Source organism: Arthrobacter crusticola (genome assembly GCF_004357995.1).
GTDB classification, from domain to species: Bacteria; Actinomycetota; Actinomycetes; order Actinomycetales; family Micrococcaceae; genus Arthrobacter_D; species Arthrobacter_D crusticola.
In genome coordinates this window covers 115,344-172,702 of sequence record NZ_SMTK01000006.1, presented here as the reverse complement: position 1 = coordinate 172,702, position 57,359 = coordinate 115,344, and the positions used below count along the sequence as shown (strand labels likewise).

The 57,359-nt window shown below is 70.3% G+C and carries 48 protein-coding genes and 1 tRNA gene (2 of these 49 cut by a window edge); 28 read left to right on the top strand and 21 right to left on the bottom strand.

Going from position 1 to position 57,359, the window contains the following annotated elements:
• Both E2F48_RS16620 and E2F48_RS16615 read left to right on the top strand, forming a co-directional pair.
• A protein-coding gene (locus E2F48_RS16620; protein ID WP_133405065.1) for an ATP-dependent DNA helicase UvrD2 crosses the window boundary here: on the top strand, positions 1–39 show its end. Its footprint begins 2,064 nt before the window's first position; 39 of the gene's 2,103 nt are visible here — the last part of the coding sequence; the start codon falls outside the window, past its left edge; the stop codon is at positions 37–39.
• A complete protein-coding gene (locus tag E2F48_RS16615) occupies positions 32–595 on the top strand; it encodes a M48 metallopeptidase family protein (RefSeq protein ID WP_133405064.1) in 564 nt (187 codons plus the stop codon). Before E2F48_RS16620 ends, E2F48_RS16615 begins: the two co-directional genes overlap by 8 nt.
• Before the next feature lie 132 nt (positions 596–727).
• Here E2F48_RS16615 and E2F48_RS16610 read toward each other — a convergent pair whose 3' ends face one another.
• Positions 728–2,137, bottom strand: a complete 1,410-nt coding sequence (locus tag E2F48_RS16610) for a zinc-dependent metalloprotease (protein ID WP_133405160.1) — start codon at positions 2,135–2,137, stop codon at positions 728–730.
• A gap of 324 nt (positions 2,138–2,461) precedes the next feature.
• Between E2F48_RS16610 and E2F48_RS16605 the strand changes: the two genes are divergently transcribed.
• The 3 genes from E2F48_RS16605 (at position 2,462) to E2F48_RS16595 (ending at position 6,967) form a co-directional block, all read left to right on the top strand.
• On the top strand, positions 2,462–3,559 hold the full coding sequence (locus tag E2F48_RS16605; protein WP_246019214.1) for a YlbL family protein: 1,098 nt from the start codon (positions 2,462–2,464) through the stop codon (positions 3,557–3,559).
• Positions 3,560–3,864: 305 nt separating this feature from the next.
• Positions 3,865–6,831 carry a UPF0182 family membrane protein gene (locus E2F48_RS16600; protein WP_281274830.1) on the top strand — a complete coding sequence of 989 codons (2,967 nt, stop codon included), beginning with the start codon at positions 3,865–3,867 and terminating at the stop codon, positions 6,829–6,831.
• 62 nt (positions 6,832–6,893) lie between these two features.
• A tRNA-Met gene (locus E2F48_RS16595) sits at positions 6,894–6,967 on the top strand.
• Positions 6,968–7,114: 147 nt separating this feature from the next.
• On the opposite strand, the gene E2F48_RS16590 is transcribed toward E2F48_RS16595, so the two are convergent.
• From E2F48_RS16590 to E2F48_RS16580, 3 genes are all read right to left on the bottom strand, one after another.
• Positions 7,115–8,503, bottom strand: coding sequence for a cryptochrome/photolyase family protein (locus E2F48_RS16590; RefSeq protein ID WP_133405063.1), 1,389 nt, complete (start codon positions 8,501–8,503; stop codon positions 7,115–7,117).
• A gap of 225 nt (positions 8,504–8,728) precedes the next feature.
• A complete protein-coding gene (locus E2F48_RS16585; protein ID WP_133405062.1) occupies positions 8,729–9,493 on the bottom strand; it encodes a PspA/IM30 family protein in 765 nt (254 codons plus the stop codon).
• A 72-nt stretch (positions 9,494–9,565) separates the two neighbouring features.
• The gene (locus tag E2F48_RS16580; RefSeq protein WP_133405061.1) at positions 9,566–11,638 is read right to left on the bottom strand and encodes a TPM domain-containing protein; all 2,073 of its coding nucleotides are present in this window, start codon (positions 11,636–11,638) and stop codon (positions 9,566–9,568) included.
• Between the two features lie 343 nt (positions 11,639–11,981).
• Here E2F48_RS16580 and E2F48_RS16575 point away from each other — a divergent pair, with 343 nt between their 5' ends.
• From E2F48_RS16575 to E2F48_RS16560, 4 genes are all read left to right on the top strand, one after another.
• Positions 11,982–13,565 carry a S1C family serine protease gene (locus tag E2F48_RS16575; protein ID WP_246019212.1) on the top strand — a complete coding sequence of 528 codons (1,584 nt, stop codon included), beginning with the start codon at positions 11,982–11,984 and terminating at the stop codon, positions 13,563–13,565.
• A gap of 101 nt (positions 13,566–13,666) precedes the next feature.
• Positions 13,667–14,494 (top strand): electron transfer flavoprotein subunit beta/FixA family protein, encoded by an 828-nt coding sequence (locus E2F48_RS16570; RefSeq protein WP_185149836.1) that lies wholly within the window; start codon positions 13,667–13,669, stop codon positions 14,492–14,494.
• 39 nt (positions 14,495–14,533) lie between these two features.
• Complete coding sequence (locus E2F48_RS16565; RefSeq protein WP_133405059.1) at positions 14,534–15,481, top strand: electron transfer flavoprotein subunit alpha/FixB family protein; 948 nt, start codon at positions 14,534–14,536, stop codon at positions 15,479–15,481.
• 1 nt (position 15,482) lies between these two features.
• On the top strand, positions 15,483–16,229 hold the full coding sequence (locus E2F48_RS16560; protein ID WP_133405058.1) for a PIG-L deacetylase family protein: 747 nt from the start codon (positions 15,483–15,485) through the stop codon (positions 16,227–16,229).
• 106 nt (positions 16,230–16,335) lie between these two features.
• On the opposite strand, the gene E2F48_RS16555 is transcribed toward E2F48_RS16560, so the two are convergent.
• The 7 genes from E2F48_RS16555 to folP form a co-directional block, all read right to left on the bottom strand.
• Complete coding sequence (locus tag E2F48_RS16555; protein WP_133405057.1) at positions 16,336–17,205, bottom strand: anti-sigma factor; 870 nt, start codon at positions 17,203–17,205, stop codon at positions 16,336–16,338.
• 15 nt (positions 17,206–17,220) lie between these two features.
• A complete protein-coding gene (gene sigK, locus E2F48_RS16550) occupies positions 17,221–17,847 on the bottom strand; it encodes an ECF RNA polymerase sigma factor SigK (protein ID WP_133405056.1) in 627 nt (208 codons plus the stop codon).
• A gap of 284 nt (positions 17,848–18,131) precedes the next feature.
• Positions 18,132–18,953 (bottom strand): class I SAM-dependent methyltransferase, encoded by an 822-nt coding sequence (locus E2F48_RS16545; RefSeq protein WP_133405055.1) that lies wholly within the window; start codon positions 18,951–18,953, stop codon positions 18,132–18,134.
• 20 nt (positions 18,954–18,973) lie between these two features.
• A complete protein-coding gene (locus E2F48_RS16540) occupies positions 18,974–19,441 on the bottom strand; it encodes a tRNA (cytidine(34)-2'-O)-methyltransferase (protein ID WP_133405054.1) in 468 nt (155 codons plus the stop codon).
• Between the two features lie 9 nt (positions 19,442–19,450).
• Positions 19,451–20,407, bottom strand: a complete 957-nt coding sequence (locus E2F48_RS16535) for a J domain-containing protein (protein WP_133405053.1) — start codon at positions 20,405–20,407, stop codon at positions 19,451–19,453.
• A gap of 102 nt (positions 20,408–20,509) precedes the next feature.
• A complete protein-coding gene (locus tag E2F48_RS16530) occupies positions 20,510–21,250 on the bottom strand; it encodes a pyrimidine reductase family protein (RefSeq protein WP_133405052.1) in 741 nt (246 codons plus the stop codon).
• The gene (gene folP / locus E2F48_RS16525) at positions 21,247–22,191 is read right to left on the bottom strand and encodes a dihydropteroate synthase (protein ID WP_246019209.1); all 945 of its coding nucleotides are present in this window, start codon (positions 22,189–22,191) and stop codon (positions 21,247–21,249) included. Before folP ends, E2F48_RS16530 begins: the two co-directional genes overlap by 4 nt.
• 197 nt (positions 22,192–22,388) lie before the next feature.
• On the opposite strand from folP, the gene E2F48_RS16520 reads away from it, so the two are divergent.
• The 7 genes from E2F48_RS16520 (at position 22,389) to E2F48_RS16490 (ending at position 29,339) form a co-directional block, all read left to right on the top strand.
• Positions 22,389–23,477 carry an efflux RND transporter periplasmic adaptor subunit gene (locus E2F48_RS16520; protein ID WP_133405051.1) on the top strand — a complete coding sequence of 363 codons (1,089 nt, stop codon included), beginning with the start codon at positions 22,389–22,391 and terminating at the stop codon, positions 23,475–23,477.
• Positions 23,474–24,208 (top strand): ABC transporter ATP-binding protein, encoded by a 735-nt coding sequence (locus tag E2F48_RS16515; RefSeq protein ID WP_133405050.1) that lies wholly within the window; start codon positions 23,474–23,476, stop codon positions 24,206–24,208. Before E2F48_RS16520 ends, E2F48_RS16515 begins: the two co-directional genes overlap by 4 nt.
• Entirely contained in the window at positions 24,205–25,389 is a 1,185-nt protein-coding gene (locus E2F48_RS16510; protein WP_133405049.1) for an ABC transporter permease, read from the top strand. Before E2F48_RS16515 ends, E2F48_RS16510 begins: the two co-directional genes overlap by 4 nt.
• A gap of 64 nt (positions 25,390–25,453) precedes the next feature.
• Positions 25,454–26,680, top strand: a complete 1,227-nt coding sequence (locus E2F48_RS16505) for a cysteine desulfurase family protein (protein WP_133405048.1) — start codon at positions 25,454–25,456, stop codon at positions 26,678–26,680.
• Positions 26,677–27,819 carry a tRNA 2-thiouridine(34) synthase MnmA gene (gene mnmA, locus E2F48_RS16500; RefSeq protein WP_133405047.1) on the top strand — a complete coding sequence of 381 codons (1,143 nt, stop codon included), beginning with the start codon at positions 26,677–26,679 and terminating at the stop codon, positions 27,817–27,819. The genes E2F48_RS16505 and mnmA overlap by 4 nt, the downstream gene beginning before the upstream one ends.
• A 61-nt stretch (positions 27,820–27,880) precedes the next feature.
• Entirely contained in the window at positions 27,881–28,273 is a 393-nt protein-coding gene (locus E2F48_RS16495; protein ID WP_133405046.1) for a chorismate mutase, read from the top strand.
• A complete protein-coding gene (locus E2F48_RS16490) occupies positions 28,263–29,339 on the top strand; it encodes a uroporphyrinogen decarboxylase/cobalamine-independent methonine synthase family protein (RefSeq protein ID WP_246019207.1) in 1,077 nt (358 codons plus the stop codon). Before E2F48_RS16495 ends, E2F48_RS16490 begins: the two co-directional genes overlap by 11 nt.
• On the opposite strand, the gene E2F48_RS16485 is transcribed toward E2F48_RS16490, so the two are convergent.
• The 6 genes from E2F48_RS16485 to E2F48_RS16460 form a co-directional block, all read right to left on the bottom strand.
• Complete coding sequence (locus tag E2F48_RS16485; protein WP_246019205.1) at positions 29,336–29,998, bottom strand: DUF4166 domain-containing protein; 663 nt, start codon at positions 29,996–29,998, stop codon at positions 29,336–29,338. The genes E2F48_RS16490 and E2F48_RS16485 overlap by 4 nt on opposite strands.
• Positions 29,999–30,077: 79 nt before the next feature.
• Positions 30,078–31,370 carry a DUF58 domain-containing protein gene (locus E2F48_RS16480; protein ID WP_133405044.1) on the bottom strand — a complete coding sequence of 431 codons (1,293 nt, stop codon included), beginning with the start codon at positions 31,368–31,370 and terminating at the stop codon, positions 30,078–30,080.
• A 60-nt stretch (positions 31,371–31,430) separates the two neighbouring features.
• Positions 31,431–32,483, bottom strand: a complete 1,053-nt coding sequence (locus E2F48_RS16475) for an AAA family ATPase (RefSeq protein WP_133405043.1) — start codon at positions 32,481–32,483, stop codon at positions 31,431–31,433.
• Entirely contained in the window at positions 32,480–33,778 is a 1,299-nt protein-coding gene (locus tag E2F48_RS16470; RefSeq protein WP_133405042.1) for a DUF4350 domain-containing protein, read from the bottom strand. Before E2F48_RS16470 ends, E2F48_RS16475 begins: the two co-directional genes overlap by 4 nt.
• On the bottom strand, positions 33,775–34,422 hold the full coding sequence (locus E2F48_RS16465) for a DUF4129 domain-containing protein (protein WP_165968802.1): 648 nt from the start codon (positions 34,420–34,422) through the stop codon (positions 33,775–33,777). Before E2F48_RS16465 ends, E2F48_RS16470 begins: the two co-directional genes overlap by 4 nt.
• A 40-nt stretch (positions 34,423–34,462) precedes the next feature.
• The gene (locus tag E2F48_RS16460; RefSeq protein ID WP_133405040.1) at positions 34,463–35,737 is read right to left on the bottom strand and encodes a DUF7847 domain-containing protein; all 1,275 of its coding nucleotides are present in this window, start codon (positions 35,735–35,737) and stop codon (positions 34,463–34,465) included.
• Between the two features lie 221 nt (positions 35,738–35,958).
• Here E2F48_RS16460 and mtrA point away from each other — a divergent pair, with 221 nt between their 5' ends.
• The 7 genes from mtrA (at position 35,959) to secA (ending at position 46,189) form a co-directional block, all read left to right on the top strand.
• Positions 35,959–36,636 (top strand): MtrAB system response regulator MtrA, encoded by a 678-nt coding sequence (gene mtrA / locus E2F48_RS16455; RefSeq protein ID WP_133405039.1) that lies wholly within the window; start codon positions 35,959–35,961, stop codon positions 36,634–36,636.
• 1 nt (position 36,637) lies between these two features.
• Positions 36,638–38,428: an MtrAB system histidine kinase MtrB gene (mtrB, locus tag E2F48_RS16450; protein WP_133405038.1), complete on the top strand. Its 1,791-nt coding sequence runs from the start codon at positions 36,638–36,640 to the stop codon at positions 38,426–38,428.
• Positions 38,415–40,145: an LpqB family beta-propeller domain-containing protein gene (locus E2F48_RS16445; RefSeq protein WP_133405037.1), complete on the top strand. Its 1,731-nt coding sequence runs from the start codon at positions 38,415–38,417 to the stop codon at positions 40,143–40,145. Before mtrB ends, E2F48_RS16445 begins: the two co-directional genes overlap by 14 nt.
• 135 nt (positions 40,146–40,280) lie before the next feature.
• Entirely contained in the window at positions 40,281–41,207 is a 927-nt protein-coding gene (locus tag E2F48_RS16440; protein ID WP_133405036.1) for a ComF family protein, read from the top strand.
• Positions 41,208–41,331: 124 nt separating this feature from the next.
• A complete protein-coding gene (hpf, locus tag E2F48_RS16435; protein ID WP_133405035.1) occupies positions 41,332–42,063 on the top strand; it encodes a ribosome hibernation-promoting factor, HPF/YfiA family in 732 nt (243 codons plus the stop codon).
• Positions 42,064–42,154: 91 nt separating this feature from the next.
• Complete coding sequence (locus E2F48_RS16430; protein ID WP_133405034.1) at positions 42,155–43,366, top strand: winged helix-turn-helix domain-containing protein; 1,212 nt, start codon at positions 42,155–42,157, stop codon at positions 43,364–43,366.
• Between the two features lie 90 nt (positions 43,367–43,456).
• Positions 43,457–46,189 (top strand): preprotein translocase subunit SecA, encoded by a 2,733-nt coding sequence (gene secA / locus E2F48_RS16425; RefSeq protein WP_133405033.1) that lies wholly within the window; start codon positions 43,457–43,459, stop codon positions 46,187–46,189.
• Between the two features lie 12 nt (positions 46,190–46,201).
• Here secA and E2F48_RS16420 read toward each other — a convergent pair whose 3' ends face one another.
• Both E2F48_RS16420 and E2F48_RS16415 read right to left on the bottom strand, forming a co-directional pair.
• Complete coding sequence (locus tag E2F48_RS16420) at positions 46,202–46,693, bottom strand: Rv3235 family protein (RefSeq protein WP_133405032.1); 492 nt, start codon at positions 46,691–46,693, stop codon at positions 46,202–46,204.
• 51 nt (positions 46,694–46,744) lie between these two features.
• A complete protein-coding gene (locus E2F48_RS16415; RefSeq protein ID WP_133405031.1) occupies positions 46,745–47,506 on the bottom strand; it encodes a LysM peptidoglycan-binding domain-containing protein in 762 nt (253 codons plus the stop codon).
• Positions 47,507–47,617: 111 nt separating this feature from the next.
• Here E2F48_RS16415 and E2F48_RS16410 point away from each other — a divergent pair, with 111 nt between their 5' ends.
• Complete coding sequence (locus E2F48_RS16410) at positions 47,618–48,169, top strand: hypothetical protein (protein ID WP_133405030.1); 552 nt, start codon at positions 47,618–47,620, stop codon at positions 48,167–48,169.
• A gap of 12 nt (positions 48,170–48,181) precedes the next feature.
• On the opposite strand, the gene E2F48_RS16405 is transcribed toward E2F48_RS16410, so the two are convergent.
• Positions 48,182–48,409: a helix-turn-helix domain-containing protein gene (locus E2F48_RS16405; protein WP_120165081.1), complete on the bottom strand. Its 228-nt coding sequence runs from the start codon at positions 48,407–48,409 to the stop codon at positions 48,182–48,184.
• A gap of 241 nt (positions 48,410–48,650) precedes the next feature.
• On the opposite strand from E2F48_RS16405, the gene E2F48_RS16400 reads away from it, so the two are divergent.
• The 4 genes from E2F48_RS16400 to E2F48_RS16385 are packed head-to-tail and all read left to right on the top strand — an operon-like array spanning position 48,651 to position 57,016.
• On the top strand, positions 48,651–49,319 hold the full coding sequence (locus E2F48_RS16400; RefSeq protein ID WP_133405029.1) for a CpaB family protein: 669 nt from the start codon (positions 48,651–48,653) through the stop codon (positions 49,317–49,319).
• Complete coding sequence (locus tag E2F48_RS16395; protein WP_133405028.1) at positions 49,316–50,662, top strand: CpaE/TadZ family protein; 1,347 nt, start codon at positions 49,316–49,318, stop codon at positions 50,660–50,662. Before E2F48_RS16400 ends, E2F48_RS16395 begins: the two co-directional genes overlap by 4 nt.
• A 47-nt stretch (positions 50,663–50,709) precedes the next feature.
• Positions 50,710–55,527 (top strand): NAD-glutamate dehydrogenase, encoded by a 4,818-nt coding sequence (locus tag E2F48_RS16390; RefSeq protein ID WP_133405027.1) that lies wholly within the window; start codon positions 50,710–50,712, stop codon positions 55,525–55,527.
• A 13-nt stretch (positions 55,528–55,540) separates the two neighbouring features.
• A complete protein-coding gene (locus E2F48_RS16385) occupies positions 55,541–57,016 on the top strand; it encodes a sensor histidine kinase (RefSeq protein ID WP_133405026.1) in 1,476 nt (491 codons plus the stop codon).
• A 158-nt stretch (positions 57,017–57,174) separates the two neighbouring features.
• Here E2F48_RS16385 and E2F48_RS16380 read toward each other — a convergent pair whose 3' ends face one another.
• On the bottom strand, positions 57,175–57,359 hold the 3' portion of the coding sequence (locus E2F48_RS16380) for a WhiB family transcriptional regulator (RefSeq protein WP_086994524.1). The gene runs 64 nt beyond the window's last position; 185 of the gene's 249 nt are visible here — the last part of the coding sequence; its start codon lies beyond the right edge, outside the window; the stop codon is at positions 57,175–57,177.

Below are 57,359 nucleotides of genomic sequence, written 5' to 3'. Positions count from 1 at the left end.
GGGGAAGCGGTCATCGACATCATCAGCCGGAATGACTGAGTCCGCACCGCACGACGGCAGCTCCGCCGCGGCTGAGCCGATGCCGGTCGAGGTGCGCCGGTCGGCGCGGCGGCGGCGCACCGTGAGCGCGGACGTGCGCAACGGGACCATGATCGTCTCCATCCCCGCCTCCTTCACCCGGGCGCAGGAGGAGGAATGGGTGGCCCGGATGGTCTCGAAGCTCCAGGGCCGGAGTGCCGGGACCGCCGACCCCGCGGCCGCCGACCGCGCCCTGGCACACCGCGCAGCGGACCTTGCCGGGCGCTACCTCGGAGGCAGGGGCGTCCCCGGGACCATCGGGTGGGTCACCAACCAGAACTCCCGGTGGGGTTCGGCCACCCCGGCGCACCGGTCCATCCGGCTCTCGCACAAGCTCCGGGGCATGCCCGACTGGGTTGTCGACTACGTCATCCTCCACGAGATGGCGCACCTGATCGAGCCCTCCCACAACCGCGTCTTCTGGCGCCTGCTTGAGTCCTATCCGGACACCGAGAAGGCCAAGGCCTTCCTTGCCGGGGCGGCCTTCGCAGCCGACCACGGGCTGAGCGGCCGCTAGCAGCACCCGCACCCGCGCCGCACACCACGAGCGACAAACGCAGCACTTAGCGACAAAGGCAGCACTTAACGACAAATGCACCGGCAATAACCGGTGCATTCGTCGTTAACGGGTGCGTGCGTCGTTATGTAGTTATGGAGTGCGTCCGTCCGGGCCGCGGTCCTCGGACCCGGGCGCGCCCCCGCGGTCAGGCCCGCCGTCGGGACCGTCCTGCGTGCCGTCCCCGCCGTCGGTCCCGTCCTGCGGGGCGTCCGGCGTCTCGAAACCGCCCGCGAGCAGACGCTCCAGTGCGGCGTCGACGTCGGACCCTGCGGATTCGATCAGCCGGCGGCGGGCGGTGAAGCCCGTCGGGTCATCGAGGTCCTCGGCGGTGGGCAGCAGGTCGGGGTGCTCCCAGATCGCGTCGCGGCCCTCGAGCCCGCGCTCCTCGGTGAGGTGGGCCCACAGCGCGGCGGCGTCCCGCAGCCGGCGCGGGCGCAGTTCGAGCCCGACCAGGGAGGCGAAGGCATGCTCGGCCGGGCCGCCGCTGGCCCGGCGCCGCCGCACGGTCTCGCGCAGCGCGGCCGCCGAGGGAAGGTTGACCGCGGCCGCGGCGGTGATCTCGTCGACCCACCCCTCGACCAGGGCAAGCACCGTCTCGAGCCGGGACAGCGCGGCCTCCTGCTCCGCCGTCCGTTCGGGCATGAACACGCCCTGGGACAGGGCGGCCTGCATGGATTCCGGGTTCGTGGGGTCGATCTCGCGGGCGGCGTCCTCGATCTTGGTCATGTCGATGTGGATCCCGCGGGCATACCGCTCAATGGTGCCCATGAGGTGGCCTGCCAGCCACGGCACCTGCGTGAAGAGGCGCACATGCGCTGCCTCCCGGACGGCCAGGAAGAGCGTGACCTCCTGTTCGGGAATGTCCAGGCCCTCACCGAAGGAGCGCACATTGGCGGGCAGCAGGGCCATCTGGCCGTCGGCGAGGGGGACGCCGATGTCGGTCGAGCCGAGCACCTCCTTGGAGAGCGCGCCCACGGCCTGGCCGAGCTGCATCCCGAACATCGCCCCGCCCATGTTCTGGAACATCGAGGCGCCGCCGCCCGCCATGCCGAGGATCGATTTCATCTCATCGGGCAGCTGCTCCGAGAGCGTGTCCGAGAGCGCCTTGGCGATGCTCACCGCCACCGGCTCGGTCAACCGGCGCCAGGTGCCCATCGTCGCTTCGATCCACTCGGCCTTCGACCAGGCCCGGCCGAGCTGCCCGGTGGGAGGGAACGCGGTGAAGGGGTCGATCCACATCTCGGCGACGCGCAGGGCCTCATCGACGGCACGGCGCTGCAGGGAGGTGACCGAGGGGTCGTTGTCCGAAGCGGCCACCCGGCGGGCATGCTCGTGCGCGAGCTGCCAGTTCACCGGACCGCTGCTGGGGGCGGAGAACATGGCCTGGACCTGCTGCATCATCATCGCCATGGCCTGGGGGTCCGACGGCAGCCCGGCCGCCTTGGCGATCTCCCGGGGATCGAATCCCTCCGCGTCGCCGCCGAGCAGCCTCGCGATCATTTCCGACAGCGGATCCTTGGGGGAGTCGTCGCCGTTGGAGGGGTTGGATGGGTTGGTCACAAATACCACCGGTCCTGGAAGTCGCTGAAAAGGCCTGCCGGTCCTGCGTGCCGTGGCACCGGTCCGCGCAGCTGTTGAGCCAACGTTACCGGCAGGGGAGCGGGCTTGTCCTAGAACCCCCGCGGGAGTTCGCTGAGGGCAAAGACGCGGCCCGGGACGGTGCCGGCACACGAACCGTTTAGGGTTGTAGAGGAGATCACTTCGTCCTCCCGTCCCGCGCTGGGCGGGCCGAACGGCCCGCGCCAGGGAAAAGGAAACCCCATCGTGTCACAGCCCGTCCGCACCGGAACCTATGAACCCGTGGAGCCGGAACGCCCCCGGGACCCCCGCGTCCGGGCCATGGTGACCTCCGGTGCGCTCGCCCTGATGCTGGGCGCCGCAGCGGTGCTGCTGCCGGCCCCGTACGTCCTCGAGGCGCCCGGTCCGACGTTCAACACCATCGGTGAAGCCCGCTCGCAGCCGCTGATCAAGATCTCCGGCCGGGAGACCTTCGACCCCGAGGGGGAACTGGACCTTACGACGGTGTACGTCAGCGGTGGTCCCAACGGCGACGTCAGCATCTTCGACGCTTTCCGGGCGTGGATCGACCCGGATCAGACCGTGAGCCCGGAGGAGCTCGTCTATGCTCCCGGCACCACCCGCTCGGACATTGAGGAGCGCAACACCGTCTCCATGATCTCCTCCCAGGAGTCTGCGATCGCCGCGGCACTGGGGCACCTGGACATCCCCTACGAGGAGTCGCTGACCGTCGTGGAGCTGGCCGAAGCGTCGGCGTCCGCGGGCGTCCTCGAACCCGGGGACACCATCACCTCCATCGACGGCGCCCCGGTGCGGAACATCGACACCCTCCGCACCGCCCTGACGGACGCCGCGGGTGCCGGGGTGGACCTCGAAGTGCTGCGTGGGGGATCGGCGGAGGAGCTGTCGGTGACCCCAAAGCGGTCCCCTGAGGGGAATTACCAGCTGGGGGTCCTGCTGACCTCGGAGTTCAACTTCCCCTTCGACGTCACCATCGCCCTCGACAATGTTGGCGGCCCCTCCGCCGGGTCCATGTTCGCCCTCGGCATCATCGACATGCTCACCGAGGGCGACCTCACCGGCGGCCGCCACTTCGCGGGGACCGGCACCATCGACTCCACCGGGGCGATCGGACGGATCGGCGGCATCCAGCAGAAACTGGTGGGCGCGCACGAGAACGGCGCGGAGTTCTTCCTCGCCCCGGCCGAGAACTGCGCTGAGGTCGTCGGCCACGTGCCGGACGGGCTGAAGGTGGTCAAGGTCAGCACCCTCGAGGAGGCCGTCAACGCTGTCGAGGTGCTGGGTTCGGGCGGGGACGGCGGCGGCCTGCCCACCTGCAGCTGACCGGATTCCCGGGCACCCGGAAGCCCGTGCCAGGACACGATTGCGGAACGATTCGCGGCGAAGCGGCGTAATCGGGCGCTGAGTTGTACCGCCCGCGCGCGAACAGGGCAGAATGGAGACCACGAAGGCAGAGACTGCGCCATGTTTCCGGCCCGCGGGGCCTGCGGCAGACCGTTTTGTGCTCGTCGTCGTGACCCACAGCCGCCAACGATGAGGTAAATGTGACATCCGGACCAGACCGGCCCTTCGGCAGACCGAGCCCTTCGAGTTCCACCGCGACCGCATCCGCCCGACGACGCAGCCCCCTGATTCCCACAGTCATCGTGCTCGCGATCCTAGTCATCGCCTTCGTATATCTCTCGCAGGTGTACGCCGACATCCTCTGGTACAACCAGCTGGGCTTCCTCGGCGTGTTCCTCACCGAGAATCTTTCCCGGATCGCCCTGTTCGTCGCCGCCTTCGTGATCATGGCCAGCGCGGTGTACGCGAGCCTGCGCATCGCCTATGGCAGCCGGCCCATCTACGCGCCGGACAGCGTGATGCAGGACAACCTCAACCGGTACCAGGCGCAGCTTGAGCCGATCCGCAAGCTGCTCATGCTCGGCATCCCGATTGTCCTGGGCGCCTTCGCCGGAACGGCCGCGGCCTCCCAGTGGCAGCAGGTCCTGCTGTTCATCAACCAGGAGCCCTTCGGCGACACCGACCCGGAGTTCGGCCTGGACTACTCCTTCTACATGTTCTCGCTGCCGTTCTTCGGCTTCCTCATCGGCTTTCTCACCAGCGTCGCGATCATCAGCGCGATCGCTGCGGTCCTCACCCACTACCTCTACGGCGGCATCCGGCTCGAGGAAAAGGGCCTGTTCACCACCAAAGCGGCCCGGGTCCAGATCGCCGTCATCGCGGCCCTGTTCCTCCTCCTGCAGGGGGTGAACTACTGGCTCGACCGGTACGCCACCCTGCAGAACACCGGCGGACGTTGGACCGGCGCCCTGTACACCGACGTCAACGCGGTGATCCCCACCAAGGCCATCCTCGCCGTCGCCGCCATCCTGGTGGCGGTCCTGTTCATCGTCGCCGCGGTCATCGGCCGCTGGCGGCTGCCCATCATCGGGACGGCGATGCTCATCATCACCGCGATCCTCGCCGGCGGGGTCTACCCCTGGGTGGTCCAGCGGTTCCAGGTCACTCCGTCGGAACTGACCCTCGAGCGGGAGTACATCCAGCGCAATATCGACCTGACCAGGGTTGCCTACGGGCTCGACAAGGTCGAGGCCATTCCCTACAACGCCACCACGACCGCCGAGCCCGGCGCGCTGCGTGAGGACGCGGAGACCACGGCGAACATCCGCCTGCTCGACCCGAACCTCGTGTCCGATGCCTTCAGCCAGCTTGAGCAGTTCCGGCAGTACTACCAGTTCCCGCCCACCCTGAACGTCGACCGCTACACGGTCGACGGCGAGGTCCAGGACACCGTGATCGCCGCGCGCGAGCTCAACCCCGAGGGCGTTCCGGCCGGGTGGGTCAATGAGCACGTGCTCTACACCCACGGCTACGGCGTCGTCGCCGCCCGCGGCTCGGTCGTCGAAGCCGACGGCAAGCCCTCCTTCACGCTCTCCGGCATCCCCTCCGCCGGGGCGCTCGGCAGCGATGAAACCTATGAGCCGCGGATCTACTTCGGCGAAGCGTCCCCCGAATACTCGATCGTCGGTGCGCCCGAGGGCGCCGAGCCGCGCGAGATCGACCGCCCGCAGAGCGATGATTCCGACGAGGAGTCAAAGAACACCTTCGCCGGTGAGGGCGGACCGAGCGTGGGGAACTTCTTCAACAAACTCGTGTACGCGATCAAGTTCCAGTCAACCGACCTGATGCTTTCGGATGCGGTGAACGGCGAATCGCAGATCCTCTACGACCGCACCCCGCGCGAGCGGGTCGAGAAGCTCGCGCCGTACCTCACCGTCGATGGCAACTCCTACCCGGCCATCGTCGATGGACGGGTCAAGTGGATTGTCGACGGGTACACGACGAACGAGTTCTTCCCGTACTCCACGCAGCAGGAGCTCGAATCGGCGACGATCGACTCCCAGACAGCGGACAACCTGTCCACCCCGCTGCCGGCCGACCAGGTCAACTACATCCGCAACGCCGTGAAGGCGACCGTCGACGCCTACGACGGCTCGGTCGAGCTGTACGCCTGGGACGACCAGGACCCGGTCCTGAAGGCCTGGAGCAAGGTGTTCCCCACCACCATCAAGCCCTACACGGAGATGTCCGCCGAGCTGATGGCGCACGTCCGCTACCCCGAGGACCAGTTCAAGGTGCAGCGTGAACTGCTGGCCCGCTACCACGTCACCAATGTCGACGTGTTCTTCGCCAACAGCGACGCGTGGAGCGTTCCCGACGATCCCACCGAGGGTGAGAGCGCCGACGTAAAGCAGCCTCCGTTCTACCTGTCCCTGAAGGTGCCGGGCCAGGATGAGGCGGCCTTCTCCCTCACCACCCCGTTCATTCCCTTCGTCGAGCCGGGCGGGGAAGCACGCAACGTGCTCTATGGGTTCCTTTCGGCCGTCGGCGACGCCGGCAGCGAGGCCGGGGTGAAGTCGGAGGACTACGGCAAGCTGCGGCTGCTCGAGCTGCCGCGCTCGACCTCGGTGCCCGGGCCCGGGCAGGCGCAGAACCGCTTCAACTCCGACCCGACAGTCTCCAACGCGTTGAACCTGCTGCGTCAGGGTGCCTCCGAGGTGATCAACGGAAACCTGCTGAGCCTGCCCGTGGGCGGTGGCCTGCTGTACGTGCAGCCGGTCTACGTCCAGTCCTCCGGGGCGTCCTCCTATCCGACGCTCCAGCGGGTTCTGGCCAGCTTCGGTGAGAAGGTCGGCTTCGCCCCGACCCTCGATGAGGCCCTCGACCAGGTGTTCGGCGGTGATTCCGGCGCAAGCGCAGGGGACTCCGAGAACGCTGGGGAGACGCCTACGACCCCCGGGACGCCGCCGGCTCCGACCGAGGACCCGACGGCCCAGCAGGCCCTCCGCGATGCCCTTGCGGAGGCGAACGAGGCCATCGAGGAAGGCCGGACGGCGCTGGCCGAGGGCGACTTCGCCGCCTACGGCGCTGCGCAGGACAAGCTGAATGCCGCGCTGCAGCGCGCGCTGGACGCGGAAGGCGAGATCACCGGCACGGTCGTCCCACCGGCCGACGGTGAAGCGCCGGCCGAGGGCGAAGCGCCGGCTGACGGCGAGGCGTCCGAGGCGCCGGCCGAAGGAGACAACGGGTAGGCGCCCGGGCGGGACCCCCGATTTGCCTCCCCATCCCGCGGCCGGTAGAGTTGAAACCGCGCCGCGGGGTGGAGCAGTTCGGTAGCTCGCTGGGCTCATAACCCAGAGGTCACAGGTTCAAATCCTGTCCCCGCAACGAAAAGAAGGTCCCGGCCAGGTTTCTGGCAGGGACCTTCTGCGTTTAACCGGACCGGTTCAATGAGTCCCGTGCGATAGTGCCGGCATCCTGGGGCCGGAGGCGGTGTCCCCAAGGGCCGCGGGTTCCCTTGTCACCTGAGTCGGCTCAGGCGTCGCCAAGGGCCTGAAAGGCGGCCAGGGCGCGCTGCCTGGATTCGGCCAGGTCGACCACCGGCGGCGGGTACCCCGGCGCGGCGCCCTTCCAGGGTTCATGGAGGTTTTCCGCGTCGGCCAGCTCGGGTACGTAGCGCAGCACATAGTCGCCGTCGGGGTCGAATTTCTTCGCCTGGGTGACGGGGTTGAAGATCCGGAAGTAGGGGCTGGCGTCGGCGCCGGAGCCCGCCACCCACTGCCAGTTCGCGGCGTTGCTCGCAGCGTCGGCGTCCACGAGCGCGTCCCAGAAGAACTGCTCGCCGACCCGCCAGTCGATCAGGAGGTTCTTGATCAAGAAGGACCCCGTCGCCATCCGCACCCGGTTGTGCATCCAGCCGATCTGCCACATCTGCCGCATTCCGGCGTCGATCAGGGGGTAGCCGGTGCGGCCGCGCTGCCAGGCCTTCAGCTCGGCGCCGGTATCGCTCTCCCATGCGAAGGCATTGAACTCCGGCCGGTAGTTCACCGTTGCGAGCTCCGGGTTGAAGTAGAGGAGCTGCCAGCAGAACTCACGCCAGCCGATCTCCGAGAGGTAGGAGCGGATGTCTTCGGCGAGCGGGCCGGACCTGCGTGCCTGCGCAGCGTGCCAGACGGTGAAGGGGCTGATTTCGCCATGGCGCAGGTACGGTGAGAGGCGGCTGGTGCCGTCGACGGCCGGCAGGTCACGGTTGGTGGCGTAGCCCTCCACGAGGGAGTCGAAGAAGTCCGCAAGCCGGGCGGTGGCCCCCGCCTCCCCGGGAACCCAGGTCTCGCGCAGGCCCTGCGCCCAGTCCGGGGTGGGAAGGAGCCCCCAGTCCGCCAGGGCGTCCGAGCGCACCACCGGGCCGGTGAGCCGCTCCGGCGCGGGCAGCGGCTGCCGCGGCTCGGGCTCCCGCAGGCAGGCACGCCAGAAGGGGGAGAACACCCGGAAGGGCTCTCCGGCGCCGGTGCGCACCTGCCAGGGCTCGAAGAGCAGGTTCGCCTGGAAGCTCGAGGCCGCGACGCCCGACTCCGCGCACTCCGCCTTCAGGGAGGCGTCCAGTTCACGTTCGGCGAGCCCGTAGCGCCGGTTCCACAGCACCGCTTCGGCGCCGGTTTCCGCGATCAGGGCCGGCAGGACGGTCCCGGCGGGACCGCGGCGGAGCACCAGGGGGACCCCGACGGATTCGAGGGACTCAGCGAGCGCGGCCAGGGAATGGTGCAGCCACCACCGGGAGGCACCGCCCGGGGGGCGGATGCCGGGGGTCTCCTCATCGAAGATGTACACGACGACGACCTCACCGCCGCGGGACGCCGCCTCGTGGAGCGCGGGATTGTCGGCGAGTCGGAGGTCATCGCGGAGCCACACAAGGGTAACGGCCATGGTCCCCAATGTACCTGCCAGCCGGATTCTGCAGGCAGGTACATTCGGGCGGCCGACCGGGAGCCGCCAAACCCGGCCCGGCCACCCGGCTACGCGGAGGCTCTGACCCCGACACACCGGCTGCGGCCCGGCCGCCGCGCTCGTGAACCCGGGCGCCTTAATGCAAAGAGAGCCGCAGCGCGGGCGCTGCGGCTCTCTTTGCCGGATTGCGTTCCGGAGCGGGCGTTACGGAGCGGTCGTCTCGGTGCCCTGGCTGATGGCCGACTGTGGCTGGGCCGGGGCACCGGATTTCAGGGCGGCGAGCCGTGCCTCGATTTCGGTCTGCTCGCCGAGGTCCTCAAGGCTTTCGAACTGCGCGTCGAGGCTCGAGCTGGCGAGCTCCTGCTGTCCGCGCACCTTGGCCTCTTCGCGCCGGATCTTCTCCTCGAACCGTCCCACCTCGCTGGTGGGGTCAAGGAAGTCGATGCTCTTGACGGCGTCGTGGACCTGCTGCTGGGCCTGCGCGGTGCGGGCGCGGGCGATGAGCTGGTCCCGCTTGGTGGTGAGCTCGCTGAGCTTGCCCTTCATCTGGTTCAGGCCGGTCTTCAGCTTGTCGACGATCTCCGTCTGCGAAGCGATCGTCGGCTCTGCGCCCTTGGCCTCGTTCTCCGCTGCGATTTGCCGCTGGATGGCGACCTTGGCGAGGTTGTCGAACTTCTCGGCGTCGACGGTGTCGCCGGAGCTGCGGTACTCGTCCGCCCGCTTCGACGCGGCCAGCGCCTTATTGCCCCAGCTTCGGGCGTTCTCCATGTCCTCGTTGTAGTCGTCCTGGATCATGCGGAGGTTCCCGATGGTCTGGGCGACGGCGCTCTCCGCCTCGGCGATGCTGTTGGTGTAGTCGCGGACCATCTGGTCCAACATTTTCTGCGGATCCTCCGCCTGGTCGAGCACGGAGTTGATGTTTGCCTTTGCCAGTTGCGCGATCCGGCCGAAAATTGACTGCTTTACCATGAGGTTTCCTCTCGATCTGTGAATGTTTCTCGTGAGTACTGGTGCGGTGGCGCCGGAGCTGCCGCCGCGGGATTAGAAGTCGCCTCCACCTCCGTCGAAGCCGCCGAAGCCTCCGCCCCCGCCGTCGAAACCGCCGAAGCCTCCGCCGCCGAAGACATCCCCGCCGCCGTCGCCTCCGCCGCCGAAGAATCCGCCGCCGCCGTTGAGCAGCCCGCCGAGCAGGATGCCGCCGAGCAGGGCACCTCCCATCCCGTCACCGCCGCCACGGCGGGCTCCGTACCCGCCGTAGCCGCCGTACCCCCGTCCTCCGAAGCCGGAGACGTCCTGTTCGGCGAGCTGCGCCGCCTGTTCGGCGAGCATCACCGCCTGCTCGGCATGGGACAGGGCGGTGACGGGGTCGGAGTTTTGGATGCTGACGGCATAGTCGAGGTTGCGTCCGGCTTCGGCGAGCCGTGTGCGGGCCTCGCTGCCGACGCCGCCGCGGCGTGCCCGGATATAGTCCTCGGTCCCCGAGATGCGCGAGTGCGCCGCCAGGAGGGTGTGCTGCAGGGATTCGCGGGCCCGCCGGGCCTGCTCGCTCTGGTCACGTACCCCGCCGATCGCGGCGTCGAGCTGGCGGTGGGCGCCCTCCACGCGTTCCAGCAGGGCAATGGGGTCGATGGGACCGGCCTGGCGCTGCGACCGCACGGTCTGGAGCGCCGACTCGGCCGCGGCGACCGGCCCGACGAGGTCGTCGTGGCGCCCGGTGCGGACCATGGCGGTCGCCTGGGCGAGGTCCTGCACGGTGTCCGTGACGGCCCGGTCGAGCTCCTGCTGGGCCGCCTCGAGTTCCGCGGCCCGCTTGTCGATGGCATCGAGCAGCAGGTTGGCCTGGCTGACGGACTCCTCGGCGGCGCGCACGGCGACGACGGCGGGCCCGGTCTCGCCGGCGTCCATCCGGCTCCGGGCCTCGGCTGCGGCACTCTCCACGAAGGCGAGGCGCTCGCGGGCCTGGTCGACGTTGTCCTGCACTTGGGAGGTGGCCGTGCCGGCGTACCGGCGCCTCAGGGCGGTCAGGCGCTCCTCCGCGGCGACGAAGCGGGTGCCGGCCGCGTTGGCCGCGTGGCGGGCGGCCTCGAGGGCCCGCGGGGCGTTCCGCTCGAGCTCGCGCAGCGAGTCGAAGTCGGCCTTGTGCGCCTGCAGGGACTCGTTGACCGCCTCGCAGCGGCGGATGATGTCTCCCAGCCAGGCGCGCTGTTGCTCCTCCGTGTCGGGGATGTGGTCATCGAGCTGCTGCTGCAGCTTGAACGACTCGCTCATGTGCACCTTGGCGGCGGCGATGTCGGCGGCGAAGGGCTTGACCGCAGCCTCGCCGTAGGAGGCCTCGGCGAAGCCGAGCTCCTGTTCGCTCGACTTGATCGCGTCGTCGGCGGCGATGAGCAGGCTTCCGGCGCGTTTGCGCAGGTCCTCGACGCTGAGGGAGGCCAGCGGGTCGACGACGGCGCCGTCGGATGCCTGCCCCGGCCCGTAGGTGATCTCCTTGGGCGCGGCCTGCCGCCGCCGGCGCGAACGCATGAAGAAGTAGCTGCCGGCACCGGCGAGGGCCACGAGGCCGATGAGGAACCCTGCACCGCCACCGCCGCCGTCGCCCGCCGCCCCTGCACCTGGGCCCCCGCCGGGGTCGGCCAGGACCGCTTCGGTCCCCTCAACGGCGGCGATCCCCGCCTCCGCGTAGTTCTGCCCGTCGAGCTGGGGGTCGATCTGCCGGTTGAAGATGTCATTCGTGTTTCCCGAGACCTCGGTGCCGTTGCCTGCGACAAACCGGGCCTGGCCCGACTCGACGGCCACCGCGAGCAGCGCGTCATCGGCTCCGAGGTTGCTCGCCTGGGCCGTTTCAACGGCCCAGGCCAGCGAGTCGGAGGGGCTGGTGAAGGTGTCGACGTAGACGACCTGGACGGTGTAGCCGTACTCGTCCTGGAGGCTGGTGATCGCGGCCTCGACGTCGCTGATGTCGCCCGGGGTGAGGACCCCGGCCTGGTCGACCACCGTCTCCCCGTCCGGGATGTCGATGGGGTCGGCGGCATAGGCCGCACCCGGCACCAATGTCAGCGCAATCAGGGCGCTGAGTCCCGCGGCGGCGCCGGTCCGCCTGGTCATCCGTTGCATTCAGTACCCTTCAGCATGTTCCCCGGCCACGCCCGTCGGGAAGAAAGGCGACGGACGCCGGGGCTCCCTGAATTTTGATTCTATGGCCGGTGGTTGGGGCCGTCCACCGGCACGGCGGGCGCAGACCTAAGCCTCAAGCGAAACTTGGTGAACCGATTCCGGTTCCCGGCGGAGGCACGGGTCCGCGCGCGGCCGCGGAGATGAAGCTGCCGCTCGGAGGGGGAATAATGGGCAGGGGGGCCCTATGCTTTCCGGCTGCTTCCCAGCAGACCTCCAGCAAATGCTCCCTCAAGGTTCAGTCTTCGTCGCCATAGTGGAGACAACCGCGATGAAAGGAATTCGAATGGCTGACCAGTTTGGGGGACCTGCCGGTCCTGACCGCCCGATCCCGCCCCGACCGGCCAACCCTCCAACGGCAGAGCAGGCGCAGGTTGCGGACTCCGGCAGTGCCTCCGAGGGCCGCACCGGCGGCGAGACGGCGGCCCTTCCCACCGCCGGGCCGGCAACCTACCGCCAGGGAGCCTCCGACGCTTCCCCCCAGAATTCCCACGGACATCGCTCCTATGGACAGAACTCCTACGGGCAGAATTCTTACGGGCAGAATTCCTACGGGCAGAACTCCTTCCGGCAGGGAACCTTCGGCCAGCCGGTACCTCCCGCCCAGCCCCCCTCCCAGCCCTGGCTCCAGTCCTCCGGGCAGCACGCGTCCGTTCGGGTCCGGGAAAAGAAACGCATCGGGGTTCCCGCCTTCCTCGCCGGCGTCCTCGCGGCCGGCCTGCTCGGCGGCGGCATCGCGGCAGGGGCCGACGGGCTTTTCGATGGCGGGGGCACCGCCGGATCAGGGTCGGGCGGCGGGCGCAGCGAGTCGGTGATCGTCAATAACTCCGACAGCGTCAACGAAATCACCGCCGCCGCCGTGAAGGCGTCGCCCAGTGTCGTCACCATCGCGGTCAGCGGGAACGGTTCGGGCGGGTCGGGCTCGGGGATCATCCTCGACGAGGAAGGGCACATCCTCACGAACACCCACGTTGTCACCCTTGGAGGGCAGGTCGCCGACGCCGCCGTCGAGGTCAAGACCAACGACGGCCGGGTCTTCCGCGCCGACATTGTCGGAACCGACCCGCTGTCCGACCTCGCCGTCATTAAGATCGACGCACCCGACCTGACGCCGGCTGCGCTCGGAAACTCGGAGGAACTGAACGTCGGCGACACCGCCATCGCCATCGGCGCGCCCCTGGGCCTGAGCGGCACGGTGACCGACGGCATCATCTCGACGCTCAACCGCACCATCAGCGTGGCGTCCTCGGCGGTGCCGGAGGAGCAGTCGGACGCCCCCGAGCAGCAGGAGGGCGACGGCTTCAACTTCCTGCCGCCCGACGGCTCACAGAAGCCCCAGCCGCAGTCCCAGGGCTCCATCTACCTCAACGTCATCCAGACCGACGCCGCCATCAACCAGGGCAACTCCGGCGGTGCCCTCGTCGATGCGCAGGGGCGGGTGATCGGCGTCAACGTCGCCATCGCCTCCAGCGGAAGCGATGAAAGCGCCGGGAACATCGGCGTCGGCTTCTCCATCCCGATCTCCTACGCCGAGCGGGTGGCCAACGACATCATCGAGGACGGCAAGGCCACCCACGGGTTCCTCGGCGTGACCGTTGAGCCTGCGGCCGGGGAGAACGCCTCCTCCGGGTCCACCTTCTCCGTTGGCGCCCAGGTGGCCGGGGTGGAGGCCGGATCACCGGCCGACGACGCCGAGATCCGCGAAGGCGACATCATCACCAAGGTGGGGGGTTCACCCATCGGGGACCCCCAGTCGCTCACCGCGGCGGTGCGCATGCAGCCGGTCGGGGAGACCGTTCCGGTCGAGGTGCGCCGCGGCGGGGAAACCGTCACCATCGACGTGACCCTCGCCGAGGCTCCCGCCGCCTGATTCCCGGGGTGCCCCGGCAGGGGCGCCCCGCCGGCGAAGGTCCGGACAACTTTATGGTTAGCTAGAGCGCGGGACAGACTGCCACCTTAGGAAGGTTTCTCATGGACGAGGCCCCGACTCCGGGACTGAATATCGCCGTACTGGTCAAGCACGTGCCCGACGCGCAGTTCGACCGCCACCTCAACGGCCCCCGCCACACCACCGAACGCTCCGAGAGCATCCTCTCCGAACTCGACGAGTACGCCCTCGAAGCGGCCCTCCAGCTCATCGAGCAGCACGGCGGCGATGCGGCCGGGCACCGGGTCACGGCTGTCACTATGGGCCCGGGTCCGGCCGTCAGCGCCGTGAAGAAGGCCCTGCAGATGGGTGCGGCCGAGGGTGTCCACCTCACCGACGACGCTCTGGCCGGATCGGATGCCTCCGCGACGTCCCGCGCGCTCGCCGCACTGATTTCCCACCTCGGCCCCTTCGACCTGATCCTCACGGGCATGGCCTCAACGGACGGGGAGACCTCCCTGGTTCCGGCCCAGCTGGCTGAACGCCTCGACCTGCCCCAGGTGACCTTCGCCGCGGCCCTCGAGCTTGAGGCCGCGGAACCGGGGTGGACGCTCACGGCCCGCCGCGACGGCGATGCCTACTCCGAGACCATCACCTGTCAGCTGCCCGCCCTGGTGTCGGTCACGGACCAGATCAATGAGCCGCGCTACCCCAACTTCAAGGGCATCATGGCGGCGAAGAAGAAGCCGCTGCGCACGCTGTCCCTCTCCGACATCGGACTGGCCGCCGACGAGGTCGGGTTCGCCGGCTCCTGGACGGCCGTCGAGGCCGCCGAACCGCGGCCTCCCCGCAGCCAGGGCATCGTGATCACGGACGAAGGCGACGCGGGCCTGCGGCTCGTCGACTTCCTCGCGGGACAAAAGCTCCTCTAGCCCGCCGCCCACCACTTCCTTCGAAAAGGAGACCGCAGCATGCCTACGGTACTTGTCTTCCTCCACGACCCCGGCGCGGTACTCGCCAAGAATGACCGGGAACTGCTCACCCTGGCAGGGACCCTCGGCGATCCCGTCGCAGCGGTGGCCGGCGACGCCGGCGACCCCCTGCTCGACGGACTGGGCTCCTACGGGGTGTCCACCTGCTACCTGCCCGCCGATCCGTCGGTGGGAAAGTCCCTGGTCGCGGGCAAGGCCGCCTTCCTGGCCGAGGCGGTGCGGGCCTCCGGTGCGTCGGTGGTGCTGCTCGGCAACGCCTACGAGGCGAAGGAAATCGCCGCCCGTGCGGGAGTCAGGCTGGAATCTGGCGTCATCACCGATGTCGTCGCGGTGGCTGATGACCTGACCGCGACGAAATCCGTCTTCGCCGGGTCCTACACCTCACAGTGCCGGGTCACCACCGGCATCCCGATTCTCGCGGTGAAGCCCAACAGCATCGAGGCCGCCGAGGCCGGGCAGCCGGCCACGCCGGAGACCGTCCGGGTCGAGGTTCCGGTCCCGGCCGCCGCCGCGGTCATCACCGGCCGGGTCGACAAGCCCGCCACCGGCCGGCCGGACCTCGCGGAGGCCCGCGTGATCGTCGCCGGAGGGCGCGGCGTGGACGGTAACTTCGCCCCGCTCGAGGAACTCGCCGACCTCCTCGGCGGGGCCGTTGGCGCTTCCCGGGCGGCGACCGACGCCGGGTGGATCGAGCACTCGGCACAAATCGGCCAGACCGGCAAGACGGTGTCCCCCCAGCTGTACATCTCGGCGGGCATCTCCGGGGCCGTGCAGCAGAAGGCCGGGATGCAGACCTCCCAGGTGATCGTGGCGATCAATAAGGATCCCGATTCACCCGTCTTCGAGATCGCCGACTTCGGCGTGGTGGGCGACCTGTTCACCGTCCTGCCGCAGGCGGCCGAGGAGATCCGGAAGCGCAGGGCCTGAGGTGGAACCCGAACGCAACACCATCCGCCGCGTCCTGTGCTTCGCCGCCCACCCCGACGACCTCGACTTCGGGGCGGCCGGCACCGTGGCCGCCTGGACCACGGCCGGGATCCAGGTGAGCTACTGCATCCTGACCGACGGTGACGCCGGGGGCTTTTCCGAGGAGCACCGGAACACCATCGTCGAAACGCGCCACGAGGAGCAGCGCCGGGCGGCGCGCCTCGTTGGCGTCGAGGACGTGAGCTTCCTCGGCGAACGGGACGGTTACCTGAGCCCCACCGAGGCAGTGATCCGCGGCATCGTGGCCCGCATCCGAGAGGTGCGCCCCGATATCGTTGTCTCCTCCCACCCGGAACGGAACTGGGACCGGCTGCAGAAGAGCCACCCCGACCACCTCGCCTGCGGAGAGGCCGTCACGCGGGCGGTGTACCCGGCGGTGGAGAACCCGTTCGCCTTCCCTGAGCTGGCGGCGGCCGGGCTTGAGGCCTACCGGGTGCCCTGGCTGTGGTTCTACGGCGGGCCCGAGGAGAAGGAAAACCACTTCGTCGACGTCACCGGCTTCGAGGACGTGAAGCTCCAGGCCATCCGTACCCACATCAGCCAGCATCCCGATGTCGAGAAGATGGATGCCGCGGTCCGCAGCATGCTCCTAGGCAATGCCGTCCGCGGGGGGCTGCCGGGCGGGCGCAGCGCCGAGGGGTTCCACGTCGTGGGCGTGAATACCGAGCAGACCATCGCCGGCTTCTAGCCCGGCACAGGCGGAACAGCGCAGGCTGACAGCACAAGCGAAGGGGCCCGGTATCGACCGGGCCCCTTTACGTTTCCTGTCAGAGCCGCCTGCCCCCGCCCGCCGCTTAGGTGCGGAAGGGGATCTCTGCGATGACGGGCGTGGTGGGAACCGGTGACCCGCCGTCGGGCTCGACGGTAATGGCGATGCCCCTGAAGGAACTGATCCCCTCGACCTCGGTGACCTTCGTGCCGGCGACGTCTTCGGCGTCCATCGTGCTGACCGAGACGGGCGCCGACCCGTCCGCGGGCAGCCGCCACATCTGGTACACGGAGCCTTCGGGCGGGGCGGGGACGCCCTTCAGCGTCACCACCGCGGCGTCCTCCTCCTCGGACAAAGCCAGGCCCGCGGTGCCGCCGGCGGGAATCACGTAGGAGCCGGTGACGACGTCGGAGGCCTGGAGGACTTCCTGCTCAATGGAGGTCTGCCCGAGGTTCTGCGCCACGGTGACACCTCCGACAGCAACCAGCACCGCCGCCGCTGCCGCGGTCAGCCAGCGGGTGGCGGGGGAGGCCCACATCCCTTTCGTCCGCCGCCTGCGGGCGAGTTCGTCGCCGGCCGCGGAAGCGCCGCCTCCAGCGGTGGCGGCCGGTCGCGCAGCAGTGGCGCCGGCCGGGTCCCCTGCCGGCGCTTCAGTGCCGCCGCTTGTGCCGCCGGTGCCGGCCGGTGCGGAGGCGGGAATCTGGCTCAGGATTTTCTCGAGCAGCCCGGCCGGAGGCTCTTCCTCCTGGATGGCATAGGCCGTGGTGATCGTCTCGCGGTTCGAGCGGACCCGATCGTTGAAGGCCTGCCGGAGGCCCTCATCGTGGGCCAGGAACTCCTCGATCGCGGTGCGCTCGTCGTCGGTCACGGCGTCCAGGGCATACATCTCGGCCCACTCGAGCACATGCCCGCGTTGGAGGTCCTGCTGAAGGTCTTCTGCGAATTGTCTGTTCATGTCCTTGTCCTGCAATCAGCTCACCCCCAGGCATGCCTTGAGGCGGATCAAGCCGTCCCGGATCCTCGACTTGATGGTGGGTACCGCAACCCCGAGCTTCTCTGCGACTTCACGGTAGGTCAGTCCACCGTAGTAGGCGAGCCTGACAGATTCCTGTTGGGTGTCTGTGAGGGTGTCGAGGCACTTCACCACGGTCTCGGCCTCAAGCCGCTGGGTCACCGTGTCAACGACGTCGTCGTGGTCGATGGTCTGGGTGGCAGCGCCATACCGTGCTTCCCGGTCGGTCGAGCTCTGCTCGGACCGGACCTTATCGACGGCCCGCCGGTGGGCCAGGGTCATCAGCCAGGCCATCGGGCTGCCGGCGGCCGGATCGAACCGCCCGGCGCTGTTCCACACCTGGAGGTAGACCTCCTGGGTTGCGTCCTCGCTCAGTTCCGGGTCGATCAGGACCCGCCGGGCCAGCCCGTAGACACGCCGGGAGGTCTGGGCGTAGAACGCGGCAAAGGCCTCCTGGTCCTGCCCGGCGATCCGCAGCAGGAGGTCGGTCAGCGTGGGCTCGCCGGCGGTGCCGGCAGCATCATCGGCCAGCCCACCCGCTGGGGTTCTCCCGGCTGTGGCCCGGCTTACTCGTGGCGTGTCCATAGGGTCCAAGCATAGAGCGCCAACCGCCCGGTGCCGAACATCCCTTGAAGAGGGGAGGAGCACGGCATGCAGCCTTTCCGAGACCCGATTCACCCACTTCACCGCCCTTAATGTGCTCCGGAAACTCTGTCAGCTGCGCCCACGCCGTTTGCGCAGGTGGTGCCCCGGGCCGCCGTCCACTGCGGCCCGGGGCGTCCATGCAACGGATTCGGAGCCGAGCCGGTTCCGGATGGGCCGGTCCGGGGGCCGGCTCGGCCCGAACAGCGGGCCGGGGGGTGCGTGCGTCAGCCCGGGGTCTGCCCGGGTTCTCCGACCCGGGCCGTGGCAACGAGGGAATCGGCGTTCAGCACGAAGTCCTCGCCGAGCAGCGCGGTGAACCGGTCGCGGATCCGTCCGCGCAGATCCGGTGCTTCAGGGAGCACCGTGCGGTAGCCGCTGCCGAGCACCAGCGACCAGGCCATTCCGGGTTCGAGGGGAACCGACAGCGACACCGCCTGAACCTCCGCTTCCCGGAATCCGTGGGCGGCCAGCCAGTCCACCAGCTTCTCCTCGGAGGCGAGCTTTTCCCAGTTGGCGGTGAAGTCCGGGCGGGCCTGGTAAACCGCCGGGGCCCGCTCTGCGCCGCAGGCCTCGAGGAGGATCGCCTCGAACCCCTCGAGTGCGCCCTCGTTCCAGGTGCTCAGGGCAAGGCGTCCGCCGGGGCGAAGGAGGGAGGCCATCCGGGTGGTCGTCGCTGCCATGTCCGGGACGAGGAAGAGCCCGTAGCAGCAGAGGACGGCATCGTAGGGACCGGCGCTCCAGTGTGCGGGGTCGCCGACGCTGAAACGGATGTTCTCAAGGTTCAGTGCCTCGGCCTTGGCCCGCGCCATATCGAGCATCGCCGCTGACGGGTCGACGGCGTCGACGGTCCCGTCCGGCCCGCAGAGCTGGGCCGCGGGAATGGTGCCGGCGCCGGTGCCGGCCCAGGCGTCGAGCACCAGCTCACCCAGATGCACGTCGGCGGCGGCGACCACCGCATTGGCGATCGGGTTCCACAGGGCGGGAGCCAGCAGTTCGAAGTCCTCGGCCCCCTGGTCCGGGAGGGCTGAGGCGTGGCGTGGGGTCATCTGCGGGCTCCTAGGGTGGGTCAGCGGTCGGCGCCGGCGAAGCCATGCTGGCGCCAGGCCTCGTAGAGGGCGATCGAGGCGGTATTGGCCAGGTTGAGCGAGCGCCGCGAGGGGAGCATCGGCAGGCGGACCCTCGCCGTGACGTGGGGATCCTGCTTGACCTCCTCGGGCAGGCCCACCGATTCCGGGCCGAACAGGAGCACATCCGAAGGCCGGTAGCTGATGTCGGTGTAGGAAACGTCCCCCTCGGCGGTGAACGCGTAGACCCTCTCGGGGGCGAGCGCCCGCCAGGCGGATTCGAGGTCGGCGTGGACGCGCAGGACCGCCAGGTCGTGGTAGTCCAGGCCTGCCCGGCGCAGCTTCGAATCCTCGAGGCTGAACCCGAGGGGCTCCACCAGGTGGAGTTCGGCTCCGGCTACCGCTGCAAGGCGGATCGCATTGCCGGTGTTGCCCGGAATTTCGGGGGAGTGGAAGAGGATACGGAACACCGCTCCATCCTAGCTCCCGGCCGCCGAAAGCAGCCGCCCCAGCACGGGAAGCTGCACCGTATTGGGCTGGGGTCCGGCGGCCAGGAACGTCTTGAGGGTGCGGGCCGCGGTCCCGGCGTTGACCACCTGCACCAGGGCGGGCGCCGAGCGGTCGAACCCCGGGGGAGTGTCGATGACGGGGTCGAACGGGTTGTTGCGGGCCCCGTGGATCAGGACCCAACCGGTGACGTTGCATTCGGGGAAGAGTTCCTGGACCTCCCTCACCGTCGCGGGCATGCGCAGCGCCACCGGGCGCCCCTGGTGGCGCAGGGAACGCCCGTCCCAGCTGAAGTTCCCGGGCGATGCCGTGAACGAATCGATGACGGCGATCCGGTACCCGGCGAGCACGACGTGGCCGGCGGCCGTCCGGGCCCGGTTGGGGAACACGAGGCCGTTGACGAGCCGTGCCGCCGGGTACCCTTCCAGCACGGTGGCCTCCACCAGGGCCGTGGTGCGCAGTTCCCCGTCAAGCCGGGATCTCGCCTCGGCGCCGAGGCGCGCGATCAGCCCGGGCTGGCGCGCGGCGCCGTGCGACTGCCGGCCTGCGAGCACCAGGGGCAGCACGGGGGGCTGCTCCGGGGAGAAGGGCGGGAGGTACACGGGCGGACGGGCGAAGACGCCGTCGTCCGTGGCTCCCGAGCCGGAGTTCCCGGCGGGACGCGCGCCGCCGCCGAAACTGCGGGAGCCGGCGGCGGCCTCGTCGCGCCGTCCGCCGAACCGTTCGCGCCTGTCGTACTGTTCGCGCCGCGCCGGATCGGAGAGGGTCTCGTAGGCGACCGCCACGGAGTGGAACAGTTCTTCGCTGCCCCCGAGGTCGGGGTGGGCCTTCCGCGCGGCACGGCGGTAGGCGTCCTTGACCTGCTTCGGCGTGGCACCCGGCGCTATGCCCAGGATGTCGTAGTAGGACGGGTCCGACCGCTCGGGCATCGCACGCCTTTCATTGGGGAAACTTCGGAACTTTGCACATCTGAACCGGGCCGGGCCCCGCCCGGTGCCGCCCTCGGCGCCCGGCGGGCACCGGAGGGAACCTCAGCGTCGAACGTACCGCGCATAGAGCGCCGATTCCTCATGCAGCAGGGATGCGAGCCGCAGCGGCACCGGCTGCTGCGGGCCCGTGCCGTGGGAGATGCGGGGTTCCTTCCCGCCGACGAGGAGCGGGCTCAGCGAAAGGCACAGCTCGTCCATAAGGCCGGCGGCCGTGAAGGAGTCCAGGACGGCCGGTCCGCCCTCGCACAGCACGCGCCCCAGGCCGCGCCCGGCCAGGTGGCGCACCACCTGGGCAGGGTCCACCACGGAGGCACCGCAGTCGACGACGTCGGCAACCCGCTCCAGTGCGCGGCGCCGGCCGGGGTCGGCAGCGGTAGCGGTAAAGATCAGGGGACGCACCGGCGGTGCGGCGAAAAGGCCCGCGTCGGGGTCGAGATCGAGCGACCCGGAGATGACGGCGACGGCGGGGTGGCCCGCCCGGCCCGACGCGCGGCGCGCGGCCTGGGCGTGCGGATCGATGAGCTCGCCTTCGTAGCCCTCGGCGCGGACTGTGCCGGCGCCCACGAGAATCACGTCCGCGAGCCGCCTCAGGAGGGCGAAGATCAGCCGGTCCCCGTCGTTGCCCAGCCCGCCGGAGCGGCCGGCGACGGCCGCGGCGCCGTCGGCCGACGCGATGAAGTTGAACCGGACGAAGGGTCCCGGTGTGGGCGGATAGGCGTATTCGGCCAGCAGGTCCGCCTCGGTGAGCGGACCGGGCGCGCCGGGGAGAAGGGAGGTGATCATGGCCCGTTGGAGCCGTTCCGTTCGCCCATGTTGTGCCGGAGGTAGGCCGGAGGCCGGAAGCCCAGGACGGCCTCGGTCAGGCGCAGTGCCGAACGGGCCGCCGCAACATTGTGCATCCTCACGATCCTCGCCCCGCCCAGGATGCAGATGACCGCCGCCGCCAGGGAACCTTCGGTCCGCGACTCCTTGGGGACGTCGAGGGTCTCACCGATGAAGTCCTTGTTCGAGACGGCGGCGAGGGTTGGAAAGCCGAGCCCGGCGATCTCGGCGAAGCGCCGGGTGAGCTCCAGCGACTGCAGGGTGTTTTTGTTGAGGTCGTGCCCGGGATCGAGCAGGATGCGCTCCTCGGGGACGCCCAGTGAGACCGCGAGGTCGACCCGGCGCAGCAGGAAGTCGGCGACTTCCCGGGCCACGTCGTCGTAGCGGGGCCGGGGGTACGCCCTGCGCGGCTCGGCGAGGCTGTGCGTGATGATCACGTGGGCTCCCGCGTCCGCCACCACCGCGGCAAGGTCCGGGTTCCGCAGGCCCGTGGTGTCGTTGACGACGTTGGCGCCCGCCGCGAGCGCCGCGGCCGCCACCGAGGGGTGGAAGGTGTCGGCGGAGATGATGACGTCGCCCGCCGCCCGCACGGCGGCGATCACGGGAACGATGCGTTCGGCCTCTTCGGCCTCCGGGATGGGTTCTCCGGGGGCGAAGGGCGCGCCGCCGATGTCGATCCAGTCGGCTCCCTCGGCCACCGCGGCCAGTGAGGCCTTCGTGGCGGCCTCCAGGGCGAAGGTCCGGCCCGAGTCGTAGAACGAGTCGGGGGTCCGGTTGATGATGGCCATGAGGGCCACCTGCCGGTCGAAATCCAGGGTCCGGGGCCCGAAGGCGTGGACGGGGTGCCGGAAGGCCGGCACGAAGATGCCCGGTGGCTCCGGGGCCACAGCTGTTTCGTCCACGAGCTATTTCTACCAGACCCGCCTTCGGCCGGGCGGAGCCCTGCTGGTGGCGCCGCTCCGTTGCCGAATCGTCACCGAATCGGCACCCGGCTTCCGATGTGTCCCTGCGGGGAGTCCTTCCGCTCCCGTCTAGGCTTGGCGGAATTCGGGCCCGCGTGCGCGGCCCGACGAATTCGCATCTGTAATGGGGGAAACAAATGGCTGTACTTCGTCGCGCGGTTTTTCCGGCCGCCTGGCTTCTCGTCTTCCTGATCATCGCCGCGGCGCTCGTCAAGATGGCCTTCTTTTCGGCGGCCGCACCGCCGCCCTCCAGCGGGTCTCCCGCCGCGGAGGTGCTGACCCCCACGGTCCCCGTCACCCGAGGGACCGTCGCCAACACCGTCGAGCTCACCGGCACGGTGGCCGCCGATGAGGGGGTTCCGATCCGGTCGACCGCGGCCGGCGAGGTCGTGTACCTGTTCGTCGAGGAGGGGCAGGAGGTGTCCCTGGGCGACCGGCTGTTCCAGGTCCGCACCCCTGCCGAAGTCCAGCCCCAGCCCCCCGCGGACCTCCAAGCGGAGGGGGAGGACGAGGCCTCCGGTATTCCGGTCCCGGCACCGGAGCCCGTCTATGAGTACTTCGACATCACCGCCCCGGCCTCGGGCACCCTGACCTCCTTCCCGCCCCTGATCGGGGAGGGCGTCTCCATCGGGCAGTCCCTCGGGTCGGTCAGCCCGGGCACCTACCACGTCACCGGCACGCTCACCGCCGCGCAGCAGTTCCGGCTGCTCGACCGGCCCTCCTCGGCCGTCATCACCATCGCCGGCGGATCTGCCCCCTTCACGTGCAAGGACCCGCAGATCGGGGATCCGGAACCGGCCGCCGGCGGCACGCCGCCGGCTTCGGAGCGCACGGCCATGGCCGGGCCGATCGGAGGGGAGGGCCCTCCGGCGGCCGGCGACGACGGATCCGCGCCGGCGGGGGAGCTGACCTGCGGGATCCCCTCGGAGGTCCCCTCCTTCGCGGGGCTCTCCGCAGCCATCAAGCTCAGCGCGGGGGTGGCCGAGAACGTGATGACCGTGCCGACGACGGCCGTCCAGGGCTCGATCGCCACGGGTATCGTCTGGGTGCTCGGCGCCGAAGGGGCGCAGGAGGAGCGCGAGGTTGAGCTCGGACTCAATGACGGATCAACCGTCGAAATCCTCTCGGGGCTCACCGAGGGCGAGAACGTCCTCGAGTTCGTTCCGGGCGTCGACCTTCCGGTCCAGCCCGGCATGCAGCCGGCCGAAATGGGCGGCCGGGGATGACGGCACCCGAAACCGTCCCGGCGGCCGGCACGGACTGGCCCCCGCTGGTCTCACTCCGCCAGGTGACCCGCACTGTGCGCATCGTCGATCTTGAGGAACTCCATGTCCTGCGCGGCATCGACCTCGATATCCACCCCACCGATTCCCTGTCCATCGTCGGCCGGTCGGGGTCGGGAAAGTCGACGCTCCTGAACCTGCTCGGGCTCCTCGACCTCCCCACCGAGGGCACCCTGTCCTTCCGGGGCATGGACGTCCGCGCCCTCGGGGGCGACGCCCGGGCCCGGCTGCGCGGGGGCGCCATCGGCTTCATCTTCCAGCAGTTCAACCTGCTGCCGGGACGGACCGCCCTTGAAAACGTGATGACTCCGCTGCTCTACGCCGAGGGCCGGCAGTTCTGGAAGCGCGAGAAGCTCGCCTCCGCCATGCTCGACCGGGTTGGCCTGGGCGATCGGATGCGCGAGTTCCCCTCGAACCTCTCCGGAGGTGAACAGCAGCGCGTGGCGATCGCCCGGGCGCTGGTCCGCACCCCCGAACTGATCCTTGCCGACGAACCGACCGGCGCCCTCGATATCGAGACCGGAGCCATCGTGATGGAACTGCTCGACGAGGTCGCCGCGGAGACAGGGGCCGCGCTGGTGACCATCACCCACGACGCCAACGTGGCGGTGCGGGCGCGCACTCACTACCGCCTCGACGCCGGCGTGCTGCGGCCCGAGGCGGCGGCGGCATGACCGCGCTCATCGGCGCGGTGATCGAGGCGTTCTCGGAACTGCGCATCCACAAGACGCGCGTCCTGCTGGCCCTGCTCGGGGTGATGCTCTCGGTCGCGGCGCTCACCTCGGTCGTCGCCCTGGGCAATATGGCCTCGGCCGGCATGGTGCAGACCTCCGAACGCATGGGCGGGCGGGCCGCGACCCTGGGGGTCTCCACCCCCTCGGCCGGGTCCGACCAGGCGGCGGTCGTGGCGGCCTACGCGGAGGTTGTCGACCGGTACAGCATCGAGTACAGCTCCCTGCGGGTCGACACCTTCCTCGGAATCCGCACTCCAGCCGGCCGCATCGACGCCATGGGCCTGCTCATCGAACCGGACTACGGCACGATGCGGCGCATGAACGTGGTCGACGGGCGATGGTTCACCGACGGCGACACTGAGCGCCTGGCCCCCGTGATGATCGTCAATGAAGCCTTCCACACGCTGATGGGCTCACCGGACATCACCACCGACCCGGGCGTTGAGCTGCTCGGGGAGCGGGACGTGAAGGCCGTGATCGTCGGCATCCTCGCCGACGACTACTCCGGGGCGCAGCCGCAGGCCTACCTCCTGAAGGACCAGACCGACCGGTGGGAGCTCGCGGGGGTCCAGGGCGCCCCACCGACGCTTGAGGCATGGGTGCCCGCCGGGCTGGCCGATGAGCTCACCGCCCGGATCACCGCCGACCTGAAGGCCCAGTTCGGTCCCGACGTCTCGGTGTACCGCCAGGACTACGCTGCGCAGGGCGACCCGTACGGCGGCCTCACCCTGGTCATCGGCGGAGTCGCAGGTCTCGTACTGCTGCTCGGGGCCGTGGGGCTGCTCAATATTTCGATGGTGACCGTGAAGTACAGGGTCCGGGAGATCGGCATCCGGCGGAGCTTCGGCGCGACCTCGGGCCGGATCTTCTTCGGAGTGATGATGGAGTCGGTCGTCGCCACCTCCGTGGCCGGGGTGGCGGGGGTGATGCTCGCCGTCGCCGTCGTCAGCCACCCGCGGGTCCAGCCGATGCTCGCGGCCGGTGCCACGGACCTGCCGCCCTTCCCGATCGGGGCGGCCCTCCTGGGGGTCGGATCAGCCATCGCCGTGGGCGCGCTCGCCGGCCTGATCCCGGCCCTCGTCGCGGTGCGGGTCAAGGTGATCGACGCCATCCGGTACTGAGCCGCCGGGCAGGGCGCCCCGCCGTCGAATCGGCGGATACCGGCTCCGCCGCTAGAATCGGTGTATGCCCGTGTACCTCGATCACGCGGCGACTACGCCCCTTTCGGCGCCAGCGCTCGCCGCATTGACCTTCGAACTCAGCCGCAGCGGCAACCCCTCCTCGCTGCACGGCTCCGGTCGGCGTGCCCGCCGGGGGGTGGAGGACGCCCGCGAAAGCCTCGCCCGCGCCGCCGGCGCCCACCCCTCAGAAGTGATCTTCACCTCGGGCGGGACCGAGGCGGACAACCTGGCGGTCAAGGGCCTCTACTGGGCCCGCACGGCCGAGGACCCCCGCCGCACCCGCATCATCGCCTCGCCCGTCGAGCACCACGCCGTGCAGGACACCATCGAATGGCTTGAGCGGCATGAGGGGGCGCAGGTGACGTGGCTGCCCGTCGATGGCGCCGGCGTCGTCTCGGTCGAGGCGCTGCGCAGCGAACTCGAGGCCCACGCCGACGCCACGGCCCTGGTCACGGTCATGTGGGCCAACAACGAGGTGGGCACCGTCCAGCCCATCGCGGGGATCACCGCCCTGGCCGCGGCCCATGGGGTGCCGGTGCACTCCGACGCCGTCCAGGCCTTCGGCTCCCTTCCGGTCTCCTTCGCCGCCTCGGGGCTGGCCACCATGGCCGTCAGCGCCCACAAGATCGGCGGTCCTGTGGGCGTGGGCGCGCTCTTCGTGGGCCGGTCCGTGAAACTGACCCCGATCCAGCACGGAGGCGGCCAGGAACGCGATATCCGCTCGGGCACCCTCGACGCGCCGGGGATCGCGGCATTCGCCGCCGCCGCTGACACGGCCGTGGGGCACCTGGCCGAGGAATCGGCGCGGCTCACCGCCCTGCGGGACCGCCTCATCGAGGGCGTGCAGCGGGCGGTGCCCCAGGCCGTCCTGCGCGGCGTCGCGCACCCGGCGCCCGCCGGAGCACGGCTGCCCGGAAACGCCCACTTCACCTTCCCCGGCTGCGAGGGGGACTCGCTGCTGTTCCTGCTCGACCTGGCCGGGATCGAATCCTCAACCGGCGCCGCGTGCACCGCGGGGGTGCCCCGGCCCTCCCATGTACTCCTGGCCATGGGGCTGAGCGAGGACGAAGCCCGAGGCGCCCAACGCTTCACCCTGGGCCACACCTCCACCACGGAGGATGTCGAGGCCCTCCTCGCGGCCCTCCCCGAGGCCTACGCCCGTGCGCGCAGAGCGGGCATGGCCGGCCATGCATCATCAATCCAAACGGCAGGAACAGGTTTTTCCCTATGAAGGTACTTGCAGCTATGAGCGGCGGGGTCGATTCGGCCGTCGCCGCAGCCCGCGCGGTGGAGGCCGGGCACGACGTCGTCGGGGTGCACCTTGCGCTGTCGCGGATGCCCGGGACCCTGCGTACCGGCAGCCGGGGCTGCTGCACCATCGAGGACTCGCGGGACGCCTGGCGCGCCTGCGACATCCTCGGCATCCCCTACTACGTCTGGGACTTCTCGGAGCGCTTCAAGGAGGACGTGGTCGACGACTTCATCGCCGAGTACGCCGCCGGGCGCACCCCTAACCCGTGCATGCGCTGCAACGAGCGGATCAAGTTCGCCGCCCTGCTCGAAAAGGCCCTGGCGCTGGGCTTCGACGCCGTCTGCACCGGGCACTACGCCAAGGTCATTGAGGACGCCGACGGCAACCGGGAGCTCCACCGCGCCGCGGACTGGGCGAAGGACCAGTCCTACGTGCTCGGCGTGCTCACCCACGAGCAGCTCAAGCACTCGATGTTCCCCCTTGCGGAGACTCCATCGAAGGCCGAGGTGCGCGCCGAGGCCGAGCGCCGCGGGCTGTCGGTGGCCAATAAGCCGGACAGCCACGACATCTGCTTCATCCCCGACGGCGACACCCGCGGCTGGCTCGAGGAGCGCATCGAACTTACCGAGGGCGACATCCTTGACGTCGACGGAACGAAGCTCGGCACCCACCCCGGCGCCAACGCGTTCACCGTGGGCCAGCGCAAGGGCCTGAAGCTTGGTCGGCCCGCGCCCGACGGCAAGCCGCGCTTCGTCCTGGAGATCCGGCCCAAGGAGAACACCGTGGTGGTCGGCCCGGAGCAGCTGCTCGCCATCGATGAGATGCGCGGCATCAAGGTCTCCTGGGCCGGCCGGCCCATTCCCGAGGTGGGGACCGGTGAGGAGTTCGACTGCATGGCCCAGGTGCGTGCGCACGGCGACCCCGTCGACGCCCGCGCCCGCGTCGAAGCCGGTGCCGACGGACGCCCCGAGCTCGTCGTGCGCCTGATCGAACCGATGCGCGGGGTGGCCCCCGGGCAGACCGTGGTGCTGTATCAGGGCAGCCGCGTGCTGGGACAGGCGACCATCGATTCGGCCCGGTCCGCCCTCCGCCCCGAACCGGCCGGTGCCGCCGGCTGAGGCTCCCACGGCACCGCAGACACAGTTAAGGGTGTCCCCGGAAGTCTGATTGACTGGTTCCATGAGCGAAGAGACACGTGGTTTTGACCCCGAGGCGAGTTCCCTCGCGGGATCCGTTCAGCCCGAGGTGATGGCCGAGCTCCTGTCGGTGCGCAGCAGCATCGACAATATCGACGCGACGCTCGTGTACCTGCTGGCCGAACGCTTCAAGGCCACCCAGCGGGTGGGCCACCTGAAGGCCGAGCACCGGCTCCCCGCCGGCGATCCGGCCCGCGAGGCGGCCCAGATCGCGCGCCTACGCGCCCTGGCGGCGGAGGCGCACCTGGACCCGGCCTTCGCCGAGAAGTTCCTGAATTTCATCATCTCCGAGGTGATCCGCCACCACCAGGCGATTTCGGAGACCCGCAACGGGGAAGCGGCCGGACGCGCACCGGAGGGCACCGGTGGCGCCTGACCCCTCCGCCGCGCCCCGGGCCGGAACTTCCGACGCGCCGGCCGACACCGGGGCCGTGCAGGCCGCCGCGACGGCCCCCGGCGACTGGCCCGGCACCGACCCGCTGGAGGCGCACCGGGCGGTGCGCGGCGAACTCGGCGGCCCGCACCTGCCGTTCCTAGCCTCCCTGCCGCAGCGCGGGCCCGGCAGCGACGCCGTCGGCCGCACGCTCGGGATGCTCGTTGAGCTCCCCTTCGACCTTCAGCCCCACGGCTGGCGCCTTGTGGCGCGCCCGGGGAAGGACCAGCGCAGGGCGGAGTCGGCGCTGTCGTCGGACCTCAATGCGCTGGGGGACATCGCCGGAGCCGAGGAGGCGCCCGCCGCACGGGTGAAGGTGCACCTGCGCGGCCCCCTCTCGGTGGCAGCCAACGTCCACCTTCACTCCGGGGAGCGGGCCCTGCTCGACGCCGGCGCCCGCCGGGAAATCTACGCCTCACTGGCGGCGGGCGCCGCGGATCTGGTCCGCCGGACCGCGGCGGTGGCCCGCGGCGCCGCCGTCGAGGTGCAGCTCGATGAGCCCGAGGCCGATGCCGTGCTCGCCGGGCTGATTCCGACCGCCAGCGGCTACCGGACGCTGCGTGCCGTGCCGCGCCAGGAGGCCACCGACGCCTGGGCGGGCCTGCACCGGGCCGTCCAGGCCGCCGGCGCGGAACGGCTGGTGCTCCGCGTGCCCGGCGGCGACGACGTGCTCGACGCCGCCCTCTCGAGTCCCGCCGACGCGCTCGGGCTGCCCTTCGGTGCAGTAACCGACGCCCAGTGGGAGCGGCTGGCCGAGGCGGTGGAATCGGGGCGCCGGCTGTGGGCCGGGGTCCTGGTCCCGGGCGCAACGGTGCCGCAGGTCTCCGCCCTCGTGGCCGCCGTCGTGAACCCCTGGCGCAGGGTCGGCCTCCCGGACGCGGCACTGGCCGGCCTGACAGTGAAGTCCGTGGAGGGGCTGGCCGGGCTCACTCCCGCCACCGCCCGGCTGTGCCTGACGCGGCTGGTTGGAGCGGCGGAGGCCCTGACCCAGCTCGCCGCGGAGGCCTAGGTCCGCTCCTCCCACCGCCGCGGCTGGGCCGGCCCGGGCAGCACCCCGTCGAACCCCTGGAGCTCGTAGTCGAAACTGCCGGCGTACACGAGCAGCGTGCCGAGCTGGCGGTGCACCACCCGGGTCGTGATGCGGAAGCGCTGCCCGTCCCACCACTGCTCCATGGTGGCGCTGGCGCCGACGGCGTCGGGCAGGGCGATCCGGATCCCCGCGAAGAGGCGGGTTGCCGTGGACACCATGCGCATGCGCCCGGCGTCCGTGACGGAGCAGGTCAACGCCGTCGCCATGCGCCGCCGCGAACCCAGGTAGTCTGTCAGCCGCCCGCCCTGCAGCGACGTGGTGTCCTCGAACACCCGGACCGCCGTGCTGAACCTGATCTCGCGCCGCGCGGTGAGCGCCGGCCGGCCGAACGGGTCGGTATGGGGGTAGTTGGCGATCGTGAACGGCACCGACGTCTCGTATTCGGGGAAGAAGGCGTTGTCGAGTGCCGTCAGCCGAAACGCCGGCCGGGCGAACCGGGCCGGGCAGCCGGCGACGTCGAACCGGCCGGTTCCCACCCCGGACTGTCCGCTGCCCGCGTGGAGTCCGAAGTACTCGCGCAGTTCCGGCTGCAGCCGGTCGAAGTCCCGGCCCAGAACCTCCTGGTAAATCGATTTCACCGCGATGTTCCTCCCTGCTTGCGCTCTGATCCGCGGGCGGTGTCCCGCCCGCGGGGACTGCCGACGGCGGTCTCGGGGGTCACAGCCGGCCCGCCGCCTTGAGCCGGATGTAGGTGTCGGCGAGCCGGGGCGGAAGCTCCAGCGGATGCTCATCGACCACCTCGGCCCCCAGCTGCTTCAGCTGCGCCGTGACCGCCTCCCGGTCCAGCAGCGCCCGCTCCGCGGCGGCGGCCCGGTACGCGTCGGCGGCTGTGCCCCGTACGGCCCGGAGTTCCTCGAGCCGCGGATCGCGCACCGAGGCGATCACCACCAGGTGCTGCGCGGTGAGGCCGGGAAGCACCGGCAGCAGGCCCTCTTCCACGGCTCCGGAATCGAGGGAGGTCAACAGCACCACCAGCGACCGGTGGGGTGAGACCGAGCGGATCTGCGCCGGGATCCGGGAGAAGTCCGCCTCGATCAGTTCCGGTTCCAGGGGTGCCATCGCCCGCACCAGGGCGTTCAGGAGGTTCGCCTTGGCCCCGGAATCGACCCGCGCGCGGAGGCGGCGGTCGAACGCGAGGAAGTCCACCTTGTCGCCGCCGTGCTGGGCGAGCACGGCCAGCAGCAGGGCCGCTTCGATGCCGGTGTCGAGCCGCGGCTCGTCGGCAATCCGCGCCGCTGAGGTCCGCGAGGTGTCAAGGACGATCACCACGCGGCGGTCCCGTTCCGGCCGCCAGGTTCGCACCACGGTGTCCCGCCGCCGAGCGCTGGCCCGCCAGTCGATGGAGCGCACGTCGTCGCCGCGCACATAGTCGCGCAGCGAATCGAACTCCGTCCCGGCGCCCCGGATCTGCACGGCGGCCCGCCCGTCGAGCTCCCTGAGCCGGCGCAGCTTCGAGGGAAGGTGGCGTTTGGAAAGGAAGGGCGGGAGCACACGCAGTTCCGCCGCTGCCGGGAGGGTCACCTGGCGCGCCGCGAGGCCGAGCGGTCCGTGGCTGCGCAGAGTCACCGAGTCCGAGGTGAGGATCCCCCGGCGGGCCGGCAGCAGGGACACCTCCATGCGGTGCACCCGGCCGGCGGCCACGCGCACGCGCTGTTCGGAATTGGCGGCCCCGGCCGAGGGCTGCCAGGGGTCACGGACGGTCGCCCGGAGCGTGCGGCCGGTGTCATTGGTGAGCAGGAGCGTGCCCGTACAGCCCTCGCCCAGGCGCACGGTGGCGGGAAGGTCCCTGCGCACCCCGACCCGGCGGGGAGAGGCGGCAAGCAGCAGGTCGACGGCGACACCTGCGGCAAGCAGCCCGGCCCAGATCACCGCGGGAAGCGCGCCGGGGAACAGCACGATGGGCAGCGCGCCGAGCAGTGCCAACAGCACCAGGCGTCCGCTAACCGCCACCCGGGGCCTCCCCTCCGGGGACCACGCCGGACGCGCGGTGCGGTGCGGTGCGGGGGCGGTTCATCGGGGAACCGGAACGACGGCGAGGATCCCGCCAATGACCTCATCGACGCCGACGCCGTCCATCTGGGCCTCCGGCCGCATCGCGACGCGGTGCCGCAGGGCGGGCATGGCGAGGGTCTTCACGTCGTCCGGGGTGACGAAGTTGCGTCCGGACAGCCACGCCCAGGCCCGCGCCGTCGTCAGCAGCGCGGTCGCCCCGCGCGGGGAGACGCCCAGCTGGAACGACGGCGCCGCCCGGGTCGCGCGGACCAGGTCGACGATGTAGGCGATCACTTCCGGGGCGATCGACACCCTGCCCACCGCGCGGCGCGCCGCGGCGAGGTCGGAGGCCCCGGCAACGGCGCGGACCCCTGCACCGCCGAGGTTCCGCGGGTCGAAGCCCTCGCTGTGCCGGCGGATCACCTCGATCTCGTCGTCCCGTCCGGGCAGCGGCAGGACGAGCTTGAGCAGGAAGCGGTCGAGCTGGGCCTCCGGCAGCGGGTAGGTGCCCTCGTACTCGACCGGGTTTTGGGTGGCCGCCACGATGAACGGGTCGGGAAGGGGGCGGGAGACCCCGTCCACCGAGACCTGGCGCTCCTCCATCGCCTCCAGCAGCGAGGCCTGGGTCTTCGGCGGGGTCCGGTTGATCTCGTCGGCGAGCAGGATATTGGTGAAGACGGGGCCCTCACGGAAGGTGAACTCGGAGGTGCGTGATTCGTAGATGAGCGAACCGGTGACGTCGCCTGGCATCAGGTCCGGGGTGAACTGGACCCGCTTGGTGTCCAGGCTGAGCGCCGCCGACAGGGTGCGTATCAGCAGGGTCTTGGCGACTCCGGGCACACCCTCCAGGAGCACGTGCCCGTTGGCGAGCAGGGCGATGAGCAGCCCGGTGACCGCCGCGTCCTGCCCCACGACCGCCTTGCCGACCTCGGCACGCACGTCGAGGAGTGCGCGGCGGGGGGAGTCATCCACGGGCCGCCCTGCAGGAACCTGCTCCGTCACGGTGTCCACCCCCTGGTGCGCCGCGTGCGCCCCGGTGCCGTCCTGCTGCCATCCACTCTGACGGTTCATGAGTTGTTGATCTCCTTTTCGAGGTCCAGAAGTTGTTGTGCCCAGCGCGCGAGGTCCTTCTCCGTGGAGGGAGGTGGGCCGTCGAGGAGCGAGTGGACGTCCTCGGGGCGGCGGCCGGTCTTTTGAGCCACGGCCTGCACGACGGCGGCCCGGGCGCTTGACGGCGGCAGGCGCAGCCGCGCCGCGGCCCGGCTCAGGGTGGCTGCCCGCAGGTTCGCCGCCGCGTGCCGCACGGCCCGGGAGCCCTGGTAGAGGCGTGCCCGGCCTTCTGCGGTCTCGGCGGCGCTGACGAGAACCGGGAGGGGTTCGACGGCGAGCGGGCCCAGCCGCCGGCCCCTCCACAGCATGGCCAGGAGGGCGCACCCGAGCAGCCAGAGCATCAGGGTGTTGACCCAGTCCGGAAGCAGTTGCAGCGGGTTGGCGGGCGGGCCCGTGGCACCGGCGAGGTCCGCGGTGGTCGGCTGGTACCAGATGAGGGATTCTGCCGCGCCCAGGGTCGACAGCGCGAGTGAGGCGTTGCCGGCCTCCTCGATGGTGCCGTTGGTGAGGATTCCCGGGTTGCCGAGGACGACCGTCCCGCCGACGGCGGCGTACGAGGCGCCCGTCCCGCCGTCGGCGGCGGGGGAGTTGAAGCATTCGACGGGCGCCGAGTAGAGCTGGCCGCCGCCGGTGATCTCCCCGGCGGCCCGGGCTTCCTCCCGGGTGCAGCCGGCGCGCACCGTGCCGCGCGCGTCCTCGGCGGGTCCTGCCGGCAGGATCTCCGGGGCCAGCACCAGCAGCTGGGGCTCGGAGGGTGCGGCGAGGACTCTGCTGGGGAATGAGCGGTTCAGCGACGACAGCTGTTCCTCATTGAGCCACCCGTTGGGGTCGGAGAAGAAAAGGGTCGCCCCGCCGAGGCGGGCGCGGGCGGCTTCCGCGTCGGCCAGGGTGCGCGCGTGGACCACCTCGACTCCCTCGTCCTCGAGGACCTGCGCCACGGCGCGGGCACCGGTCGGGGTGCCATTGCCCGGTGAGAGCGGAGTGGTATCGGCGTCGGTGCGGGTGAGCAGCCCGAGGACCACGACGGCGGCGATGACGAAGGCCAGCAGCAGCCCCGGCAGCGCCCGCCGCAGCCGCCGCCGGCCGGTCGCGGCGACGCTCCCGCCGTCGCCGGTGATCGCCTGGGCCGCCGCGGCCCGGGCGGCGGACGTGTCCGCTGGTGCCGGGCCGGCCGCCGTCAGGGCGGCGGGCAGGTCGGCGGGCAGGGCGGACGGCGGTGGCGTCGAGGCCCGCCGCGGAGCGGCGTGCCGGCTCATCGGGCGGCCCCGGGGGCGCCCTCGCCCGCCGGGACGCCCCCGGCCAGGGCGGCGTCGAGCGCTGCGGCCCGCACCGCGTCGGCTTCATCGGCCTCCGAGGCGGCGCCCCGGCCGTACTGGACCTCATTGAACCTCTCCGCAAGCCAGCGGATCTCCCCGGCGGAGCCCGGGAAGGCCGGTGCAAGGCCGGCGGCCGCCTCCGTGGCGGTGCGGCTGGGCCGCTCCTCGAGGATTCCGCGTTCCTCGGCGTCCCGGACGACCGCGCGCAGGCGTTCGGCCAGGGCCTCATTCCAGCGGCCCGCTCCGGCGGCGGCCGCCGCCCGGCGGCGGTGCTCGGCGGCCGGAAGGGCGGCTCCGGTGGAGAACACCGCCCGCCCGGTGCGGTCCGCCCGGGCGTTGAGGCGGGGCCGGATCAGCAGGACGGCCACGACGATGATGAGCACGGCTCCGGCGGCCAGCAGGAGCGTGCCCGGTCCGGCCCCCACCGACCGGATGCCCGACAGCGCCTCCACGATCCAGTCGAGGGCGGCCTGGACCGCGCGGTCAAGCAGGGAGGGCTGGGCCTCCTGGTAGACCGGTTTGGCCAGCTCGTCCTGAAGCAGCTTCCGGGCCTCGTCACGGTCGACCGGGGTGTCCCCCGTCACCGGGAGAACGCCCGGGGACAGGGCGCCGGGCCCGAGGACGTCACCGCGGGCCCTCCAGCGGTCCCGGCCTGTACCCCGGGCCGGCCTGGCCCGCGGCCCGTTCGGCCTCGGCGAGGAGGACCACGTCGAAGCCCTCCCTGCGGATGCGCAGGTCGATGTACAGCAGGGAGGTGACGCCGGACTGGAAGGCGTAGCCGATGGCCGCGAAGAAGGAGGAGATGATCTGGGTCAGGAACAGCACGGGGAGGGAGTCGAGCGCATCCGCCGTGCCGGCCGCCGGGGCGTCGGAGAAGCTGAACAGCGCCGTCACCAGAAAACTGATGGGGGTGGCCACCACCGAGGTGATGATCGAGACCATGAGGCTCGTCAGCAGGACAATGCCGAAGGTCCGCCACCAGTTGCGCCCGGTCAGCCCCCAGGACCGGCGCGCCGAGGCCACGGGCCCGGTCCCTTCGAGCATGAGGGCCGCCGGTGCGAGGACCAGTTTGATGCTGATCCAGGTGAGGACCGCAAAGACGGCGAAGATCAGCGGGATGATGATGAACAGTGAGGTTTCCTCCAGCGCCGCGGCCAGCCCGATGGCGATCAGCACGAACAGGCCAAGGCCCACGACCACCGCCAGGGTGAGCATCAGCCCCAACCCCAGCAGGGGGAGGATGCGGGGGGCGGAGAGCTTCCAGAGCTGGGCGAAGCCGGTCCTCTGGTTGAGCACCGCGCGGGCCACCGGAATCACAAGCACACCCTGGAGGATGAGCAGTGCCCCGCCCGAAATGATGGTCACGACCGAGGCGAGGGAGACCACCGAGGCCAGGGTGCCGCCCAGCTGGTCGGGGGAGACGGTGCCCATCACCAACTGGTCGAGGCTGCTGAGCAGCCCGGCCGCCATCAGGACGGTCACCAGGGCGACGACGGTCTGGAACAGGATGGCCGTGCCGAAGGTGGCCAGCGGGTTCCGGCGGCAGGCCTGGAAGGCGCCGTCGAGGATTTCACCAAGGCCCAGCGGGCGCAGCGGAATCACCCCCGGCTTGGGGGGAGCGGCGTAGGCCTGCGGTGGCAATGACCCCCAGCCCGGGGGAGCCTGCGGGTCGGGGGCGGCCGTGCCGGGCCCGTACCCGCCGGCCCAGTTCTGACCCCAGCTGTCCTGGCCGGGGCCGGGCGCGGCAAAACCGGGGTCTTGCCGGCCCGGCGCGCGGAACGGCTGGTCCGGCGCGGCGCCGGAGGGCTGAGGATAGGCGGGGTACTGCTCGGGCGCGGGCCCGGCGGGAGGATGCCAGGCGGGGTCCCGGCGGGACCCGTCGGATGGATCGTTGCTCATGCTGTCCTTCTCGAAGCGGGCGCCGGTGCGGTCTGTTCACGTTGAACTATAATCACCGGTGCCTTCCGAGGGCAGTAGGCGGACACGCTGGTGTTTTCCCCAGGCGCCGGCGGGGCACGAAACGTCCCGCTGCCCGTCCCGCCGGCGCCGACCGATCCGCTGCGGCACGCGGAGGAAGTGCCCAATGGGACATTGGAGACCGGATGGGAGACTATTGAGGCATGAAGGCACGCATCCTGGTGATCGACGACGACGAAGCCCTTTCCGAGATGATCGGCATTGTGCTGCGCAACGACGGGTTCGACCCGGTGTTCTGCGCGGACGGCGCCGCGGCGCTCGGGGTGTTCCGGTCGGCCCAGCCGGACCTCGTGCTGCTCGACCTCATGCTGCCGGGCCTCGACGGCATCGAGGTGTGCCGGCAGATCCGGGCCGAATCCGATGTGCCCATCGTCATGCTGACCGCCAAGTCCGATACCTCCGATGTCGTGCGCGGCCTCGAATCCGGTGCCGACGACTACGTACCCAAGCCCTTCAAGCCGGCCGAACTCGTAGCGCGGGTGCGCGCCCGGCTGCGGCCCGGTGACACGCGGGCGCCGGAGACGCTGAGGATCGGCGAGGTCTCCATCGACGTCGCCGGACACTCCGTGACCCGCGGCAACGTCAAGGTCTCCCTGACTCCGCTCGAATTCGACCTGCTCGTGGCCCTGGCCCGCAAGCCGTGGCAGGTCTTCACCCGGGAACTGCTCCTCGAGCAGGTCTGGGGCTACCGCCACGCCGCGGACACCCGGCTGGTCAATGTCCATGTGCAGCGGCTGCGCTCGAAGATCGAACGCGACCCCGAGGCACCCGAGATCATCCTGACGGTCCGCGGCGTCGGATATAAGGCAGGTCAAGGCTGAGGTGAACACCCGGGCAGCCCGCGCCGTCGAATCGGCGATCCGGGGCGCCGGACGGGGGCTGCGGCAGGCCCGCCGGGCGGCGTCCTTCATCGCCGGCCGCTGGCGCCGTTCCCTGCAGTTCCGCACGGTCGTCGCGACGCTGCTGCTGACCTCCCTCGCCCTCGTGGCGGTGGGCGGCTTCCTGTCCAACCAGATCGCCAACGGCCTGTACAAGGAGCGGTTCGGGCAGTTCCAGAGCGAGGCGAGCAACGGCCTGCGCGTCATCAAGGAAGTCTTTCGGGACACCACCGCCGCCGACCGGGACTCAACGGACCGGCTGGCCCGTGACACCCTCGACCGGCTCGGGGCCCCCGGTGCCGACGCTCCGCGGCAGTGGCTGCTCAGCCCGCTGCCCGGGCAGCAGGGCTACTGGGTTCCGGCGCTGGCCAGCCACAAGGCGATGACGGAGTCCGCACTTATCCCGCCCGAGCTCAGCGCCGCCGTCGCCGAGGGCGACGACCAGTACTGGGCCCCGATCACGATCCCCCGCTCCGAAGCGACCGGCGGCCTGCAGGCGCCGGGTGTCGCCTTCGCCACCAAGGTCACCCTGCCCCCGGACAGCACCACCTACGCCGTCTACATCATCTACGACCTCTCCTCCATGCAGCTGACCCTCGACTACATCCACCGCGTGCTGTGGCTCGCCGGGACGGTGCTGCTGGGGATCATCGGGGCGATCGCCTGGTTCGTGACGCGCAGCGTCGTTCGGCCGGTCAGCCATGCCGCCCTCGTCTCGGAGAAGCTGGCCGCCGGCGAGCTGCAGGAACGGATGGAGGTCCGCGGCGAGGATGAGGTGGCCCGGCTCGGGGCGTCCTTCAACCACATGGCCACCAGCCTCCAGGACCAGATCACCCAGCTGGCGCAGCTGTCGCAGATGCAGCAGCGGTTCGTCTCCGACGTCTCCCACGAACTGCGGACCCCGCTGACGACGGTCCGGATGGCCGCCGAGGTGCTGCACGAGGCACGGACCGACTTCGACCCCGTGAACAAGCGTTCCGCGGAGATCCTCTACGACCAGGTGGAACGGTTCCAGTCACTGCTGGCGGACCTTCTCGAAATTTCCCGCTTCGACGCCGGCGCGGCGGTGCTCGAGTCCGAGCCCACCGACCTCTTCCAGGTGGTGAAGCACGTCGTCGACGGGGCCCAGCCGCTGGCCGACAACTTCGGCTCGGACCTGCGCATCGTCTCGTCCGAGAGCAGCTGTATCGTCGACGCCGACCCCCGCCGGATCGGGCGGATCCTGCGCAACCTGGTGGTCAATGCGCTCGAGCACGGCAAGGGAAAACCCGTCCACATCTATATCGCCTCCAACCCCGACGCCGTCGCGGTCGCCGTGCGCGACTACGGCATCGGCATGACCGAGGACGAGGCCTCAAGGGTCTTCGACCGCTTCTGGCGGGCGGACCCCGCCCGGGCCCGCACCACGGGCGGAAGCGGGCTGGGGCTGTCCATCGCCGTCGAGGACGCACGCCTGCACTCGGCCTGGCTCCAGGCCTGGGGCGAGCCGGGGAACGGATCCTGCTTCCGACTCACCCTGCCCAAGCAGCGCGGCGGCGAGCCGAAGGTCTCCCCGCTGCCCCTGCCGCCGCGCGGCCGGCTGCCCCTGCCGCCCGCCGCGGGGCCCGCCGGCGCCGCGCCCGCCGATGTGCCACCCGCCGACGGCCCGCCCGCCGCCGGCCCTACGGGCGCCGTGCCCGCCGCCGGGGGCGGCGCCCCCGACCCGCAGCTGAAGGAGAAAAGTGAAATCCAGTAGGCCCGCCGGAACGCGGGGCTCCTTCATCGCCGCGGTCGTTGCCCTGCTCCTGATCCTCTCCGGCTGCTCCTCGATTCCCCGGAGCGGACCGGTGGCCACCATTCCCGCGCCCGCGGTCGAGGAGGACACCGTGTCCCAGGTCTTCTCGCCGGAGGGTCCGCAGCCGGGCGCGCCTCCCGAGGTGCTGCTCCAGGAGTTCATCACGGCGGGCACCGGCGCCGCCGACGGGTATAACGTGGCCCGGGAATTCCTGACCCCGGAGCTGGCGCGGACGTGGCAGCCCGAGGAACGGATCGTGATCTTCCGGGCCGACCCGAGGATCATCCAGCGGGAGGCCGAGGGCGCGCTGCAGGTGCAGCTCGAGATCACCGGGATCATCGACGCCCGGGGCATCCGCACCGACCCGCCGACCCCGACCACCGAAAGCGTCCGCGCCGAAATGGTGAAGATCAACGGGCAGTGGCGCATCAGTGAAATCCCCAACGGCATCATGGTCACCGAGAGCAATGCCTCCCTGCTGGCCACCGCGCACCACCTCTACTTCTACAGCAGCGGCTACCGGTACTGGGTGCCCGACGTCCGCTGGTTCGTCCGCCGCCCCGGCATCGCCGCCCGGGTGGTGCAGGCCCTGCTCGCGGGCCCCGCCCCCTACCTCCAGGGTGCTGTCACCAGCGCCTTCCCCGAGGGGGTCACCCTCGCACAGGAATCGGTGCCGATCGCCTCGGGGGTGGCCTCCGTCGAGCTGTCGGCCGATGTCCTCCAGGACGCGACGGACCTCCGCCTCCAGCAGATGGAGCAGCAGCTGCGGGTGAACCTCACCACGCTCAACGACGTCACCTCCGTGGAGATGAGCGCAGGCCAGCCGATCGACCTCGGCAGCCCCGACCCGGCTCTCGTGATTCCCGACTTCAACCCCCCGGTGGGCAATGAGCAGGTGGTCATCGCGGACAACGAGGTGCGCACCGTCAGGAACCTCGATGTGCTCCCGGTCGAGGGGCTGCCCTCGGTGGCCGCCTACAATCCCAAGGACCCGGCGCGGTCCCTCGAGGGGAGCAGCTTCGCTTTCCTCAACGGCCGTTCCACGGCGCTGCTTGCCACCGCCCCGGGCAGCGAGGTCCGCACCGCCGTCGAAGGGGCGGGCCTCACTGCCCCCAGCTTCGACACCAGCAACTGGGTGTGGACCGCACGCAGCGTCGAGGGCGGCCCGAGCGGCCGCGGCACCGAGGTGGTCGCGGTGCCTCCGGGCGGGATGACGCGCAACGCCGTCGTCGTCTCCGCGTCGTGGCTCGCCGACCGCACGGTCAGGGAGCTCCAGATCTCCCGGGACGGCGCCCGCGCCCTGCTCGTCGTCGATGAGGCCGGGACCTCCGAGGTGCTGCTCGCCGGCATCACGCGCAGCGCCCAGGGCATTCCGCAGAGCCTGGGAAATCCGATCGCCCTCAACGCAGGCGCGGACATCGGCACCGCCAAGTGGGCGGGCGAGAGCACCATCGTCGCCTCCCCGGTCTCCGGGACGGCCGAGGTCACGCCCCTGATCGTCCAACTCAGCGGGGAGACCGAGGCCCTCAAGCCGCACAAGGGCGTGCTGAACATCAGCGCCGGAAGCGATCCGCAGGAGGACTTCTACATCCAGACCGCCGAGGCCCTCTTCGCTCGAGTGGGACTGAGCTGGATCCGGAGCGTCGAAGGGGTGCGGGACCCGGCCTTCCCCGGCTGATGCCGGAGCGGCATTCCCGCCGTCGCGCGCCACTGCGTGCCGCCTCGCGCGGGACGGGATGCGCCGCCCGCCGGGGCTTATCCACACAGCACCCGGTCGCCCCGGAATCTCCTGCCTCCGCGCCATCCTGAAGGCATGGCCCACCCGTTCCGCGCACTCCCCGACGCCGGCGGCAGGAACGGAGGCGTCCCGGCCGCGGCCGGCCGTGCCCTGCGCGGGTTCTGGGCACTGATCCTGCCGACCTCCTGCGTGGGATGCGGCCGTCATGACTCCTCCCTGTGCCGGCCGTGCCGCCGGGCCTTCCGGCGTGCCACGGTGCGTCCCTTCCGGGCCGAGGCCGGCGCCGGTTCCCTCCCGCTGCGCGATCCCGCCGCACCGCAAACCGGCGCTCCACCGGGCGCGGACGACGCCGACGGCGGGTTTGAGCCCCTGCCGGTGGTCGCCGCGGGAATCTACGGGGGAGTTGTGGCCCGGGCCCTGTTGGCATTCAAGAACGCAGGCCACACCGACCTGGCCCGCCCCCTCGCGGCGGCCCTGGGCGGTGCCCTGCTCGCTGCCCGCGCCGGCCTGCCGGCCGATCCCTGCCTGCTGGTGCCCGTCCCCACCCGCGGCCGGTCCCTGCGCCGGCGCGGGTACGACCCGTTGGGCCTGCTGCTGGACGGGCTCCGCAGGCGCGGGGAGCTCCCCGCCGGGTCCCGGCTTGCACGGCCCGTCGCGCACCGGCATCCGGGCGTACGCACGGGCGTCCGGCCCGCCCTCATGCCATGGTTTTCCTCGGCGCGGCGGGGCGGGCAGAAGGGGCTGGGGCGGCGCGGCCGGCAGGAAAACGTCGCCGGATCGATGCGGATCCGGCGGCGGTACCGCGGCCGTCTGGGAGGGGTGCAGTGCCTCGTCGTGGACGACGTCCTGACCACCGGAGCGACCCTCGCGGAGGTCGTCCGGACGCTGCGGGCAGAGGGCGCCGCGGTGGCCTGCGCTGTCGTCCTAGCGGCCACGCCGCCGCCGTCCGGCACTGAGTCGGCTTACAGCGAATTCCGGAGAAATCGGCGCGGGGAGGGATGAATTACGGGGTGCCGTGATCTACCGTGAGGTATGGGTGTTAGAAAGCAGACAAACACCCATCGGCAGCGGCCCGGGGCAGCCTGACCGGCCGCTGTTGTGTCACCTTAGCGATTTGGAGGGCACCATGGAATTTGTGATTAACGGCCGGAACCTTGCAGTATCGGACCGGTTCCGCGAGTACGCCGCAGAGAAGGTCGACAAGATCGAACAGCTCGGCGATAAGGTCCAGCGGGTGGATGCCAAGATCACCAAGGAAACAAGTGCCAGGGACGCCGATACGGCGCTGACTGTCGAACTCACGGTCCTCTGCAAGGGGCCGGTCATCCGTGCGGAGGCGTCGGCGGGGGACAAATTCGCCGCCTTCGACCTCGCCTACAACAAGCTCCTCGAGCGCCTCCGCCGGGCGCGGGACCGCCGCAAGGTCCACCACGGACGGCACACCCCCGTCGCGGTCGGCGCCGCCACCGCCGGGCTCGAACCGGTCAGCACCTCCCAGCCGATCTACGCCGCTCTCGCGGACAATTCCTCGGACGGAACCACGGCGCCCGCCGCCTCGACCGACCCCTACGAGTCACCGGACGATGTCCCGGCAGGGGACTCACCGGTCCTCATCCGGCGGAAAGTCTTCTCCGGAGAGCCGATCACCCTCGATGACGCCGTCGATAACATGGAACTGGTCGGCCACGACTTCTACCTCTTCGTCGACTCGGCCACCGGTGCCCCCTCTGTCGTCTACCGGCGCCAGGGCTGGACCTACGGCGTCATCACCCTCGATTCGAAGTGCGCCGAGGGGACGCAGGACCCCCAGGAGGAGCTCCTGGCGTACCGGGCGAAGGAAGCCGCCGCAACCCAGTGACATCCCTTCCCGTTTCCGGGCCCCGGACACGCGCCAGTGAGGGCGCGTCCGGGGCCCCGTCGTCGGCCCGCGCCCTGCCCCCGGCAGGGCCATGACCGTTCACCTCACCCTGTCCCAGGCCCGCAGGGCGGCCCTGCTGGCCCAGGGACTCGCCAAGACCCGGCCCACGGCCCCGCCTACCGCGCGGGCCGTGGGCCGGATCCTCGATAAGCTCCAGCTGCTCCAGATCGATTCGGTCAACGTCCTGGTGCGCTCGCACTACCTTCCGGTTTTCTCGCGGCTCGGGGCCTACGACCCGGCGGTTCTCGACCGGTTCGCCGCCAGGCATCCGCGCCGGCTGACCGAGTACTGGGCGCACGAGGCCAGCTTCATCGACCCTGCCCTGTTCCCGCACCTGCGCCCCTGGCAGCGGCGCACCTGGAGCGGAGCATCGGGGATGGACCCGGTCCTCCGCTCATCCCTCGAGGAACGAATCCTCACGCTCCTTGCCTCAAGCCGGGCGCTGACCGCAGGACAGGTGCAGGAACGCCTCGGCCACTCGGAGCAGCGCAGCACCGATCACTGGGGATGGAACTGGAGCGCCGTCAAACGGGTTCTTGAGGACCTCTTCGCCCGCGGGGAAATCAGCTCGGCAGGCCGGACCTCCTCCTTCGAACGCCGGTACGCCCCCTCGGCCCGGGTGCTGCCCACCTCCGACCTTGCAGCCCAGGAGGCCGACCCGCGCGAGGCGATCCTCGTCCTGACCGAACGCGCCGCCGCCGCGTTGGGCATCGGTACGGTGCGCAGTTTCGCCGACTACTTCCGCACCCCGGTCCGCGACACCGCGGAGGCGGTGCGGATCCTCGAGGGGAGGGGGGTGCTCACCAGTGCCCAGGTGGGCTCCTGGAACCGGCCGGCCTACCTCCACCGCGATGCCACGATCCCGCGCCGCGCCGCCGGGCGGGCGCTGCTGAGCCCCTTCGACTCCCTCGTCTTCGACCGCCCGCGGCTCGAGGAGCTTTTCGGCTTCCACTACCGGCTCGAGATCTACACTCCGGCGGCGGCACGCCGCTACGGGTATTACGTCCTGCCCTTCCTGCTCGGAGAGACGATGGCGGCCCGGGTGGACCTCAAGGCCGACCGGACCACCGGGCGCCTGCTGGTGCGCGGAAGCTATGCCGAACCGGGCGCGCCCGCGGGCACCGCCGACGAACTCGCAGCTGAACTGGGTACCATGGCCGGATGGCTCGGCCTGCAGCAGGTCGTCGTCGAACCCGTGGGAGACCTCGCGGCACCGCTTTCCGCGGCGCTGGGGCGGCGTTGAGCCGTTCGGGAACTAAAGCGGGAGACCAGGCGTCTTCCCGTAGACTGATCACGCCATCTTTCGGCAGCCTTAGATTGGGAGCAGATACCAGTGCCATCACTTCTTGAACGAGTTCTCCGCACCGGCGATAAGAAGACACTGAAGAAACTCCGGAACTACGCCGATGCGATCAACATCATCGAGGACGACTTCCGTGCGATGTCCGACGCTGAGCTGCGCGGGGAGACCGACAAGCTGAAGAAGCGCCACGCGGACGGCGAGAGCCTTGACGACCTCCTGCCCGAGGCCTTCGCCGCGGTGCGGGAGGCCTCCCGCCGCACCCTGGGCCTGCGCCACTTCGACGTCCAGCTCATGGGCGGGGCCGCGCTGCACCTTGGCAATATTGCCGAGATGAAGACCGGCGAGGGCAAGACCCTCGTGGCCACGGCCCCTGCCTACCTCAACGCGCTCAGCGGCAAGGGCGTCCACATCGTCACGGTCAACGACTACCTCGCCGAGTACCAGTCGGACCTCATGGGCCGCGTGTTTCGGTTCCTGGGCATGACCAGCGGGTGCATCCTGTCCAAGCAGGACCCGGCGACGCGCCGCGAACAGTACGCCGCGGACATCACCTACGGAACGAACAACGAATTCGGCTTCGACTACCTGCGCGACAATATGGCTTGGAGCGCCTCCGAGCTCGTCCAGCGCGGGCACAACTTCGCCATCGTCGACGAGGTCGACTCCATCCTCATTGACGAGGCCCGGACCCCGCTGATCATCTCCGGGCAGGCCTCCGGCGACGTCAACCGCTGGTACAACGAGTTCGCGAAGGTCGTGAAGAAGCTCTCCGTCGACGCCGACTACGAGGTCGACGAGAAGAAGCGCACCGTCGGGGTGCTCGAGTCCGGCATCGAGAAGGTCGAGGACTACCTCGGCATCTCCAACCTCTACGAGTCCGCGAACACCCCGCTGATCGGCTTCCTCAACAACGCCATCAAGGCCAAGGAACTGTTCAAGCGCGACAAGGACTACGTCGTACTGAACGGCGAGGTGATGATCGTCGACGAGCACACCGGCCGCATCCTCGCCGGGCGCCGGTACAACGAGGGCATGCACCAGGCGATCGAGGCCAAGGAAGGCGTCGAGATCAAGGCGGAGAACCAGACGCTGGCCACGGTCACCCTGCAGAACTACTTCCGGCTCTACGAAAAGCTCTCCGGCATGACCGGCACCGCCGAGACCGAGGCCGCGGAGTTCATGTCGACCTACAAGCTCGGCGTGGTGCCCATCCCCACCAACAAGGAGATGGCCCGCAAGGACCTCGCCGACCTGATCTACAAGAACGAGGTGGCGAAGTTCGACGCCGTCGTGAAGGACATCGTCGAACGCCACGAGACCGGCCAGCCGGTCCTGGTCGGCACCACCAGCGTCGAGAAGAGCGAATACCTCTCCAAGCAGCTCGCCAAGGCCGGGGTCCGCCATGAGGTCCTCAACGCCAAGAACCACGCCCGCGAAGCCGCCATCGTCGCCCAGGCCGGACGCAAGGGCGCCGTCACGGTGGCCACCAACATGGCAGGCCGCGGCACCGACATCATGCTCGGCGGCAACGCGGAGTTCAATGCCGTCGCCGAGCTTGAGAAGCGCGGTCTTGACCCGGCGAAGAATCCCGAGGAGTACGAGGCGCAGTGGCCTGCGGCCCTTGAGGCGGCCAAGAAGGCTGTGGAGGCCGAGCAGGAGGAGGTCCGCGAACTCGGCGGGCTCTATGTGCTGGGTACCGAGCGCCACGAATCGCGCCGGATCGACAACCAGCTGCGCGGCCGCTCCGGCCGTCAGGGCGACCCGGGCCGCTCGCGGTTCTACCTCTCGCTGACCGACGACCTCATGCGGCTGTTCAACTCCGGCGGCGCCGAGCGCATCATGAACAGTTCGAGCATGCCCGACGACGTCGCCCTCGAGTCGCGGCTCGTCTCAAAGGCGATCGAGAACGCCCAGGGCCAGGTCGAGGGGCGCAACGCCGAACAGCGCAAGAACGTGCTGAAGTACGACGACGTCCTGAACCGCCAGCGCGAGGCCATTTACGGCGACCGCCGGCGCATCCTCGAAGGAGGCGACCTGAAGGAAAAGGTCGGCTACTTCCTTGAGGACGTGGTGACGGCCATGGTCGATGAGGCCACCGCCCAGGGCCACGGCGACGATTGGGACTACGAGCTGCTGTGGACCAACCTCAAGACGCTCTACCCGATCACCCTCACGATCGATGAGGTCATCGAGGAAGCCGGCGGGAAGTCGAAGATCACCCGTGACTTCCTCCATGCGGAGATTCTCTCCGACGCCAAGCTCGCCTACCAGGCGCGGGAGGATGCCCTCGGTGAGCAGACGATGCGCGAACTCGAGCGCCGCGTGGTCCTGTCGGTGATCGGCCGGAAGTGGCAGGAGCACCTCTACGAGATGGACTACCTCAAGGAGGGCATCGGACTGCGGGCCATGGCCCAGCGCGACCCCCTGGTGGAGTACCAGCGCGAGGGCTTCATCCTCTTCCAGGCCATGATGGAGGCAATCCGCGAGGAGACCATCGGGTACCTCTTCAACCTCGAGGTCGAGGTGGCCGCCCCCGCGGCGCCGGCGTCGAACGGTCTGGGCGTCCAGGACGGCCGCGGGCTGGTTCAGGTTCCCTCGATCCGGGCGGCGGGCCTCGAGGCGCCGCAGCGCCCGGCCAGCCTCAACTTCTCCGCGCCGAACGCGCAGGGCGAGGTCGAGACACACGTGGAGCGGCTCAAGACTGCCGTGGCCGAGACGAAGGCCCGGGCGGAGCGGAACGGCGCCAAGCGGCCCAAGAAGTAGTCAACAGGCAGCTCAGCCGATCTCCAGGGCGGTGACCTTCCAGTCGCCGCGGCGGTGTTCGACCCGCAGGGCGACGGCGCGGGCGCGCCTGCGGTCCAGGACGACCAGCGCGGCCTCGAAAGCGGTGGCCGAGACGCGGCAGAGCCGCGCGCTGCGTACCGTAACGCAGCGGTAGGCCCGCCGGTCCACCAGAGTGCCGCCCGGGCAGGGGCCGGAGGCCTCGGAGGCCGCGACCTTCTGCAGAAGGCAGGCGCGCAGGTGCAGCTTCTCGTAGCTGGCCGGGTCGAGCCAGCGGGACATCTGCTGGGCGGGGCGGCTGCCGTCGAGGACCTCAACGGCTCCCTGCGCCACGGCACGCGCGATCCCGCCGACGCGTTCCTCCGCTTCCGGCCCCAGCGCCTCCGCCGGCGGCTGCCCCGGCGGGTCCGCACAGGACGGGAGAACCCCCGGTGCGGCGGTACGGGGCGGGTGTTCCTGATGTCGGTGCTGGGTGAGGATGGGCATGGCGTTCCTTTCTCTGGGTCGGAGGTTCGGTCCTGCTGCAGGCTGGGACTCTCAGGGCGGATCCGGTGGAGCAAGTGTCTGGCCCGGCGTCAGCAGGTCGGGGTCCTGGCCGATCAGGGAGGCGTTCCTCGCGTACCAGCGCGGCCAGCTTGCCGCGATCTCGGCGTCCGTAGCGAGGGGACCCAGCCGCGCCGCGGCGATCGACCACAGCGAGTCACCACTGTGGACAACCACCCCGGGCGGATCTTCAACCTGAGCCGGGCCCTGCTGGCGCGGCGGCCGGGCCAGCAGACCGGGATCGCAGGGGAGCGGCAGAGGTTTCCAGTGCGGGCTGACCCGCGGTTCCCGGCCGGAAGGGTGGGACTGCCCGGGCTGAGGGTCCTCACGGCGGTCGGCTGACACCGCGGGCAGCCTGACTGCCGGAGCCGTGACTGCCGGAGCCGCAACCGCCGGCACCGCGGCCGCGGCAGGTACCGGCGCTGCCGGCGGTGCCGAGGCTGCGCAGGGTGCGGCCAGGAGAGTCGCCCCGAGCAGCGCAGCGGCCAGCCGGCGCATGAAGGCCGGGACGAGGGCCGCCATTCCGGAGGAGGCGGCGGCGCGGCCGCTGCGTTCGAGGATCTCCGCGCCGAGCGCGAGCGCCAGGGTTCCCGTCCACCAAAGCAGGACAACCAGGCCGGCGACGGCTACCGCGGCGCCGATACCGGCCTCCGGTGCGCGCCAGCCGCCGGAGGTGAGTCCCACGCCCGAGAGGACGAGAACTGTCCCGAGGCCGAGGAGGACCGCCGGGTAGAGAACCGCCGAACACCTTTCCATGCTGCGCTCCCTTGCGTTTGAACAAGTTTGAGCGCGTTTAATTCCATTTGTCCACGTTTGGTACTACTCGAATTGGTTGACCCCCTCTACCCGCTTCCCTACCGTTGGACCATGCGGTGGGAAGCCCTGTTTGGTGATCTCGAGGCCCAGCTGGCGGCTGCGCGGGCGGCCTCGGACGAAGCGGCGGCGACGGACCTCCTCAGGGTGGAGCAGGCGCGGGTGGCCCTCGTGGACCGGCTGGCCGGCTCCTTAGCGCAGGCACTGAAGGTCCGGACCGGGAACGGGCAGGGTTTTTCCGGCAGGCTGGCCTACGTCGGCGCCGAGTGGCTTGTGCTCACGGAGGGGCAGCGGTCCGTCCTGGTGCCCTTTGCCGCGATCCTGAGCATCGAAGGCCTTGGACGCGCCGTGGGCCCGCGCCCGGCAGGGATCCACGCCCGACTGGGCCTCGCCTCGGCCTACCGGGCGCTGGCCCGGGACCGGGTCCACGTCAGCGTTTACGCGGGGTCACCGGCGACGGTTTCAGAGGGCACGCTGGACCGGGTCGGGGCCGACTTCCTCGAGGTGGCCCTCGTCCCCCCGGGCGAGTACCGCAGGGCGGCCAATGTCCGGGCAGTGGTGGCGCTGCCCTTCGCCGCGGTCGCCGCGGTGGCCTCCCACCCCTGACGCCGTTGACGCTCAGGCGTTGTTGACCGGGTCGGCGCTTCCGCGCAGGGAGGCCGCGGACCTACGGTAGGCATCGGCGATGTAGTCCTCGAGGACCCGTGCCTCAACCCGCCATTGACCGCGTCCCCCGACCTGGATCGCAGGAAGCTCCCCTGATCGAACCAGGGCGTAGGTCTGGGAGGAGCTGATATTGAGCACCTCCGCAACATCGGCGAGGGTCAGGAACCGCTTCTCAGCCACACGAACACCTCTTCCTCAGCCGTGGCTTTGCTCCACGAACGCTTGGTGCCACCCGTAAGCACCCGGCTGGACGTGCCTCAATTCTGTCACTCCCCGGCCGCGGGGGTGCCCGTTGTCCACAGATTCGGGCACGCACAAAACCTTCTGTTTATTTTGTGTGCCACCTGCACAACAATGGCAGGAGTGCCGGTGTCCATCCACGGGTGCCGAAGAGTGTTCCGAAGCGTGCGGAGGAAGCTCCATGAGCGGTAACGCGAGCCGGACGGACCGGAACCCCACCGCGCCGCGGATCGGCAGGCCGTCCTGGCGGGATCCAAGGCTCATCATCGGGCTGCTGCTCGTACTGGCCTCCACCGCAGGAGTCACTGCCCTGGTCGGCAGCCTCGACCGGACCACCGATGTCCTTGCCGCCCGCACAGAGCTGCCCGTCGGTGCGCGCCTGGAGTCCGGTGACCTCACCAAGGTCGCCGTCCGGCTGGGCGGCTCGGAGAAGAAGTATCTGCGGGCCTCCTCCGGTCTGCCGGAGGACGCGGTGGTGACCCGCCTCGTCCGTCCGGGAGAACTTGTTCCGGCCGCCGCCGTCGGCCGCCCGGACGAGCTGGACCGGAAGCCGGTGGGGCTGCCCATTGAGGACCCCCTCCCCGCCGGCACTGAACCCGGGGTGAGGGTTGATGTCTGGGTCGCGCTGCCGGAGGCGGCCACCGGGCAGGGCACCCGGTTCGAGCAGCCCCGGCTCCTGCTTGAGGGCGCCGAGGTCTCCGAGATCACGGTCAGGGAATCGGCCCTGGGAACGGACTCCCGGTCCCGGGTCTACGTGCTGGTGGCCGACGAGACAATGCCGGCCCTGCTCAACGCCCTGTCGAATGACGCGAAGATCGCCGTGGTGCTGAACCCGCGGGGTGGTCCGTGAGCGGCCCGGTCATCCCCGTGGTCACCGTGGGGCCGGCCGCGGGGGAGTACGTTCCCGGCCTGGAAAAGCTCCACGGCCCGGTAACCGTCGTGCGCCGCTGCGAGGGCATGCCCGAACTGCTGGCGGCCGGCCAGGCCGGACTGGCCCGCGCGGCCATCCTCTCACCCGGAACCGGCGGGCTGACGGTATCACTCCTGGAGCGACTGCGGGACACCGGGATCGCCGTCGTGCTGCTGGCAGGAGAGGACGACTCGGCCGCCGGGGCCGGGGTACCCGGGGTACGCCGGGCCCCTCCCGGAATCGCGGCCGGCCCCCTGGCCGAACTCGTCGCGGCGGCCGTGGAAAGCCTGGCCGGGGCCGAACGGAGTCCGGGCTCCCGTGCGGGCACCAGCGCCTACGCCGACCCGGCTGCCGCCCTGCCGCCCCTCGAAGACGCCGCGGAGCCGCCTCCCGGCGGGCGCGGCGGCGGCACCATCACCGCGGTGTGGGGGCCGACCGGTGCGCCGGGGCGCACCACGGTGGCCGTGAACATGGCGGCGGAACTGGCCGCTGCCGGGTCTCCGGTCCTGCTGGTGGATGCCGACACCTACGGGGCCAGCGTGGCGGCGTTCCTCGGCCTGCTTGACGAGGCCGCCGGACTCGCCCAGGCCTGCCGGCTGGCCGACCAGGGGACTCTCGACCCGGCCGGGCTCCGCCGGGTGGCCTCAACCGTCGCCGTCGGCGGCGGCAGGCTGGGGGTCCTCACCGGCCTGACCCGCCCAGACCGGTGGCCCGAGGTGCGGCCCGCTGCCCTCGCCCGGGTCCTCGAGTGCGCCCGCGCGTGCGCTGCCGTGACCATCGTCGACTGCGGGTTCTGCCTCGAAGCCGATGAGGAGCTCAGCTTCGACACCGCCGCTCCCCGCCGCAACGGGGCGGCGCTGCGCTGCCTTGAACTGGCCGACTCCGTCATTGCGGTCGGTGCCGCCGACGCCGTCGGCGTCCCGCGCCTCGTGCGCTCGCTGACCGTCCTCGCCGAGGCGGTGCCCTCGGCCGAGCCGAGGGTGGTGCTCAACAAGGTCCGTGCCGCTTCCGTCGGGCGCTCGCCGGAGGACCAGCTGAGGGAAGCCTGGGAGCGGTTCGGACCAGGGACGGCCATTTCGGACTTCCTTCCCGCCGACTTCCCGGCGGCGGACGAGGCACTGCTGGCGGGCTCGGTGCTCGCCGAAGCAGCCCCGTCCTCGGCCCTGCGCAGGGCGATCGCAGGTCTCGTCGATGTGACGGTTGAACAACGTCAGCGCCGCCGCATTGGATGGAGCTCCAACGAAGTGAAGTTTTCGTGGATGCCCGTTAGGCTTCCAAGGTAAGGGGCCGCAAGGGAGCGGTCTTTCATCTCGTTACGGAGGCGTTTTTCATGTCGTCTGGATCCAGCGTCACGGATCAGTCCAGTTCAGACACGTCGCTTGAGGACTTCATTGAGCACTACTATGAACACCTCGCAGGGGAGGACGCCGAAGCCTACAGCGGTTCAGTGCTGCGTGACCGCGCGCTGACCCACCGCCGGCTTGCCGAGGTGCGCGCGGCCGGAGAGCCGGTGGTCGATGTCTTCGACCAGGGCGAGGTGAGCGTCGTCGCCATTGTCACCGATGACATGCCCTTCCTTGTCGATTCGGTCACCGCGGAACTGGTCCGGCAGGACTGCGCCATCCGTCTGGTGGTCCATCCCACCTTCGTGGCGGCACGCGACGATGCGTCCCACGTCCTCAACGGCCTTCAGCGGGTCCCCTCCAGCGCCGGCTCCTCAAGCGGAGACACGGCCGCGCTTCCCGATATCTCCCACCTGATCCCCGGGGCCTCCTCGATCGAATCGTGGATGTCCATCGAAATCAGCCGGATTTCCGACGAGGTGGCACGCGGCGCCCTGATCGACGGCCTTTACAAGGTCCTGGCCGACGTGCGGGCCGCGGTGCACGACTGGCCCGCCATGCGCGCCCAGGTCCAGAGCATCGCCGAATCCCTGAACGGGGTCGTGGGCGGCTCCTCCATCCCCGACCTCCGCCAGGCACAGGAACTGCTGAGGTGGCTCGATGACGGGAATTTCACCTTCCTCGGCTACAAGGAATACGACCTCGTCGTTGAGGATGGCCTCGATGCCCTCTGCGTCCGCCGGGGCAGCGGCCTCGGCCTGCTCCGCGACACCGACGAGGACCGGCGGATCCAGCACCTCACCTCGGCGGGCCGCGCTAAGGCCCGTGAGAAGCGGGCCCTGGTGATCACCAAGGCAAACTCACGCTCCACCGTCCACCGCGCCGCGTACCTCGACTACATCGGGATCAAGAGCTTTGACGCGCAGGGCAACGTCAACGGGGAACGGCGTTTCATCGGGCTGTTCGCGACCAGCGCCTACACGGGCTCCGTGCGCAACGTGCCGATCGTCCGGGACAAGGTCACCGAGATGCTCCAGCTCTGCGGATTCCCCTCCGACTCGCACTCGGGCAAGGATTTGCTCTCGATCGCCGAAACCTATCCGCGGGACGAGCTGTTCCAGATCGAAGTCGAGGACCTGGTCAACACGGCTATGGGCATCCTGCGCCTCCAGGAGCGCCGCCGCACCCGCCTGTTCCTCCGCCCCGACATCTACGGGCGGTTCATGTCGGCGCTGGTCTACCTCCCCCGCGACCGCTACACCACCAGCGTCCGGCTGCGGATTGAGGAGGAGCTGCGCACCACCTTCCACGCCGACTCGATCGACTTCGAGGCCCGCGTGAGCGAATCGGCCCTGGCGAGGCTGTTCTTCCGGATCCGGCTTGCCCGCGGCGGAGAGGTTCAGCAGGTCGACAGCGCCGAGCTGGAGGAGCGGCTCGTCCGGGCGGCCCGATCCTGGGCCGAAGGCATTGCCGAGGTCGCGCGGGACCGCTTCGACCGGGAGGAAGCCGAGCGCCTGTCCGAGCTTTGGGGGGAGGCATTCCCGGCGGGATACCGGGTCGACTACGAGGTTGAGGATGCCCTCGAGGACGTCAGCCGCTTCGAGGCCCTCGATGGCTCCACCGGTGCGCCGGGCATGCACGTTTACGTCCCGCAGCGCCCCGGCGCCGAGGAGGACGCAAGGCTCAAGCTCTACCTGATGGAGCCGAAGAGCCTCACACAGATTCTGCCGTTCCTGCACAACCTCGGCCTCGAGGTCCTCGACGAGCGGCCGTTCGAAATCGAACGCGCCGACGGCCAGCAGTACTTCCTGTACGACCTGGGCCTGAGGTATCCGGCCGGCATCAGCCCGCTTGAAGCGGCCGACCTGCTCAAGGAGGCGTTCGCCGCCGCCGTCGTCGGTGCCAGCGAGTCGGACACCTTCGACCGCCTGGTGGTGCGCGAGCACTTCAGCTGGCGCCAGGTGCTGATCCTGCGCAGCTATGCCAAGTACATGCGCCAGATCGGCAATGCGAACTCGTACGGCTTCGTCGCCGATACGCTGCTGCGCAACGCCGGCGTGGCCCGGGCGCTCGTCGCGCTGTTCGAGGCACGGTTCGACCCCGACCTGGCCTCCGACCGGGAGACCGCGGCCGAGGCCGCCCGCGCCGACCTCGCCGCGGGACTGGAACGGGTCGTGACCCTCGACGCCGACCGCGTGCTGCGCTCCTACGCCAACCTCATCGACGCGACCCTGCGCACGAACTACTTCCAGAACAAGCGGCACGTCAGCTTCAAGCTCGACACCCCCTCGATCGAGGGGGCGCCGTTCCCGCGGCCCAAGTTCGAGATCTGGGTGTACTCGCCCCAGGTCGAGGGTGTCCACCTGCGCTTCGGCGAGATCGCCCGCGGCGGGCTGCGCTGGTCGGACCGCCGCGAGGACTTCCGCACCGAGGTGCTGGGCCTGGTGAAGGCTCAGACCGTCAAAAACGCCGTCATCGTGCCCACCGGGGCCAAGGGCGGGTTCTTCCCCAAGCAGCTTCCCGATCCCACGGTAGACAGGGCGGCGTGGCTGTCCGAGGGCACGGAGAGCTACCGCACCTTCATCCGCGCCCTGCTGGACATCACCGACAACCTGGTCACCGTCGACGGACGGGAAACGGTAGTCACGCCCGAACGGGTGGTGCGCCATGACGGCGACGACTCCTACCTGGTCGTCGCGGCGGACAAGGGCACCGCGTCCTTCTCCGACATCGCCAACGGGCTGTCGGCGGAATACGGCTTCTGGCTCGGCGACGCCTTCGCATCGGGCGGCTCGGTGGGCTACGACCACAAGGCGATGGGCATCACCGCCCGCGGTGCCTGGGAGTCCGTCAAGCGGCACTTCAGCGAGTTCGACCTGGACACGCAGACCCAGGACTTCACGGTCGTGGGTGTCGGCGACATGAGCGGGGACGTGTTCGGCAACGGCATGCTGCTCTCCGAACACATCAAGCTCGTGGCCGCCTTCGACCACCGGCACATCTTCCTCGACCCCAACCCGGACCCGGCGGCCTCCCACGCCGAGCGCCGGCGGCTGTTCGAGCTGCCGCGCTCCAGCTGGGAGGACTACAACGCCTCCCTGCTCAGCGAGGGCGGCGGAATCTACCCCCGGCAGTCCAAGTCGATTCCGGTCTCGGCGCAGGTCCGGGCCGTTCTGGGCCTCGAAGACTCCGTGACCACCCTCAGCCCGCCCGAACTCCTGAAGGCCATCCTCAGCGCACCGGTCGACCTGCTCTACAACGGCGGCATCGGCACCTATGTGAAGTCCTCGGCCGAAACCAACGCCGAGGTCGGGGACCGCGCCAACGACGCGATCCGGATCAACGGCAGCGACCTGCGGGTCAAGGTCGTCGGGGAGGGCGGGAACCTCGGCATGACCCAGCGCGGACGGATCGAGGCCGCGCTGCACGGCGTGGTGCTCAACACCGACGCGATCGACAACTCCGCCGGCGTCGACTGCTCCGACCACGAGGTCAACATCAAGATCTTCGTCGACCGGATGGTCAAGCTGGGCCGGATGACGCCGGAGGAACGCCCCGGGTTCCTCCACGCCATGACCGATGAGGTCAGCGAGCTCGTGCTGCGCGACAACATCGACCAGAACGTGCTGCTGCTCAACGACCGGCAGCGGATCATCGAGTGGAGTCCCAGCTTCGAGCGGTTGATGGACTGGCTTGAGGCGCACGCGGACCTGGACCGGGGCCTCGAGGCCCTGCCCACCACCAAGGCGCTGCGGGCCCGGATTGAGACCGGGAAGGGCCTGACTTCCCCGGAGCTGTCGGTCCTTGCGGCCTACGCGAAGATCGAACTGGCCAAGGCGCTCACCCGCAGCGACCTGCCCGACGACCCCTGGTTCGCCGGCACCCTGCGCCGGTACTTCCCGCACCAGCTGGTGGAGCGCTTCGGCGACCTGCTTGACACCCACCCGCTGCGCCGGGAGATCATCGCAACGACCGTCGCCAACGACATGGTCAACATGGGCGGAATCACCTTCGCCTTCCGCGTCATGGAGGAGACCTCCGTGTCCGAATCCGCGGTCGCCCGGGCCTTCGTTGCGCTGCGCGAGATCTACGAGCTCGACTCGATCGTCACCGCGCTCGAGGCGCTGCCCGCCGACTTCCCGACCGAGCACTGGTGCGAGGTCCACCTGGATCTGCGGCGCCTGCTGGACCGGGCCGTCCGCTGGTTCGTGAACCATGTCGAAGCCGGCACCCCGGTCGAGGAAAGCATCGCGGCGTTCAAACCCCTCATGGACCCGCTGCGGTCCCGGCTCTCATCCTTCGTGCGCGGCGGGGACCTCGAGCGGGTCCGGAAGTGGACGGCGGTGGCGCAGGAGCGGGGGTTGCCCGAGTCCATCGTCACCACCTGGGCCGAACAGTTCGAATCCTTCGCCCTCCTCGACATCGCCTTCAGCACCCGGCGGGTCGACGAACCGGTCGAGGATATCGCCCGCGTGTACTACGCCGTCTACGACTACTTCGACGTGGACAATCTCCTGGAGCGCATCACCCACCTTCCCCGGAAGGACAGGTGGCAGGCGCTGGCCCGGGCGGCGCTGCGCGATGACCTCTACTCCACCGTCGCTGATATCACCGTCGCGGTGCTCAAGGCCTCGGACAGGCTCCCCGGAGGCGAGCCGATGGCCCGCCTGCATGAGTGGGAGGCGCAGCACGCCGACCAGCTGGCACGGGCCAGGAACATGTTCGACGAGGTCAACCGCCTCGAACAGGACGATATCTCTTCGCTCTCGGTGGCGCTGCGCCTGCTGCGCTCCATCGTCCGCTGATTGACAGGAACTTATGGCTATCTTCACCGACCCGATCCGGGACTATCAGGGGTTCGCGCCGGGGGACGCGGAGTGGCTGCACCTCCTGGTGGGGGACTGGCAGATGGTGGCGGACCTCGCGTTCGCCGACCTCGCCCTGTGGTTCCCGCTTGATGACGGGGGGTACGTCGCGTTGGCGCACGCCCGGCCCTCGACCTCGCATACGGTCTTCCACAGCGACTTCGTGGGGGAGCGGATCCGGGCGGACCTGCTTCCGTTGGTGAACCGGGCCTGGGAAAGCCAGCGCATCGAATCCACGCCGGACGAACAGTGCGTAGAGACCGCCATGCGCGTCGAGGCGGTCCCCATGGTGCGCAACGGCCGGACCCTGGCCATCGTGACGACGCATATGGATATGTCCACCCCGCGCATGCCCTCGCGGCTGGAGCTCACCTACCGGCAGTGTGCGCAGGATCTGTTGCGGATGGGCACCCTGGGCCTGTGGCCGGACTTCGCGACGCCGACGGGCTCGCGGCGGGGTGCGCCCCGCGTCGGTGACGGCCTGATCCGCCTCGACGTTGACGGGATCGTCGAATATGCCAGCCCCAACGGTGTCTCGGCGTTCCGGCGGCTCGGGGACGTGGAAACCCTCGAGGGACGGTCGCTGGCCGAGATCACGACCCCGCTGCTGAAGGACCGGCGGATGGTCGATGAGACCCTGCCGCTCGTGGTGACCGGGCGCATGCCCTGGCGGTCCGAAATCAGCTCCCGCGGCGTCAGCCTGTCCCTGCGGGCGATTCCGCTGCGGGACGAGGCGGACCGCTTCGGGGCGCTGGTACTGGTGCGGGACGTCTCGGAACTGCGCCGGCGGGAGATGGAACTCGTCTCCAAGGACGCCACCATCCGGGAGATCCACCACCGGGTGAAAAACAATCTGCAGACCGTTGCCGCCCTGCTGCGGATGCAGTCGCGGCGGATGGTCAGCGAAGAGGGCAAACAGGGCCTCGAGCAGGCGATGCGGCGGGTTTCCACGATCGCCCTGGTGCACGAGACCCTGTCCCAGGGGCTTGCGCAGAGTGTCGACTTCGATGAGCTTATCGCGCGGCAGTTCCGGCTCTCGGCGGAGGTCGCCTCGCCGTCCCATGCGGTGCGCACCGAACGCAGCGGCTGCTTCGGCGAGCTGCCCAGCGACTTCGCGACACCGCTGGCCCTTGTCATCAATGAGCTGGTGACCAACGCCGTCGAGCACGGACTGGCCGACCGCAGCGGCACCGTGTGGCTCGAGGCGAACCGGCGCACCGACCGCGACGGCGAGGAGCTCCTTGACGTCACAATCGCCGACGACGGAGTGGGCCTGCCCGCCGAGGACTTTCCCCAGGGCCTCGGCCTGCAGATCGTCCGGACGCTGGTGAACAGCGAGCTCGGGGGGACCATCGAGTGGAGTGCCCGGGAGGGCGGCGGCACGGCGGTCCACCTTGAGATGGGCCTGCACAATGACCGGTGTGCCTAAGCGGTCGGACATGTCGGTCGGATGCGTGGCCGTTTCGGGCCGCTGCCGGTGATCTCCCGGAAGCGTAACTGGCAGGACCCCACTTAAATGCAGGAGGGCCGCCCATGGGCGGCCCTCCTGCATGTGTTGGCTGCGGCCTGTCAACCGCCCGCAGCTTGTTACGAGGCGCGGCGGGCGCGAGCTGCCCGGCGCTTGAGCGCACGGCGCTCGTCCTCACTCATTCCGCCCCAGACGCCTGCGTCCTGTCCGGATTCGATCGCCCACTGAAGGCAGGTGTCGATGACGGGGCAGCGACGGCAGACGCTCTTGGCCTCTTCGATCTGAAGAAGCGCCGGCCCGGTAT

Excerpts from the sequence above, each read along its gene's own strand:
- E2F48_RS16535 (WP_133405053.1), bottom strand. The coding sequence starts at position 20,407 with ATGCCCGAGCGGTCGGACCCGTCCTACTACGACATCCTGGGCATAGCG.
- E2F48_RS16610 (WP_133405160.1), bottom strand. The coding sequence starts at position 2,137 with ATGATCGCGAGGCTGCTCGGCGGCGACGCGGAGGGATTCGATCCCCGG.
- hpf (WP_133405035.1), top strand. The coding sequence starts at position 41,332 with ATGGAATTTGTGATTAACGGCCGGAACCTTGCAGTATCGGACCGGTTC.
- E2F48_RS16440 (WP_133405036.1), top strand. The coding sequence starts at position 40,281 with ATGGCCCACCCGTTCCGCGCACTCCCCGACGCCGGCGGCAGGAACGGA.
- E2F48_RS16585 (WP_133405062.1), bottom strand. The coding sequence starts at position 9,493 with ATGGTAAAGCAGTCAATTTTCGGCCGGATCGCGCAACTGGCAAAGGCA.
- E2F48_RS16520 (WP_133405051.1), top strand. The coding sequence starts at position 22,389 with ATGGCTGTACTTCGTCGCGCGGTTTTTCCGGCCGCCTGGCTTCTCGTC.
- mtrA (WP_133405039.1), top strand. The coding sequence starts at position 35,959 with ATGAAGGCACGCATCCTGGTGATCGACGACGACGAAGCCCTTTCCGAG.
- E2F48_RS16460 (WP_133405040.1), bottom strand. The coding sequence starts at position 35,737 with ATGAGCAACGATCCATCCGACGGGTCCCGCCGGGACCCCGCCTGGCAT.
- E2F48_RS16530 (WP_133405052.1), bottom strand. The coding sequence starts at position 21,250 with ATGATCACCTCCCTTCTCCCCGGCGCGCCCGGTCCGCTCACCGAGGCG.
- E2F48_RS16580 (WP_133405061.1), bottom strand. The coding sequence starts at position 11,638 with ATGCAACGGATGACCAGGCGGACCGGCGCCGCCGCGGGACTCAGCGCC.
- E2F48_RS16555 (WP_133405057.1), bottom strand. The coding sequence starts at position 17,205 with ATGAACAGACAATTCGCAGAAGACCTTCAGCAGGACCTCCAACGCGGG.
- E2F48_RS16390 (WP_133405027.1), top strand. The coding sequence starts at position 50,710 with ATGTCGTCTGGATCCAGCGTCACGGATCAGTCCAGTTCAGACACGTCG.
- E2F48_RS16470 (WP_133405042.1), bottom strand. The coding sequence starts at position 33,778 with ATGAGCCGGCACGCCGCTCCGCGGCGGGCCTCGACGCCACCGCCGTCC.
- E2F48_RS16570 (WP_185149836.1), top strand. The coding sequence starts at position 13,667 with ATGGACGAGGCCCCGACTCCGGGACTGAATATCGCCGTACTGGTCAAG.
- E2F48_RS16575 (WP_246019212.1), top strand. The coding sequence starts at position 11,982 with ATGGCTGACCAGTTTGGGGGACCTGCCGGTCCTGACCGCCCGATCCCG.
- E2F48_RS16410 (WP_133405030.1), top strand. The coding sequence starts at position 47,618 with ATGCGGTGGGAAGCCCTGTTTGGTGATCTCGAGGCCCAGCTGGCGGCT.
- E2F48_RS16495 (WP_133405046.1), top strand. The coding sequence starts at position 27,881 with ATGAGCGAAGAGACACGTGGTTTTGACCCCGAGGCGAGTTCCCTCGCG.
- E2F48_RS16385 (WP_133405026.1), top strand. The coding sequence starts at position 55,541 with ATGGCTATCTTCACCGACCCGATCCGGGACTATCAGGGGTTCGCGCCG.
- E2F48_RS16430 (WP_133405034.1), top strand. The coding sequence starts at position 42,155 with ATGACCGTTCACCTCACCCTGTCCCAGGCCCGCAGGGCGGCCCTGCTG.
- E2F48_RS16475 (WP_133405043.1), bottom strand. The coding sequence starts at position 32,483 with ATGAACCGTCAGAGTGGATGGCAGCAGGACGGCACCGGGGCGCACGCG.
- E2F48_RS16510 (WP_133405049.1), top strand. The coding sequence starts at position 24,205 with ATGACCGCGCTCATCGGCGCGGTGATCGAGGCGTTCTCGGAACTGCGC.
- E2F48_RS16415 (WP_133405031.1), bottom strand. The coding sequence starts at position 47,506 with ATGGAAAGGTGTTCGGCGGTTCTCTACCCGGCGGTCCTCCTCGGCCTC.
- E2F48_RS16615 (WP_133405064.1), top strand. The coding sequence starts at position 32 with ATGACTGAGTCCGCACCGCACGACGGCAGCTCCGCCGCGGCTGAGCCG.
- E2F48_RS16565 (WP_133405059.1), top strand. The coding sequence starts at position 14,534 with ATGCCTACGGTACTTGTCTTCCTCCACGACCCCGGCGCGGTACTCGCC.
- E2F48_RS16505 (WP_133405048.1), top strand. The coding sequence starts at position 25,454 with ATGCCCGTGTACCTCGATCACGCGGCGACTACGCCCCTTTCGGCGCCA.
- sigK (WP_133405056.1), bottom strand. The coding sequence starts at position 17,847 with ATGGACACGCCACGAGTAAGCCGGGCCACAGCCGGGAGAACCCCAGCG.
- E2F48_RS16420 (WP_133405032.1), bottom strand. The coding sequence starts at position 46,693 with ATGCCCATCCTCACCCAGCACCGACATCAGGAACACCCGCCCCGTACC.
- E2F48_RS16515 (WP_133405050.1), top strand. The coding sequence starts at position 23,474 with ATGACGGCACCCGAAACCGTCCCGGCGGCCGGCACGGACTGGCCCCCG.
- E2F48_RS16400 (WP_133405029.1), top strand. The coding sequence starts at position 48,651 with ATGAGCGGTAACGCGAGCCGGACGGACCGGAACCCCACCGCGCCGCGG.
- E2F48_RS16590 (WP_133405063.1), bottom strand. The coding sequence starts at position 8,503 with ATGGCCGTTACCCTTGTGTGGCTCCGCGATGACCTCCGACTCGCCGAC.
- E2F48_RS16545 (WP_133405055.1), bottom strand. The coding sequence starts at position 18,953 with ATGACCCCACGCCACGCCTCAGCCCTCCCGGACCAGGGGGCCGAGGAC.
- mnmA (WP_133405047.1), top strand. The coding sequence starts at position 26,677 with ATGAAGGTACTTGCAGCTATGAGCGGCGGGGTCGATTCGGCCGTCGCC.